Origin of the sequence: Erythrobacter sp. MTPC3 (genome assembly GCF_042854385.1) — a bacterium.
In the GTDB taxonomy this organism is placed as follows: Bacteria; Pseudomonadota; Alphaproteobacteria; order Sphingomonadales; family Sphingomonadaceae; genus Erythrobacter.
Genome location: NZ_BTGP01000002.1, coordinates 115,343 through 172,041, shown reverse-complemented (window position 1 = coordinate 172,041; position 56,699 = coordinate 115,343). Strand labels below are relative to the sequence as shown.

The following is a 56,699-nucleotide window of genomic DNA, read 5'->3' as shown; positions in this document are numbered from 1 at the left end:
TGGAAGGATTTCCTGCAAGCGATGCCTGCGTTCGGTATCTTTGCGAACAGCGCAATTTGATGCATTTATGAACGATAGAACGATAATACCTGCACCGGGTCCACGAGAGCAGGGTACTTGGCTGGATGATTATCTTCCAAGCACCGGCATTGCCAATTTCGAGCCTCGCTCGCCTCTCATAGACACAGGCGCGATCCGCGGCATCCTGTATCGCCAGCGCTGGATTGTTGCAGGTATCGTTCTGATCGCTGCAGTAATTGGGCTGGTGGCCACTTTGCTTGCCACGCCAATGTACGAAGCGCGCGCGAGTGTCAGGGTAGAGCCTTACGGGACGCAGTTCCTCGAGGGGCAGGATATCGCTCCGCAAATTGCGTCTAACCAAGTGTTCAACCTGCTTGCGACCCAGGTCGAGGTTATCAAGAGCCGCAATCTTGCAAAGATCGTGGCAGAGAACCTGAATCTGGGTGAGCGGACCGACCTTTTGGGCAGCAATATCGACGAACGCCGTCCGCCCAATATGACCGATGAGCAATGGCTCGCGGAGAAAGAGAATATGGCTGCGGGCATTATCCAGTCGCTCGTCGTTGCCGAAGTGCCTCAGGCAAACTGGATCATTTCGATCGGTGTCCGATCAAGCGATCCGGTTTTAGCCGCCGAATTGGCAAATGGATACTCCGATGCCTTCGTCGCATCCGATACGCGCAACACCGTCGCCAGTAACGAATATGCGCAAACCTATCTGCAAGACCAGATTGAGCGCGTTCGCGGTGAGCTGGCAGTCGCTGAACAGGCCTCGAACGCGTACGCCCGATCCAACGGTATTATTGTCGAGCAGTCGAGCGGCGAAGACGGCGATGACATCGTCACTCTGACCAATTCCAGCCTGGTCGATATCAACACCAGAGTTTCGGCGGCCCGCGCAGCCCGTATTGAGGCAGAACAACGCTGGCGTGCGATCCAGAGCCTGCCGGCATCGCAGCTTCCCGAAGTGCAAACCAGCAGCGTCATGCAGCAATTGATTGCCGATCGCACTGGTAAGCAAACTGAACTGATTGCACTGCGGCAGCGGTATAATGACGACTTCCCGGAAATTCAGGATATTCTGGCGCAAATCCGCGCGCTCGACAGCCAAATCCAAACCATCGGCAACGACATCAAGGCAACCGCGCGAAGCAATTACCTTGTCGCGCAGCGGCAGGAACAGGCGCTTGAAAACGAACTTGGATCGCTCACCACGGATTCGCTGGCAGAGCAGGATCGTCAGGTCGATTTCAACGTCCTTGAAAGGCAGGCCGACGCCCTGCGTTCCCAATTGCGCCTGCTGTTGGACCGGTTCAATCAGGTGAACACGGCGGCAAACGCGCAAAGTGGACGGATCACCGCGCTCGACGCGGCAACCGTTCCAGGCTCGCCTTACGCGCCTAGCCTGTTTCGGAACATGGCAGTGGCACTTGTGCTTGGAATGGCTTTCGCTGGCGGTCTTGCTGTCCTGCGCGAAACTTTCGACACCCGCATTCGCTCACTGGACGATGTCGAAAACCGTCTGGGCATACCATTGCTAGGCCACACGCCGTATGTCGAGGAAAGCGACATCGATTATGCGGGCAGCAACGGCCAGTTTGGCAGTTTGATGGAAGCCTATGCTTCCATTCGCTCAACAATCGATTTCGCAATGCCCAGAGAGCAGAACGTCATCCAGCTAACCAGCAGTCAGGAATCGGAAGGTAAGTCCACAACTGCGGTAATCCTGGCGGAACTGTTCGCAGGGATGGGGCGCAAAACGCTGCTTATCGATGCCGATTTGCGCCGCCCTTCGGTCGCTTCGCTTGCCGGGCTTGAGAAACCCAAGGTCGGCATCGTTGAAGTTTTGCTGGGCCATGTCGATCTGCAAACAGCTGTCATCAGCGGGCTTCACGAAAACCTCGATATTCTACCCGTAGGTGCATTGCCGTCGAACCCGACGGAAATTTTCGCATCCAATCAGTTCCGCGACTTCATCGCCGAATACCGCAACGAATACTCGCTGATCATTCTCGATTCAGCACCGATCCTGGGCCTTGCTGATGCGCCGATGCTGTCCCGACTGGTCGATGGTACCGTTTTCGTAATGGAAGCCAATCGCATCCAGTTCAATCAGGCCAGACAGGCTTGCAAGCGCCTCAGAGCCGGAGGCGGCAACATTATTGGAGCCGTGCTTACCAAATATCGCGCGATGGAAGCGGGCGCCTCGTATGATTACCAATACACCTATTATCGGTACGGCGATGAGACGAGGGAGCAAGCCTGAGATAGCGCGAACGCGCACCTGTAGACCAGCAGATAGTGAACTCTTGCATGCGGCGAAGTCCTAATGTCTTCAAGTGAGAAGCGGATGAAAGTTGTTCACGTTAGCGGCGACTTTCCCGACACAATTGCCAGCTTCAAAACTCCGGTAATCAAAACGCTGGTGGATTTGACCAATCAAGATTTTGCGCACGAAGTGTTTTCAATCAACCGGTCGCCGACTGGCGCGTTTGGATTGAGCGTTGCAACGCTGCGAGGCAATGGCTGGCCTCGCCTTACGGTTTCGTCCGAACCGTTCGAATACGGCCTGGCGATAAGTTACAATGCTCCGGGACGCGGTATATTCCATAAAAGCATGTTAGATCAGCTCGGCCGTGCATTGGCGAACCACGTGATAAGCAGGGGCGAAAAACCCGATCTGATTATCGGCCACAAATTGACCATCGAAGGTCTAATTGTATCAGCGATGTCTAAGGCACTCGGCGTCCCGTATGCCTTGTCTATTCAGGGCGACACTGACACAAAGATATTGCAAGTTCGCCGCGATCTTAAAGGAACCTTCCGCAAAATCTGGCGGGAAGCGAGAGTAATCTTTCCCTTTTCGCCGTGGTCTTACGAAGCAATTAGATCCTCGCTGGGCGAGCCTGGCGGTTCGGTCGTAATGCTACCATGTGCTACCGATCTGGACGAACCGATGCGGCCGGTCGCCAAAGGAGATGGATTAGTTTCGGTTTTTCATTTGAAAAACTGGCGCCGAAAAAATTTGAACGGCATTGCTCAGGCTGTTCGCACGATGTCAGTAAATGGAAACGCGCCGACTGTCTCAATCATCGGTGGCGGCGATGCTAAAGAACGTGATGCCTGCAAAGCTATTATCGGGGATGTGCCGGGAATAACTCTTGTTGGAGCTGTGAACCACCCTCACCTAAAAACCCGAATGAATGCCGCCACCGCTTTTATTCTTCCTTCACGAAGGGAGAGCTTTGGGATGGTTTTTATTGAAGCGCTGTTCGCGGGGTTGCCAATCATTTATCCAAAAGGGACCGCTGTCGATGGATATTTTGACAACGCGCCCTTTGCTCTGAGCGTTGACGCAAATTCACCTGCATCCATCGCCAGCGCGATGCAGGATACTATCGACAACGAAAAGAGCCTGAAGCGCACTCTCGCTGAGTGGCAATGCTCAGCGGATGCCAAGCGATTTACTCGGGCGGAAATTGGGAAAACATTCGCAAAGTCGATTTCGGGGGCGCTGGGAGGAAAGTCCTGATTAGCACGGCCCAGTGCCGTGCGGTGAAGGCAGCCTAATATCCGGCGAGCCATTGGTGGCGGTTATCCCATACCCTCTTCCACTCATCACGCTCAGCCTTTCGCCCTGCTATCCAGAATAGGAGCTGAGAGGCAAGCCGCCGATTAGCGATCCATGCCCACATCATGACCTGTCCGAAGGGCACTGCTGCTGGGTGCCAGTGATCTTTGATAAGCGTCATCTTCGCTCGCATCAGCTTTATCTGCTTATCACTGCGCACCTTCGTGGATGCACCCAGCAAATGCATGATCTGAGCATCAGGCGTAATCATCGGCCTGTACCCCAGCTTCGCTGCCCTCAAGCACATGTCGGCTTCTTCCCCGTACATGAAATACTTCGCTGTGAAGCCGCCCAGCTCATTCCAAAGGGATGTTCTCAAGAGAAAAAAGCATCCCACAACAATGTCGACTGTTCGGACACTGTCTCTTCGCCAACCTCCAATAGCCTCCGAATTTAGGACCTCCGAATTGCGGAAAACGCGGCTCAGGCCAAAAGCATTGCAAAATACGCTCCAGGGGGTCTGTTTCATCCAACACGATGCCGGGTTTAGCGATCCATCCGGGAACACAGTTCGTCCGCCGACAATGCCAGCTTCCGGGTGCTCTTTGCCGAAACGAAGCAAATTCTCGATCGCGCGCGGATGGGTTTCCGTGTCGGGATTTAGCAGTAAGACCCATTCACTCTCTACTGACCTTACCGCCCGGTTGTTTGCCTCTGCAAACCCCAGATTCTCATCATGCGCGATAACCTCTACGTCAGGAAATGCCTGAGCGATCGCCTCTGCCGATCCATCACTCGAGGCGTTGTCCCACACTATCACGTGCATGCTCACATTGCCGGCATTCTCCAAAAGCGTCTCAATCGCTTTCTTCGTGAGATCGCGAGTGTTCCAGCTGACCACGATGACCGTCACGTCAGCCTCTGATCGAGGAGCAAGCATTATGTCGAACACCCTTTTGATTTGTGGTGAGTGCGCAGAATTGAGGCGTCCCAATTCAGCTTCATCGCCGCACGCTTTCGGGGTCGAATAGAGGGAACTGTCAGAAAAATACAGCGCTCCTTGCCGACAGACGCCAACCATGCGGCCAGCGATAAAAATACTTTCCTACACCCCGACCCTTTCATATGAACAGCACATGATAAAGGAGAAATAATTATGATTGAAGATAAATTTCCAAATGCAGACAGTGTAACGTCGCCCGCCCGGAGTGCATTTTCCATTACTCCCGACGATATTGAAGACTTTAACTCTACTACTAAAGCAATTTACGTCGGAAGTACTGGAACTGTTGTTGCAAAACTAGTAGATGACGATGAAGATGTTGTCTTCAGCGAAGTTCCAGCTGGTATGATTTTGGATATCCGTGCCGTAGCGATCCGAGCGACCGGGACCACCGCGACCGACATCATAGGATTGCGTTGATGCCAGGCTTTGGCATGACTGCTGGCTTTGGTGCTGGTCGCTACCGCACAGCTCACTTTCTGAGCAAGCAGGGGCCAGCCGCGTTACTCGCCCCTCATTCAGATTGGACCGGGATCCCGGGCAGCGGTTTTACAAGCATTCCAAGTGACCCAGAGCGTTTGACCGCGAAACCAGCACTGCGTCTCGTGACACCGCCAAACATCTTTTTTCTGGACGAGACAATCGTCGGGGTCGCTGCGTATGCAAACGATTCCGGGACACTGATTGGAGGCGTGGACAGGGTCCGTTTTCATTTCGAGGGAAACTCGATTGACGTAGTGGAGCCCACCCTAAGGTCATTCAGTAGACGAGATGGATCTGAATACACTGTTCTGGGATATTGGATGACGCTTTCGAAACCGCCGAGCGCGAGTGGAGAAGCGCAGCTGTACATAGAGGCGGAACCCTCGGATGCCACGATGCAACGACGGGTTCTAGGACCGTTCTCCTACTACCCGATAAATCCATTCCAAACGACCGGAAATGAGCACGATGCAGAGCTAACCGTTCAGCCTTCACAACCACAGGTGGAAGGCGTCAATTACCAAACGGTTGGTGCCGCAATGAGCTATTGCAAAGTTTCTGGCTTCGAAAATCCCAACATAACGCTGTTGGAGGATATCGCAGACGAGAACCTGTCTGATACGTTCAACGCTGGCGGATTGTACTTCCCATCAGGCTATATGCACATCCGGACTGCTCCGGGCGTAACGGCCAGCTATTCCAAGCCCACCTATACAACAGACATCGCCAGCAGCTTTAGGTTCGCGACCAATGGGATGCACTTCGAGGGTGATCACACATTCGATCTTGAAAATGTGCAGACCTTTTATGAAGAATTTGTCAGCGATAACCCGAACTGGTTTGACCGTGTCCGCTTCACCAATTCCGCTGGCAAAACGGCGCTATGGCGTAAGGGAGTGCGGCCTTTCAAACCGCTCCTGCGGAACATTTCGTACATGACTGATTGCCAGGTCGACAACCTTCGCGACCCAATCGCAGGTGTCACTCTGGTAAGGGGCTGCCTTGCCGATAATAATTTTGGCGATGTCATGACATCAACGCTGTGCGGCATAGGCAACATCGTGACACGGCACGAAAGCAGCTCCGGTTTCAACTATGATATCGATGCTCTATCGATCGCAGGCCCAGCCGGAGCGACTGTTGCGGTCTCGGGCGGTGTTGACGGGACGCGGACATTTACCCTGAAAGAATTTGGGACGCTGGTTAGCACTTTTCGGGTGAACTCAGGGGTATACGCATACTCGGTCGAAGAACCCGGATATGATCCTACGACCGATGGGTTCGGCTACTCAGTGCAAAACGTAGCAGACTGGATCAATTCGCTAAGCGGGTGGAGCGCTACGTTGCTTGATGACACCCGGCGCGCGTCTGCCTTGGCTTTAGCGGGCCAGAAAGGTGTTGGCTTTGGCGATACCGATGCAAGTGCAGGCTTGACGCTGACAACCACATTCGACCTGCATAACGACTTTTGGCAGCAACAGCGGACAGCCGAAAATGTCATAATTGAAGGCAATTTCGGCTACGGCTTGCAAGCGCAGATTTTTCTTATCGGAGATCAACTCGCCAACAGCTGCCACGACTTCATTTTTGTCAACAACGCGTTGATGAGCGATCTCCAAGTGGCTGAGTATTATGCTCCGGAACAATCGGTTAGCCAGTTGGCATCCACAGCCCAAAGCCATGTGTGTTTTGCACACAATTCTCTCCCGTTTCAGGCAATCTGGATGAGGACTCAATCTGGCTATGACCCGGATAATTACTGCGTGATTGCCAATAATGCTGTCGCTGATTTGATTTGGTTCGGCGCGCCCGATCCGGATATCCGGCTATCGAACAATATCCTGGACGCCACCAGCGATGCCCCTGCAAATGCGGACAACACGATCCTTGCAGGTGGCTATCAAGACAAATTTGTTGACGCGGTCGTCGGCGATATGGCGCCAGCCGGGTTATTGCTTGCAAACGGTCTAGCTCCAATTGTCGCCTATGATGCGGTCGGCACACGGCGCGGAGCTAGTGCCCCAGCGGGTGCTTTGTCATGATCGGGCCCGAAATATCGCTAGGGACCTTTTGGTCGGGACGTTGAAAGTCAGCGCGTTTGGCGGTGCATAGCCGTACTATGCACCGCCAGCGCGCGAGAATTGCGTGCGGACGCGTTTTTCGGTGCAACCTGGCAAAACGAGGCGATAATGCCGAGAACAGCCATGAAATAGATATTGGTTTCGCCAAAATAGGTCACGGTCAAAGATGCAAACAATAGCAAGAAGACTGAGATATTGAGACCAACCATGAGGTTTCGATTTTCTTCATCGAAAAATCTAACCCTCGAACCGAGCAGTGTGATGCAGAAGATTGCTGCTGCATACAATAGGATCGCCGTTATAACCCCGGATCGAAGGCCCAATGCGAGGAAGTGGGCGTCGATGCTGGGCGGCAACCAAATTGGCAATGGGATCGGATCGTATCCCCAGCCAAACCATGGCCGGTCTGACATCGCCTTCAGCGCAGTTTCCCATTGGGTTATCCGAACATAACCATTGTGCGGGCTGAATGTGTACCGAATGATCAAGTAGATCACACCGGATTGGCTGCCGATATGCAATGCGGCCAAGATCCCGCCTAATATGGCGCTGATTACCGGCCAAGTGACATATCGGAGCCTGCGCTTGAAGACATCAACCGCTATCATCCCGGCGCCTATCGCAATGACGAGGAAGGACACCGAAGAGACCGAAAAAATGCCAAGAAACGACGTGCCGATGCCAACCCAGCGCGGCCAGCCTCTGATGCCTGAAAAATAGTATAGCGGGAGCAATGACGATAACGTTACTCCTGCGTGGATCGGATGCGAAAATGTTGAATATGCCCGCATAAGCCCTGCGCGCTGGTCGGTCCTATACTCCAATCCACCGACCGCGTTGCCCGCCTCATACATCTGAACGTTGCCAAAGAATTGAGCGAAGAAAGGCCGATAGATGATCGTATGAAAAATGCTTTCAACAGCAAGAATTAGACCAGCCAGAAAAAAAGCAGGCGCAACGATTACCAGCAGTCTTCGAAAATCGTCGTGCGATCGGAGCGAGGTCCGGGCGACCAAAAATGCGCCCAATGCGTCGAGCACAATCGCCAAAGACCGGATGACTCCATCGACTGGCCCAAACAAATTAATGAAGGCAATAATCATCCAAAGTGAGCCGACGAACACTAATGCATCAGGCAGAGAAAACCGTGTCTCGCCCTTCACATAACTCAGGACAGCCGGCCCAATCAGAACAGCGAGCGCAATCCGATATGCAGTCAGATTAAGCCCGCCGGCGTTGAATGCAACTTCGGGTGGGAAAACGAGACAGACATAAATGAGCGACGCCAAAGGCAAGATAGACCTGATTGAGGCCATCCGCGTTTGAGGGACACGCGCACCAACCCAATCAGGGCTTGGATGTAATCTGTCGAAGGGTTGGTTAGGCGATGAAGCCATCAGTGTGCCTATGCAATCTGCTGCGCGCGTGATCAGACTTATTGGTGGTTGGCCGCCTTGGCAAGCTGCACGCTTTGATCCACCCTTACAGCACCCCAGCTTCTGATAAGATCAACGTTTCTGGCGTTCATCAATCGATAGCTTGCGGCCATAAGGACCTATTAGGTCGTCCCGCGCAATCAACCGCGCAGGGTTTCCTGCGACAATCGAATATGGCGGCACATCTTCAAAGACGACCGAACCTGCACCAACGATGCTGTTATGCCCTATGGTTACACCGGGCAGAACCATGGCGCCGCCGCCAATGAAGCAGTTCTTCTCTACCAAAATCGGGCTGACCGTCCCGTCACTTTCGATGCTGCGCAGAATGGTCTTGAAGGCCACATAACTGCATTCTTCGATCACGATCGACCCTCTCGCGCCGCTCACAAACCGGGCGGTCATGGAGATATTGACGCTACTGTGAATCGAGACACCCCGAAATGCCGAAAGCCAACGACGCCGGCCGCCTGTAAGGAATAGACGCAACGGTCTGAGTGAGTTTAAGGAAGTCAGCGGCATCGGCTGCCACCGATATCAAAAGGTACGAGGCTACTAAACCATGAATGCATCAACACAGCGATTAATCTCACGGCGGAGACGATCGTTGCGGCAACACTTTGATTATCTCTTTCGGAGATTTGTCTGGGGGACTGACATCGCGAGCAGCGCCTGGATATCGCCTTCAGCGTATATTGACCGCACCTATCCGAAAGGTGTGTTAATTGAAGAGGACTGCATCATAGAAGATGACGCATGCGTTCTTACGCATGACATGACGCGCGGCCTATACCTTGACACAAAAATCGGAGCAGGCAGCGTGATTGGCACAAGGGCCATCATTATGCCTGGAATAACTGTCGGCGCCGGATGCATTGTCGATCCGGGATCTGTTGTTCTGAGTGATTTGCCGGATGGCAGCCACGTACGCGGGAGTCCCGCAAAACCTCTTGGACGAACTGAGGCATAGCGGGTCGCTCAAGGGAAGCTATTGCGACGTTTGCTTTAACAGACTCGCACGATGTTTGCCCACATTCCCATATTCGAATTTCCCCACAAGTTCGCGGGCTCTTCCCGCGAGACGGCTGCGCTTTCTTTGATCGTTGGCAAGATCGGCCATCGCAGCCGCAATCCCATCAATATCGCCTGCCGTGACGATCACTCCGCTTACATCATGCTCCACCAGGCGCGCCGCTCCCATTGATGTTGTAATAATAGGAATATCGCAAGCTGCCGCCTCATAAGTAACCTGAGGCCCCCCCTCTTCAAACGTTGGGAAGACAAAAGCGTCGCATGCGCGATAAAGCGAAGCGACATCACTTACATGGCCCAAATTTCGCACTGAAGCGAGTTCGCTGTAACTTTCAACCATCGGCTTCAGAGCGTCTTCTGGTGCCCCAGCAAGCCATAGTTCGCCATTTATGCGCGCTCTATCCCATGCCTCCAATAAAGTCGGAATACCTTTGCGCACATTCATCAGCCCGACGAAGACTGCTCTAAAAGAATTATCCGTCTTTGGCGCGCGCTCTTTGGCGTCATTGGCAAATCTCGATCCAACCCAGCCAAAAGTCGACTTGAGGAGCCGCTCGTCGGGAATTCCAATCGCATTCAGAGATGCATCAACCTCTGCATTAGAGCTGAATACAAAATCATGGAGTTTCAATTCACTCGTTTCAGCCTCTACGTCCCGTTCGGTGATGCCGTGCCCGGGTGCAAACCCTGCGGTTAGGTAAGCATCATCAAGGATCGGTTTAGCTGCAGCCAATGGATTGTTGATCATCTCACGGATGCAGATCAACCCGCGCGCTTTTGCTTTCTTAACCAGTGCGGCAGGAACTCCGGGCCAAAAATATGCCAGATCCCCAGGTTGCGAGCTACCAATAGCCTTAGCAAATTTTTGCTCAAGGGCGCGAAGGCCAGACTTGGCTACGAATCTGAAAGGCAGATGCCTCCCAATCGATCCAACAGCTTGTGTTGAGTTCACACCAGCAGGCAAGCTGGTTCGGTTTCTGATGGTGAAGACGGTGGCATCTATCCCGCATGGACTGAAGTGCTCAATGATCCGAACACAGCTTTCCGCAGGCCCTCGTCCTGCGTAGGAAAAAGGCAACCATACAAGACACTTCTTGGCCTGCATCATCTCGAAAAGAACTTCATGATTTAACCCGCATAATTCTTAGCTAAGACCAAAAAATTCTTCTGCTTCAAAGGCGAAGCGTTCGGCGGCGGCTCTTGATTCCTCGTGCTTTCGTTCGAGGTAAGCGCGAACTTTGCCTCGCGTTGACAACGCCCAGTCAGTCTCATCGAAACCAAATGCAATTCCGAAACGAGCCTCTTCGTCCTGGTACCAATCAGCCTTCGTCATCCCGGCCGGAGGAGAGACAATCGATATGGCCCCGCAGAGAGCCGCAAACGAGGAAAACGCGGTGTATGGATCAAACGATACAAAGTATTTTACGCGTTTCAATACGGCCGCACATTCAAGATGGGACAAACCGTCAATACAAATCGATCCATCCAGATCGATAAGCCGTTCGTCTACTTTGCCCTTGCGGACGCAATACGCTGTACCAGAGCGACACTCAGGCGCGACAGCTCCGTTGAGATTGTAAATTTCAAACGGGAAATGGAGAACGAACAGTTTGTTTGGACTTAATTGATTCAGTCCTGGATCGTAATCGTTCAAAAACTCGTTGAAATCGACGTGCAGTTCATTCGAACCGAATTCGCATTCGCCCGAATGAAACCCCGGCTTATGAAGAAAAAAACGAACGACATTCGGCGCTCCCATCGGGTTGCCACCAATAGTGTCGCTGTAGATTGCAATTGTCCGGCCATCGCTTGGGGATAGTGTGAGAGGCAAAAGCGGTGTCATCATCGTTTTGTTGACGACGTACCCCTTACCCAGAAACGCGTTTACGAGGGGCAGGCGGCTGCTGATATTCGCAAAGAGGCGTCTCGCAAAGACGTAATCCGGTTTTAAGACTGGGTAGAGATAAGCTTCATACCCCAGCTCATTGAGGAAATGACAAAGCTTGTGCAGAACGATCACCCCCCCGATTTCTTCATGATAAGAGGTCACAGGTATAACGAAGCGGGATTTTGATCTGTCGCGATCCACAGTTGCTATGGATGTCATGATGAATGCTTTTTTCGTAAAGTGGATAGCAGCTTCCGACTCTCACCGAGGTCCAGTCCTAGTGCGAGCACAGCCCAAATCAGTGCGCCGACCAGTCCCCCAAGAACCAACCTCAAGAAGTACGCTGATTGCTCCAGCGGACCGAACTCAAGAACCAGAAAAACGCTGCCAGCCATTCCTATCGCAAGCATGATACCCGGTATTGCATCCTTGAATTGAGCGAAAAGCCCGTATCCAAATTCTCGCCCAGAAAAAATCGTGTTTATGAAGATGGCGCAATAGCCAGCGGCGACCACGCCCCACGCAATCCCGATCGGACCCCAAAAAGATGCCGTAAACAGTATCGATATACCGATGATTTTCTTAGCCAACTCTAACGTAAAGAACAGATCAGATCGACCGATCGCCATCAGTGCCTGAAGGTTCAGCATATGTATTGGCGCCAGCATACCGCCTAGGGAAAGTATCTGTATGAATGGCACCGCCCCTGCCCACTGCTCACCATAGACGCCTCTGACAAACGGGTCAGCAAGGGCAGCCAAACACATCATCGCTGGGATATTAAGAAGGTTGGCAGTCTTCATTGCGCTGCGCATTCCCTGACGCATCAAATCAGGTTCGCCGGCAGCTTTCGCAAAAGCAGGGAACGCGACCTGATTGATCGGATATGTGACAAAGCCTTGGGTAAGCTGAAGGGTCGCATCAGCGCGGCCATAGAGACCAAGCACTGCTGGGTCGCCCATTCTGCCTATAAAGATCGTATAGGCACGGGAGTAAATTGTCTCGAGGATTGACGAGGCCAGCATGAACCCACCAAACCCAAATAGCTGGCGCGCAGAAGTGCGACTAAAGATCAGATGTGGTCGCCATTGGCTGGTGATCCACAAAAGCACCGTCGTGATCGCCGCTAGAGTGAGCGATTGAAAGGCAAGTGAGAATACTCCGTAGCCAGAATATGCGAGCGTAACCGCCACTGCGCCTGCTGACAGCGTCGCAATTACCCTCACAATCAACAGTCTTCGATATTCTAGGTTTCGCAGAAGCAGAGCACGCTGCACTGCGCCCAAAGCGCCAAGCAGAACACTGCCTCCCATGATATGCATTAACGGAACCAATTGTGGCTCGCTGAAGAACGCCGCAATCCATGGAGCGGACAAATATAGCAGCAAAACCATCGCGACAGCCAGGCCGACATTGCACCAGAATGCGGTCGAGATGTCCTCTGGCGATAGATCGCTTCGTTGAATAAGCGCTTGGCCGAAACCGCTTTCGGATAGAAGTGCGGCGAGCGCGATAAAGACCGCGAGCAGCGCAACTGTGCCAAATTCAACGGGTGAAAGTAGGCGCGCAAGAATAACGATTATGACAAAGTTAGCGCCCCTCTCGAGGATGAAATCGAGTATCGTCCAAAGGGTGGCGTGGGCAACGGTCTTTCGGTTAACCTGTGCGGGCATTCATTTGCTTTTCAAGCTCTAGAAAGTCGGTGCTGCGCGCGCTGATCCGTTTTGCTGGCACTCCCCCATAGATCGCACACTCGGCCAAATCTTCTTTGACCAACGCTAAAGAACCGATCGAAGCTCCATCTGCAATGTGGACATTCGGCAGTATAACGGATCCAGTACCGATGATAACGTGGCGTCCAATGATAACTGGCCCCGAGGTAACCCTCGTGAATTCGTCCGGGACCGTCGGATTGGTCATTGCCTGACCAGTGAAATCATCACTTGATGAGAAAATACTGACTTTCACCGAACATGTCGAAAAATCACGTAACTCTATTCGGCCAGCACCGATCAGCGTCGCCAGACACGAGACATGAACGTGCCTCCCGATAGAAATTCCGCCTTCCCCTGCAGAGAGAACACAAAAATCGTCGATGCGGCTGTTACTGCCTATCGTAATGCGCGAAGCGCCATAGAAAGACGCTTTTCGTGAGATAAGCACATCACAGCCGACCTCCGCGAACCCGATCTCCGCGATCTCAGCGTCGCTCATGAAACTCATGGCGCGCTTTCAAACTGCTGGGACGCCAGCACTCGACATACATCCCGGACGATCCGTGTCGCGCCCTCAGGCAGTGTAGTTCCTGTTGGCAGGACTATGACACGGTCTGCGACGGTTTCAGATACCGGTAGCAGCAATCCGGCATGCGGGAAAAGATCACGGTAGGGCCGCATATTATGGCATCCGGGCCAAAAATATCGGCGGGCCAGAATGTTTTCAGCCTGAAGCGCCTCTACAATTGCATCTCTTGATGCGGGAAAAGCCGGATCGACCTCCATAACTACGTACTGAAAATTGCTGGCGCCTTTTTCGAGCGGAAAGATGGAGAGACCATCAATACCTTCCAATGCCTCGCGATAGGCGTCGTAATTGACTTTATTCTGTTCGATGACCTTTTCGACCTGATCGAGATTGACCAAACCCATAGCAGCGCAAATTTCAGACATCTTCCCATTAGTGCCTGGGTATACAACCTCATCCACGCCACCGAAGCCGAAATTGCGCATCAATCGCATTTTGGCTGCCAATTCATCATCATTCGTCGTGACGGCGCCGCCTTCAAACGTGTTGAAAAATTTGGTCGCGTGGAAGCTAAAAGCCTCCGCCCGGCCAAAACCTCCAATCGATGTATTCCCACTGGAGCAAAGAAAGGAATGTGCTGCGTCATAGATGAGAGAGAGGCCATGCTCATCAGCAATTTCCTGCAGCGCCTGCGTATGGCACGCTCGGCCCCACAAATGCGTCGCAAGAATGCCGGTCGTGCGAGAGGTTATCATGCGGCGCACTGCAACTGGATCAAGGGTGTGCGTTTGTGCATCGATATCAGCGAAAACTGGCGTTATGGCCTGCCAATGCAGAGCATGGACTGTCGCGATAAATGTATAAGACGGTACGATCACCTCGCCCGACAATCCAACTGCACGGATCATGATTTCAAGCGCGACTGTGCCGTTGCACATCGCAACGCAATGTTTAACGCCAAGCTCTTTGGCAATTCGGTTTTCAAGCTCCTGGACCACAGGGCCATTATTCGTAAGCCATCTGCGATCAAGGATCTCTTTGGCCAGATCGAGAAAAGCAGTGCTGTCCCCGATGTTTGGCCGCCCAACGTGCAAAGGCTCTTCAAATGCAGACGCAGCTCCATTTATCGCCAGATCAGAAGCGGAACTGATGCTTTTAAACTGTACCATGATCTATACTTTCATTTGCGCTAAGCGCGATTAAAGCGCGACGAGCGGGCGCCACCAATCTTCGTTTTCTAAATACCAGCGTAGCGTTTGTCGCAGCCCTTCATCGAACGTTCGTTCCGCTTTGTAAGATAGCTCTGCGCGGGCCTTGGTATCATCGATGGCGTATCGCATATCGTGCCCGGCGCGATCCGTTACGAAGGTCTTCAAGATTTCGCTTTTCTTTCCATTCGCAGGCGGCGCTGCAGGATAACGATCAGCCAACCCATCAATATGTTCAAATGCAAGATCGACTTCCCTGCAAATCGTATCGATCACCTCCATATTCGGCAGCTCAGCGCCACCCCCTATGTTATAGGTTTCACCTGCTGTACCGAGAGAAAGACATGCTTCGATACCGCGGCAATGATCTTCAACATGAAGCCAATCGCGAACGTTCATCCCATCGCCATAAATAGGCAGCGGCTTGCCTGTCAGTGCGTTCAGTAGAAACAGCGGAATCAGCTTTTCCGGGTACTGGAAAGGTCCATAATTGTTTGAGCAATTGCTCGTTGTCACCTCAAGACCGTAGGTATGGTGATATGCTCGTACCAAATGGTCCGAAGATGCCTTTGAAGCGGAATACGGAGAATTTGGTGCATACGGAGTTTTTTCGCTGAAGGCCGGATCATCAGCCCCCAAAGAGCCGTAAACCTCGTCAGTCGAGATATGATGAAAACGATGATCGCGGCCGTCTCCGTCAAGCCAGACAGATCGCGCCGCCTTAAGGAGACTGTTCGTACCAAGAATGTTGGTATCGATAAATGCATCTGGGCCAGTGATCGAACGGTCCACGTGGCTTTCTGCTGCGAAGTGAACAATCTTTGAAATGCTTCGCTCGCGCAAAAGCCGTTCAACAAGCTCTTGGTCGCGAATGTCGCCTTCGATCAAATCAGCATGCGGCGCGCCCTTAATGGTGGAGCGATTTCCAGCGTATGTGAGCGCGTCAAGCACGGTAATGTGATCGTCGGGGTGCCGCGCATTCCAGTAATGCACGAAATTGCCCCCGATAAAGCCAGCGCCGCCAGTGACGAGTAGATTAGCCAAGCGATTTTTCCTCTTGCAGCATCAGGCGCAGATTTGTCCGCCAATGAATAGGCTCAGACCCGAGTAATGAATGACACGCGCTACTATCCAACAACGAAAACTTTGGTCGCTGCGCCTTGGTCGGATATGCGCTGGTCTTTATGGGTCGGATCACCGGCACCTCGCCAAGAATCCCAAGCGACTTTGCCTCTTCCGCAATTGCGACGGCAAAATCATACCACGATGCAACACCCGCATCGCTATAGTGGTATGTTCCTTTTGCCCCTTTACCCGCCAGCAACCAAATAGTCGACGCCAGGCTGGTCGCCCATGTGGGCGATCCAATCTGGTCGGCAACTACGCTAAGCTCGCTGCGCTCTTTCATGAGGCGGATCATGGTCCTTACAAAGTTGGCTCCGTGCGCAGAATAAACCCAAGCCGTCCGAACCAACAAATCCTCGCTGCGTAGCGCGTCTTCGCCTTCCATTTTGGTTTCGCCATACACTGACAATGGCGAACGCTTGTCATTGGGTTGGTAGGCGCTTGCTGACTGGCCGTCGAACACAAAGTCAGTTGAAACATGGATCAGGGCTCCGCCTTTTTTATCGAGCGCGCTGATCAGATGCTTCACCGCGTCGGCATTGACTGCCCTCGCTTTGACTACTTCATCCTCGGCCTTGTCCACAGCGGTATATGCAGCCGCGTTGATGATGATGTCCGGCGATACTTCTGCGACCAATCCGTGCACTGCTTCGGCATTGGAAATGTCGCATCGATCAATATCAATCGCCACAAGGTCATAATCAGCGGGAGCGGTTTTCTGCAACGCATTGCCAAGCTGTCCCTCAGAACCAGTGACCAGAACTCTCATGCGAATGCCTGCACGTCTGCCAGCGATTTTCCAGCTTGATCCTTCGCAGAGATTATTGGTTCGATGCCAGCCAAAGGCCATTCAACCCCGACATTCGCATCATCCCATTTCAAGGTTTGCTCTACGTCCGGCTGATACGCTCCCGTGCATTTATAAAGAAAATCCGTGTCGTCCTGCAGCGACAGGAAACCGTGGGCGAACCCTTCCGGAACCCAAAGCATCCGCTTATTCACCGCCGAAAGTTCAACACCCGCCCACTGCCCGAAATGTCGAGACGACCGGCGCAGATCGACAACCACATCAAACACCGCCCCTGACGTGACCCGAACAAGTTTGCCCTGTGGCCGCGGATTTTGGAAATGGAGGCCGCGCAGCACCCCTTTTTGAGATCGACTATGATTGTCCTGCACAAATTCCAGATTCAGGCCGTTTTGCGCGAATGCAGCATCGGTCCACGTTTCCATAAAAAAACCGCGCTCATCTCCGAAAACCTTCGGTTCAATGATGATCGGGCCAGGAATGTCGCAAGGGATAAAATTCATGGCAAAGCAGGCTTCTCGAGCAAGCCAAGAAGGTATTCACCATAGCCCGATTTTCGCAGGGGCTGAGCTATTTCAACGAGCCGATCAGAGCTCACGAAACCTTGGCGCCAAGCGATCTCTTCGGGACAGGCAATCTTCAATCCCTGCCGTTCTTCGGTGATCCGAACATAAGTGGCCGCATCAAGCAGCGATGAATGTGTACCTGTATCCAACCACGCGAACCCGCGACCCATTATTTCAACCGAAAGGCAGCCTTCATCCAGATAGAGGCGATTGAGATCTGTAATCTCCAGCTCCCCCCTTGCGGATGGTGTAAGATCGCGAGCACGATCGACCACCGTATCGTCATAAAAATATAGCCCGGTCACCGCGTAGCTCGATTTGGGTGCTGCAGGTTTTTCCTCGATTGAAACCGCTGTTCCATGAGCATCAAACTCAACCACGCCGAAAGCCTCTGGATCGCTAACGCGGTACGCGAAAACACTTGCTCCAGCGGTTTTGGCTGAGGCGCTCTGAAGCAGGTCAGGCAGGCCGTGGCCATAAAAAATGTTGTCTCCCAATACCAATGCACTGGGCCCCCCGCGTACGAAGTCAGCCGCAATATGGTATGCTTGGGCAAGCCCTTCTGGCCTAGCTTGCACCGCATAGCTCAAAGCAATGCCAAAATCTGATCCATCGCCGAGCACACGCTGAAACTGCTCGGCATCTTCCGGCGTTGTAATGATCAATATGTCCCGAATGCCCGCTAGCATCAGGGTGCTGAGCGGATAATAAATCATGGGTTTGTCATAAATCGGCATCAACTGTTTTGAGACGCCGCGAGTAAGCGGATAAAGCCGGGTGCCCGAGCCACCAGCCAGAATGATGCCTTTTCGGCTTTTCGTCATCGCTCTGATCCTTCAGGCATCAACAGGTTTTTGCGCATTGCAGCATCAACGCCGAGGGTCAACGGATATCCGGCATCGTTCGCCGTGCAAAGCAATCGGGGCGTATTATGGTCCTTGCTTGCCATCCTCCTCAGCGCCCGCGATAGGGATCTCTGCATGAACAATCGTCACCGAACACAGCGGCGCGTCGTATGATTGCGCAGGATACTATAGACGAATTCATCGCTGGGTGTGTCCGCAGCTGCCTGGGCAGCGATCAACGGCCTCGCTGGCCCGCAACATTTAACGTTTGCGGAGATGAAGTGGCGACCCGAATTGTTTTTCACGGTGTCGCCGGAATTCTGTGCGATGATGCGGACGCAATGGGCGATTGGCCATCTGAAGTGAAAGGTTTGGTCGCCACGGAGGCGCGGCTGGGTGCGCTATGGGAAGCCACGCACAACCCCGTTATCGTTTCCGCAATCCGCGCTCTCATGGATGCCGGGATTGAGAGTGTGGTGATGAAGGGCACGGCACTTGCCTATTCGCTCTACGAAGACGCTGCACTGCGTCGCAGGGGCGACAGCGACCTGTTGGTGAAACCCAATGATTTGATGTGCGCCCGCGAAGCTTTGCGTTCGGCTGGCTTGGCTCAAGATACCGCCCAATTTGGCCCCAATTTTCAAGAGGTCTGGGAGTATGAAAGCGCCGCTGGAATGACGCATCTGATTGACCTACATTGGCAGCCTGTCGACAGTCCATTCATTTTAAAATTGGTCGACTGTGACCAGATATGGTCTCAAAAAGTCGCGCTCGATCGGCTCTGTATTGGTGCATATGTGCCCGACCCCGTGATCACGCTCGTCAGAGGCGCGATAAACGAGGCATGGCATCTGAAATACGGATATTATGCTGATGGCCCCCGGCTTACGGGAGGTCACCGGATGATCTGGGCGGTGGACTATCTTCTGCTAACTGAGAAATTTTCGGCGCTCGACTGGGAAAATCTGTCTACCTACTGCGAAAAGACAGGTGCTAGCCCTATCGTCCTATCAGCACTGGAAGGGGCCGAAACAATGCTAGGTATGGCGCTACCAGACACGGTCAGATCACGGCTTACTCAGCAAGCTACTCCATCACCCCAACAGCGATACATCTCATCTTTCGGGGAGCTGGCGCGTCTTCGAGCGGATGTCTTTGCATCAACCGACACCGCGATGGCGCTTGCTGTGATGCGTTGCGCAGCCTTCGCGCCGCGCGAGCATCTGTTGCGAAAATTCCCTAAGTCAGACCATTGGCCCACCTTCGCTTTACAGCTACGCCGATATGCTGCGACGATGACCAAGACAATCTCGAAAGGCTGACAGCTGTGAAGCTAGGTTTGCTTTGGCAACGCGCCCACCAGTTTCGCAGCGACCTGGCGCTGATCAGCGGCCTCACTCTGCTCAGTTCGGCTGCGACGCTTTCGTTGCCTTGGCTGGCCGGCCAACTCCTCGGCGATGTTCTGGAACCGGCGCAGGAGGACCTGGGGCAAACCATCGGCCTGCTGGTCGCAGCTCTCGTCATTCTTGCCGTGCTGACCATTGCGTCCACGATCCTATCTGCGGCCGCATCGTATCGTATTCTGGCCCAGCTGCGGCGTGACATCTACGACCACGTTCAGTTGATGCCGATGGACTTCCACGATCGCCGAAGCGGCGGCGATCTGATCTCCCTTATGACTTACGAGGTGGGCAACCTCAGCAGTTTCCTTGCATCGACCCTTGCCAATGTGCCCTCGATGCTTTTGACGGCGGCGGGGGCGACGGTGCTGCTGTTTCTGATTGATCCCACCATGGCGGTTGTCATTCCGGTTCTGGTGCCGGTGTTCTTCATCGCGATGAAGCTGGTTGGGCGCAGGATGCGGGTCTTGGCCCGGCGCGCGCGCAAAGCCGAGGTCGCGGTCATCGAAGCGGCAGATAACGACCTGAAAATGCTGCCCGCGATTAAGGCTTTTGCCGTGGAGGAGGACCGCAGCCGGGAGTACGCCTCCAAAGTCGATCAAGCGCGCCATTTGAGCCTCGCGCAAGCGCGTATCAGCGCATTTATCGCACCGACCGTTGGGCTGATCGCTGCGCTTGCCGTGATTGCCATGCTGGTCGTCGGCGCCGGAAGCCTTGCTTCGGGAGAGCGAAGTCCGGGAGAGCTCTTCGCGTTTCTGCTATATGCCGCGTTGCTCACACGTCCGGTAGGCGGGCTTGCAGACCTATATGGCCGCTTTCAGATTGCGCGCGGGACGCTTGCCCGGCTTGAAAATGTTTTCGCGATGCACCCCGAGCAAGGATATTTCGGCGGCAAGCAGCTGGTCAGGGCGAAAGGCGCCATCAAGTTTCGCGACATCTGCTTCAATTACGAAGGCCGACCCAGCCTTATCGAAGGTCTGGATTTCGACATAGAGCCGGGCGAAATCGTCGCGCTCACCGGAGACAACGGCGTGGGCAAATCGACTTTGGTCAAATTGTTGCTGCGGTATTATTCGCCCAATTCGGGCCAGATAATGTTGGACGGATCGGATATCGCCGACCTGCAAATCCAGAGCTTGCGCCGCCAGTTCGGCTACGTCCCCCAACGTCCTCTGCTGTTCAACAGTACGATTGCCGAAAACATTGCTTTTAGCGATTCGAATAGTGGCACAGAAGTCGACACAAACGCCCTAGAGCGCGCTTTGAAACTCGCACAAGCAGACCAATTCGTAGCTGAACTTCCGAAAGGTCTGAAAACCGAGATCGGCGATTACGGTGTGCGGCTATCCGGCGGTCAAGGGCAGAGGGTGGCGTTGGCAAGAGCACTCTATCGCGACCCGCCAATCTACATTCTGGATGAGGCGACCAGCATGTACGATCTCGACAGCGAAGCAGCGTTCGTCGAGAATTGTATCGAAGCGCTGCGCGATCGGACGGTGATCATTATCACCCACAGGCCGGCCAGCCTGGCATTGGCTGACCGGGTTCTTGACGTCAGGTCCGACGGGATATTCGAAGCGGGCGTTTAGTATCCCCGGTAGAGCGCTTGATGGTCAATCGCCGACAAGTTCGACCAGCTCTTTATCGAGCAAGTCCTTCAGCAAATTCTTCATGTCCGCCTCAATGCGTGTTCTCGGCGCGTCATAGACATTGTCGATTTCATCGCACAGCTTGGCGAAACTGCGCGGTTCATCTTCCAGCAATTGCCAGATTTCTCCCCCCACGGAGTCCAAGCCAAAATACAGCCCGCTCGAAAGGTTGAGCAGCACGGTCTCGCCGCCCACTTCCCGCCCCACGACCTCGTCGGACACTCGGAAAACACTATTGGAATTCATTGCGATCTGTGGCCCTTGCGCACTTCGGTCAGGATCGCTTCCCTGACTTCGGGAAGCTTTGAAAAATCTCGCTGAAAATCGAGTGCAAAGCACTCGGCTCTCTCTGCAACGGCTGCCAGCCGGTCGAAATGACAGCGCAAACGCTGCTTATCCTCAACATCTAACAAGAATGCGTGCGGCATCAAGGATATCAGCGCCTGACCGTCCCTTAGCGGGGTTAACTTGGTCGAAGCATCGTGATCCACGCCCAGAACGAACACGTATCGCAGCACCGCAGGTTCGCCTGAGAATGCGATATCACTCTCGGGGTGCAGATCAGCTTTCGCAGCGGTGGGCAAATTTGTCGCGCGGTCGCCAAGAATGTGCCGTGCGCTGTCAGGGAACAACCTCATTGCCGTGCGTTTCGGCCGAAGCCAATGGATATCGCCGTCAAAATCGAGGTCGATCACATCCTCAGTCAGAAAAGGGAATCCGTGACTGGCGAACGAGGCTGCCAAGGTGGTTTTGCCCGACCGGGAAAGACCAAGGAATGCGACGGCCTGATCGTCGATCCTTACCGCGCTTCCATGCAGGAAAAGGCCATCCTGATGATTGCCCAGCAACGGTGCAATGGCGGTGTGGAGCAGGCGCTCGATCACCTCGTCCCCGGCATCAGGCGCTGGGAACACATCTATCGCATCGAGCTGGCGGGAAATCAGAAAGTCGCCTTCATCGGGAAATCTCACGCGATATCCGCCGTCATTGCGGTAGAATTCGGCCATGCATCGCTCTGCCGGCGACAGCCAGCGATCATACGGTTCTTGATCGAGCGATGTTTGCGGCTGCGGCTCGTGGATCTTGACCGAATTCACGCCTTCGAATTGCGCGCAAGAACTGTGCGCACAAATTCCCTGCCTGCACCGATTGTAGGGCGAAGATCGGGCCGTTCGCCCAGCACGATCTCTTCGATTTCAGCCGCGGTCCGCACACCGTCGATATGGGATAAAACAAATTGCCTGTCGGCGGCCTTCTCGCTTAGTTCGACCGGCTCGTTGCCAGCGACTTTCAGATCGTCCAAAGATAACGCCATGCTGGCCCACGTGGACTGTTTTTGGATCGAGCCATCAGGCAGGCGGACCTTCCAGATCAGCAATTCTCCATCGGAACGCACCTTGAATGCGACCTCGATGCGATCCCCTGCTCTCACTGCAAATGGCCTGGAAACCGGGAACAAGGCCTGCTCCCGTTTGATGCTGGCGGTATCGAGCGGCGAATTTGTCATCCAGACGTCGCCGCCCAAATGCGCTGAAAACCAGCCAGCAATGCCGCCGAACACGCAATCGCGGTCGATGATCAGATCAGCGAAGAAGGAGCACATTTCCTCCGCTTCCGCGCCCAGTGCAACATATCCCAGCTCGGTCTCAGCGGAACAAAGCTCGTCCTCGCCAAAATTATAGGAATGCTTCGTATTGCGTGATTGCTCGTCTAGCCAGTGAAACTCTGCGGGTATCTGCTCGCCAGTCCAAGCCGCTGCCTTTTTTTGCGCTTTTTCCGAAGACACGCCAGCTATGAGTAGCTTAATCCCATCGGGCACGATGACGCCAGAAGGTTTCAGGAACCGTTTCTCGGCATCGCGCAACATGTCGACGATGCCGTAATCAATGCCGAAAAACCCGATATGGTCACAGATCAGCGCATCCACCCGTTCAGGCAGAGACACATCGAATGTCGATCCGGCAATGCAGTGATATTTGTCGGTGAGCTCGGCGCGCGTCATTGCCTCGCCGGCAATATCAATCGCCTTCGATCCATCGATACCGTAAACTTTGGAAGCGCCAGCCTTCAGGCATTGCAGACCAAGCACACCGACCCCGCAGCCAAGATCGGCGACCGTATCGCCGGGCTGAATTATCGTTTCAAATGCCTTGGAAAAAAGTTCGTATCTGCCGGGTAGAGCCAGATAGGAAATATGTTCAGCCAATACGCCAGACATAGCAAGCTGAACAATAAGGTGTCTTAGCCACCGATCATGGTACCGCGCATACGACGGCTGGCACTACCGTCACCAATATCGCCGACGCTACCGCCAGTCAGATTACGTACCGAGCCATAGCTTGTAAGCTGCGGTGTGGCATAGGATTTCTGGGTCTTGTGCATGTCGGTCATATCGGCGGTGCCTTTAATCTATATTTCGCCGCACGTTAGACTTTTTGCACCGCAATATCCAGCAAAAAATCGTAAACTAGGAATGTCCCCCATAATTCGAACTGCATATTGCTGTTTGCCAGATCGTCTGACGCGCCCCCTAAAACCTTTTCAAATTGTTGTCTTTGGATGATCTGTGTCATCGTGTCGGGCCAATCTCCTGACAGTGCTTTGGCAAGTCGGTCTTGTTCCAGGGAGACTGGAAAAGCGGCTTTCGACCGCCTTTTCAGAATTCGGTCTGGAACGATGCCCGCTAAAGCCTGCCTGTGCACCCATCTGGATACACCATCGCGGCGCTTGAAATGCTCGGGCATGGTGCTGCAAAATTCGATAAACTGCTTGCTGAACATTGGATGCCGTCCCTCAATCCCTTGGGCGGCTCGCTGTCTGCTCATCAGATCGTGGGAAAACTGCGACCACGCCGAATCGAACGCGGACTGCTTGGTAATCGCAGCGGGATCATCGGGCAGTGCACGGTCAAAAGCCGCTTTTCTCGCATAGATCGCCTTGGCTAGATCATCCGCGATATAGCCGAGATGTTCGCCATAAACCCCCGTCAGGTCATTGCGCGCCCGCCGCGCCGCGCCGCGCAATCGATGGGGCAGCAACCCAAGGGCTGAACGCCGGATCAAGGACGGCAGCGCCCTGCCCAGCCCTGAGGCCCCAATCTCTGATTGCACGTTGCGCCAATAGCTTTTGAACCTGAGCGAACGCAGATCCTGCTCAAGAAAGCCGCTCGATCCATCGAGCCATTGGTCACCGCCCGTCCCTGCAATTAGGACACGCGCGCCATCACTTACCATTTGCCGTTCCGCTAAAACGGATTGGGCGCCATTGGGATATGTCGCGATATCCCTTTCTTTTCGCGTCAACTCGGCAAACCAGTCAAGCGAAGGCACGAAGAGCGGTACTTCCGTCAAATTTCCATCGACATGCTGCGCTGCAGCGCGGGCATATTCGACTTCGTCTGCATCGGACCCCGGTTCGCCTGCCAATGTGTATCCGCGGATCGACGGCGCCTGAATTCGGCCTTTCTTATCCAATGCGTGCGCGAGACAATACAGCGACGACGAATCGAGGCCCCCGCTGACATCGAAGGCAACCGGATAGCAGGATCGCGACGCCTTGCTGACGACATCGCCCAGCATTTCCAGATACGACGCGATGTATTCCTCATCACTCCGGTAAGCGCGAGGAATATTGGTGGGCAGCGTATAATGCTTGTTCGTCGTTTTTGTCCCGCGTCTGAACGTCACGCTGGATGCGTGCGGGACTCGGAAGATGCCGTGCCATGCTGTTTGCTCAAGCGATGCGAAGTCTGCTACCGCCAATTCGGCTAAAAACTCATGGTTGGGGACAGGGGCTTCAGACATCCCTTCGAGGAGCGTCGCCACTCTTGATGCCGCGAGAAATTCGCCATTCTCGACCGTGTAGTACAACGGCCGCAAACCCTGGTGGTCGCGGGCGCAAAAGATCAGGTCCTCTCGGCAATCCAGCACAATGAAGGCGAATTCCCCGTCCAAATGCTTGGCGCACTCTTCGCCCCAATGCTCATAGGCACGAAGCACCAATTCTCCGTCGGATGGATTGCGCAGGTCCGCGCCGCGCTGAATAAGGGTCCGCTTGAGCTCTTCGTAATTGGCAAGATAGCCGTCCAGAACCACTGCGACCTTTCCATCGACGCTCCGATGGGGCTGGCTGGCGGTCCGGGACTCTTCGGTGGTGTGCAGAGTGCAAGCGGCAGCCGCGCAGTTCTTTGCCGACCATAGCGCGCTGTTATCGCAGGGTGCCTGCTCAAGCGATTGCAACATCGCTTCAATTCGTCGTGGCGCAACGGTTTCATTGGCGAAAATTGCAGCGATCTGAGACATGAATGCCTATACTGATCCGAACCAAAGGAGCCATAGCTGACGAGCGAGCGCGCGGTCTAAGATAATGGTGAACGTTTGGCAAAAGAATGCGTGGTTTTCAGCAGCGCAGAAAGGGTCGCCTTTGCCCGCCTGCCGTGGCAATGAGCGCAAATGAGCAGCCCTGCCGAATCTGATGCGAGCGCACCTTCGCTAGAACCGACGGCGTCAGATTTAGCGTGGATTGCAGCCTATAGTGTGATCGCCCTGGCAGAGTTGGTTAGGGCGAGATGGACTTTTCGCACCTTTGACGCCAAAGACATCCTGCCGCGCAACGATGCTGCCCGATCGTTATCATCCGCCTCGCCACCGGCGAACCGCGCCAGCAAGATCGCGAGGATCGCCTACGTAATGCCGCGGGTTGCTCGCCGATTGCCCTTCAAAAGTGACTGTCTGATCCAAGCGATAGCAGCGCAAGACTGGCTATCCCGGCTCGGGATGGCCAGCGCCATGCAGATCGGCGTTCAAAAGCCGGACACCAAACCCTTCGAAGCTCACGCATGGCTCCTATGCGGAGAAACGGTCGTAACCGGTGGGGAAATCGCGCATTACGAAGTTCTGTTGGACGGCACGCCAAAAACTCCCTCGGCAGGCGGAAACGCCGTCAATCCATAACGTTAATTTAACCATCCGCCGCTATTCGTGTTGCAATTCTTGGTGCAGCGCAGTACGTGATTGTGCGTAATTTGACCCAAAAGGTGCCAAAATGAAGAACCTGATAGCACGTACAGCGATGACGTTCGCCGCAGCAACCTTGGCTTTTGCGCCGATTGCAGCGCAGGCGAACACGCGCGCTGGTGACAGCACGACAGTGTATTCGCAGGGTGCCGTATCACAGCCTGGCACAGCCCGTTCAGCCGATGGTGAAGATCTGGCTGGCACAGGTATCGGCGCTTTGATCGCAATTTTCGCGACTCTCATCGTTACGGGCGGCATCATCATCCTGATCGATGATGACGATGATCAATCACCGGGAACCTGATTTTCGGCTATCAGCCACGCGGTTTAGAATTCAAGCGCACGGACTTAACGGCCCGTGCGCTTTTTTCTTGGGAATAGAATGCGGCAGCTCTCTCGTTCAACGAATCGCAAGAATGCTGGCGGTGCTTCGCAGCTCCAAGGCTTCGGACTGGACGGCGCAATCGCGCTCGCAGTTCTGGTGCTGCTCGCCGTGCTGCTCGGCGGCGGCGGCGTACGCTACGCATTATCGAACTTGGCCGTCCAAATTGCAGCGCTGACCGCCCTCGCCTTAAACCGCGATGCGGTGCTCGCCTTCATCAAGACTGCGCCCACCTTCCTCAGGATACTGGTAGCCTTCTCGCTGCTGCTGCCAACACTTCAGCTCATCCCACTGCCCGAAAGCATCTGGAGCTCGCTGCCAGGCCGTGAATTGGTCGCTGCCTCGTTCGAACTGACAGGCCGCACCGGCTTCGCTCCGATGACGGTGGACCCGGTCAGGACTGCAGTGGCATTCACCGCGCTGATCGTGCCGATTGCAATCCTTTGCGGGGGGTGGGAGGTTCCGCGCCCGCAACTGATCCTGCTGGGCTGGGTTTTCGTTGCCTTGGCGCTTTTGAACATCGTCATCAGCGTCCCCCAGCTAATGGAAGGAGGCAGAGCATCGCTGCTTTACCCCGAGCTTGGTGACCGCACCGTGTTGAACGGGACGTTCGCAAATCGCAATTCAACAGGCCTGTTCCTTGTCTCGGCAATGGCCTTGGCTGCAACCTTGCCGGTCCCGCGGAAGCTCCCGGCCGTTATCGCGATACGCATGGCCATTTGTTTGCTGCTTCTCACCGGCGTCATCCTGACCCAGTCGCGAACCGCGCTGGTGCTTGCTGCCCTGCCGCTGGCGTTTGCGGCAACAATCGGCCTTATGCGCATCAGGGTCGGCACCTTGCCAGCCACGCCCAACTTCGTAAAAATCTCTATCGCAGTCGGCGTGCTGCTTGCGATCGGAGTTGCGGCCGCAATTGCGATCAATCCAGGCCGGATTGGCACCACGCTCGAACGTTTCAATGCGGCGAACGATGCGCGCCAATACACTTGGGAAGATTCAAGTTTCTCGGCCTCAAGATATTGGCCGGTAGGTGCCGGGATGGGCACGTTCGATGAAGTCTTTCAGGTCGATGAGTCGCTTGAAAATTCGACGGTGCGCAGGCCGGGGCGCGCGCACAATGACTATCTTGAAATCGCAATTGAGGCGGGTGCTGCCGGATTGCTTCTAACCGCATTTTGGATTGTGCTCATCGCGTGGCTGTCATGGCGCATCCGCCGCTCGGAACTGAGGTGGATGGGCTGGGCTGGCGCAATCATACTCGCTGCAATAGCTTTGCAATCGATCACAGACTATCCGCTCCGCAATTTGTCGATATTTTCACTCGCAAGTTTCGCGACATTGATCCTTGCAAGGATTTCGGCTGATCCCGATGGAGAGCACCAATGATCGCCCGGCTCGTCTGGTACGGGTTTCTGGCTCTTATCGGTGTTTGCACGGCTGCCCTTCAGCTCGATCGCCAGTCGGCGACAATGCCTGCGATTGCGTCGCTTACCCCGGAACCGGTGCGCAGCTTTGCCCAGGCTCAAATCGTCGCACAGAAACTGCAAAACGGCGATCCAGCGCGCGCGCTCGATGAGGCAAAGATCTTGGTCAATCGTAGACCAATTCCCGCCGAAACGCTTCGATTGCTGGCGCAGGCGCAGTTCGCAGCAAATGCGCAAACAGACGGATTCGTCACAATCCAGATAGCCGCTCGGCGCGGGTGGCGCGACACCGTTGCACAGGAGTCAATGTTGAGATTGGCCGTTGCCGCAGGAGACGAAGCGGAAGCGGCAAAGCGCTATGTAGCGCTCCTCCTGAAAAACGAAACGTCCAACGCGTTGCTGCAAGAGATTGGCGCCGAGCTCTTCGCAGATGCAGAAAGCCCCGCGTCAACAACCCTCGCTCAAATCGTCACCGACGCAAACCGGTGGCGCACGACCTTTGTCAGGCGCGGCGCAAGAGTATTGCCGCCCGCAACCTTCGCAAAGGTCATCGCCGCGTCGATGGACGCAGGCACCAGTTTCGATTGCCAAACACTGTCGAGATCAGCGGCCGTCATCGCCAACAGAGACAGCGAAGCAGCAAGCAGGCTCAAGGGTCTCATTCAGTCCAGCTGCTGACGGCTCATATCCGCAAAATGGTGCCAGAAGAGGACTCAACAATAATTGATAACAATTTGTAATTGTTTTTGAATATGAATTCGATTTATGAATATGGCACAATCACTGGCACTAAAGAATTCTGAACTTGTGGTTCGTGTCCCCATCTCTATTACAATCGCATCGCTTCATTAAATTCCACCGCATCTCAATGCAAGCTTTTCTCATCAACTCAATATGAAATTCGCGCATTAGTATTGGCGGCTGGAAAGCTGGGGATCACGTCAGGTGCAAACCAAATTTTTGGTCCAGACCTGATACGAAGCGATAGCGTCAGGGAGGACTTACAATATAGCGGACGTATTGGTATCAACCGATGAGACAGGTGACACTGAATGTCACACTGACGAACCGGCGTGCGCTAGAAAGCTATTTCAACCTCTACCTGATTCTCGACTGCAATCTGGATCGGTGTATGCAAGTCCACTTCGAGATCTGGTGCACTCAGTGTTGCGATGAGCGAATAACGCCCGGAGCGTTTGCAGTTGGCTGAGGACTGCTTCCACCAACCCGTGACGGGTTTTATACAAATGATGTCTCTGGCGGCCAACGCGACGGCAGGTCCGATCCATTCATCGCAATGCAATGAGCCAGCCGAAATGCTGTTCGGCCCAAATCGCCAACCCGCATTGTCGCCCCCTGCTGGGCCGGGCCCAAGGGGGTCATCGCGTTCTAGCGCGTTTATTCTCTCAACAAAGTCAGCTTCGCTTTCCGTCCGGCGTCTAAGATCGAACCGGAGGCCGTAAGACTGATAACGCTGCGCATCGATTGACGCAAAGCGCCCTGGATTTGGTTCAATGAAGTAGGACAGCGTCAGCTTTAGTCGAACGTCCTGTTCGCCTAGCTCTTCAAGGATTTCCTTCGGCCAAGGGAGGCGGTAAAAATGGCAGTCAGAAAACTTCTTTGCTCCGGCGTCACTCTTGAAGGGCTTGATCTCATTCTGTGCGACAAGCGCGAGGTGATTTTCGGCAGATGCCCGCGCTCGCTCAAAGCTCGGAACGCCATGACCGAATTTTCGAAGCAAAGGGTAACGGGCAGTCATGCCCTGAGCGTTAGTTAGCTGCTGAACCATCCAAGGTGTCCATTCGGCGCTATGCACGATGAGGGCTCGGATTGTCTCAGGCCAGAAATGAGGAAAAGCAGCGGACAATTCAGTCGCGAGCTTTGCACATTGCGCCGCTGCAGCACTGGTGGCGGCAAATGGTACAAGGGGATGGGTCGCGACATTCTCACCTGTTGTGAGAAGCGACAATGAGTCAAAATTTGAGGCTTCTGTCCCTGCGGGGTTGATTGCTCGATTTCCGGCTTCGAAAACCACTTCTGGTTTGAGTGCAGAGCGACTTTGAGGCCATGTGACAGATGTTCGAGAAAACGGGCTCAGCTCGCCTGGTTGCACCATCGGCGTCCAGTCTTGAAATCCATTGTCAAGAACGTCCGACTTGTTTGTGTAGCCCCCGACGCTCAGAGCATTCCAAGACTGCGCTGGATCTTCAATTGGCAAGTTCTCTTGCGCTTGGATCTGATCCACCTCCAGTGGTGCGGGAGCATTTCCCGCAGAAATCACAAAGAGCCGTGCAGTTGGTTGATCTTCATCTCCAGCCATGTTTCCGCTAGCAGCTTGATCAATCGCTGCACTCCATGTCGTCGCACGCGCGCCGGACACGTTGTCGTTGGTAATGGCAAGGCAAAACGTCCGTTGCCGCGCCGGATTATTGATCTCAGCAATCGAGACCGCCGATTGCGTTATTGATCCATATGTCTGCGGATCATTTGCGGCTTGGCCGGCAGGTGGAAGAATCTTCACGGACTCGACCCTATGAGCCAGAAGGATTTGAGCGTTGTCTTCGAGGCGCGGAGTCAAATCTCCAAGCAATGATATACCTGCCATAGACGTGCCATGACCATGATCATCTGCTCTACCCCATGCGGCGTTCACGGATAGCAAATCAACTTCCGCAACAGCAGGTTCGAGTAAACTGTGACCGCGATTGACCCCTGTATCCATTAGACAAACTGCTGGGACATCCGCGCCAGGCCATATGACCCGTTCTACTAGGTCTGCCGTCCACTCGGTTTGATCTTCGTAATCGGCTTCTGTGAAGAACGCGGGGCTCGCACTGGCGCGTCTAAGTTCCGCAATTCCTGTTGCGGCAAACAGCAACAACTCCATCTCGATACGGCTTGCATAGATCGGGATGACGGTCGTTTCTGGGAATGAAAGCCAATAGTGCGCTTCCGCCACATTTAGCCCGATTGTTGTCGCAGCGTTCGCTACCTTATCGGCTTGACCTGGATAACTCCAAGCCTCCCACCAAATGGCATCCTGTGCCTCTTGAGGCAGCGCGCTAGGTTCATCTGTCCAAAAAGTCTCAAGGCGAGCCTGGCGGATCGCCTCAATTGGTTCGACCTTGTCTTTTCTGGGTATGTTGCCCGTCGCTGTAAGGTCGCCCTCAGTGTATTCTTGGATAATCTGTTGCAAAATAGCTCGGGCACTATCGGGTACGTACAATGCCACTGTCGTTTGATTATCGTTTTGGAGGGCATCGCCTTCAGTACGAACGACCGCCCCAGTCCTGATCCCAACACTCTTGCGATCCAGCACGGTTTCCGGATTTGACCCAGGACGCAAAGCTACTTCAACATATGTCCCCTCAGGCGGATCAATACGATCATCTTCGGTTCGATTGTCATCAGCCTCGACAAAGGCAGCATCTAACTCGGCCCTGATCCTGGCACCGTGCTGTGCCCGCATTCTGGGGGCGGCTCCACCTCCCATATTGCGCCTTGGCGCTTGATAGTCGCGACGCACGGCGCGAGCAGATATATCAATATGGGGTTTGTCGAATTCTGCCATCAGCTCTTGGTCTTAGCTTACGGCACGCGAGAACGCGTCTCGCATCTCTCGGCGCTCATGCAACCGCCTGAGGACGTCTTCCGTCTTAATGACGTCCCGTTCGTCAAGGATCGCGGTCTTCACTGCGTCTTCGGCGGCCCGTGCGATCTCAGATTGGCTTAGCCCAGCGGCAGCTTCCACAATCTTCTTCCATGCCAATCGGGGCCGTTTCATGGGCCGGAGATACCGCAGGATCAACGCCTTGATTTGCTCTTTCGAGGGAGCTTCGAACTCTATGACAGAATCGAACCGACGAAGCAGGGCTCGGTCAAGCAGCTCAGGGTGATTGGTGGCGCCTAGCAACACACTATCGGTAGCATTGGGCTCTTCCATCATTTGCAGGAAGGAGTTCAGCACCCTGCGCATTTCGGCGACGTCATTTGTCGCTTTGCGCTGGCTCCCAAGTGCATCGAATTCGTCGAACAGGTATACGCCTCGATGTTTGAAGGTCTCCTCAAACACAAGCCGAACCTTCGCGGCGGTCTCACCCATGAAACGAGTTATCAGCGACTCAAGCCTGATCACGAACAAAGGCAAGCGCAGTTCGCCAGCCAGCGCCTCTGCAGTCATTGTTTTCCCTGAGCCAGGCGGGCCGACGAACAGGACTTTGCGATTCGGTGTCTTTCCGTGTTCTCTCAGCCAGTCACGCTTCATCTGCTGCCGTATCAGGTCTTCGAGTTTTTCACTGACAGATCGATGCAGCACAACATCGCTCAGTCGGAGCTTCGGCTCGCGGAGATCGATGAGGCTTTCGAGTTCCCCCCTTGGGCGCGAGAATGAAATCGGAACACTTGCGCCACGTGATTTGACAGCCCTTGCATCGTCCACAGCGGCTCTAAGCTCTTCTGCTGTAGTCCGCCTACCACTGCGAGCCTCAGCAGCAGCAATCTGTAAGGCGATCGAGTAGAAATGCTCGTCATCGCCTGCTGCTTTGCTTTTCAGCATCTGAAGAATGTGCTTGGTGTTAGACATGCTTGGTATCCGTTCGCTCACGGTTATGCAGAATTCAGGCAAGTTTGAACATCTTTTTGGCTAGCCAAACTGCCAAGGGTCAGAGGTTCTCCACAGCGGCCCTACGCAAACCAGCTTTCCGACGATGGCTGCGCACCAGCAAAATGCATATGGATAAACGCGATCGCTTTGGACGGAGAAAGACCCGAGCGTCACTTCTTGAACGAGCAAGAGCCTGATCCGAAAGGTAATCTGAGCGTGATCAAACGAAGATCGATGCTCGAAGAATGTCCGCTTTCGGGGCCTGATAAGTTCTGCGCCAACGTCGGAATTTGAGGTGCATTCCTGCCAGCCTGCTTTCTCGGACCTCAGCGCACACAGTTCAAATAGCAATCCCCCGCCCTCGCCCAAGATCGAGCCCATGATGGAACGCGAGCTCGCGGCCAAGCGAGCGAACGCCTGCGATGCCGATACCCAGTTCGGCCTTGCGACTGGCGAGGAGGGATTCAAGCTGGGGGTCGCGCTCCAAGCTCTTAGCCATGCTCGCCATCTCAGTCCGCGCTGACCGGTAACTGCTCATTTCGCCATGCTTGTAGCTCTGCTGGCTGCTCCTCTGAAGCTTCTGCCAACGCTCCACAAACTGATCGGAACGCTCCTGTCCCGCTTCCCTGAATCTCCTCTCGGCCTTCATGGCGAGGATCGCGCGCCGCACCTGACCGTTGGCGGCTTCGTGCGCGAGCGGTTGGTCCGCAAGGTAGGCGCGCTCGATGTCGCGGGAGTAGTTTGCGCTAAAGGCGTTCAACTCTTTGCGTGCTTCCGCGAGTTCCTGCCCCATCGGCGCATAGCGGCCCTGCGCGACGAGCTGGGAGATGGTCGTGCCGTCCTCCTGCGCCATAAGAATGTTGCTGACCGCACGGGCGTGACGCCGGACAGCTGCCTGCGCCCTGACCTGGCGATCTGCTTCGGGCGCGGGCGCTTGCGGGACACGCAGCCCGTCAAACATACCGCGCACCTTTTCAGGAACCTTGCGGACGATCTCGGCGATACGCTCGCGGAAGCTGATACCGCGCCGCTCCGCAAAGCGCCGTTCCATGGTTTCGCTTAGACCATAATCGGAAACCATGTCCTTGGCGCGTTCGCGCGACAGAGTGCGGGCGAGCCTAGCGCCGTCTGCGAAGTCATCTTTGCCGTAGTGAAGCTCCAGGGAATCGCGATGGCGGGACAGCGCAACGTAGCTGCTGTGCTGATCCATTCCCGGCGTGGCGAGCACATGCGCACGGTCCACGGTGACACCTTGCGACTTGTGGATGGTCGCGGCGTAGCCGTGGTCGACATGGGCATAGTCCTTCGTGTCGAAATCCACGCTTCGACCATCGTCGAGCTGCACGACCATGCGCTGCGCGCTGACCGACTGCACAGTGCCGAGGCTTCCGTTCTTGACGCCCAGCTCGCGGTCGTTGCGCAGAAACATCAACCGGTCGCCGCTCGCAAAGTCTCGGTTGCCGCGCTCGGCATTGATTGACACGTCCTCGCCCAGCGCGCCGTCCTCGCGCAGCCTGCCGCGCGCCAGCTCGTTGAGCGCGCGCACCTCGTCATTGGTATGCGTCAGGATGATCCGCGACTGGTCGGGCTCTGCGACGCGTTCGCGGTTCCAGCCCTCGATCAGTTCCTCGCGCGCAGCGTCGCGCGTCTCGGCAACATGCACCATTCCACGCCCGTCATATGCTTCGATAGCAAGCCCGGTGCGGCCCGTTGCCAGATGGCGCGTGGCATCTCGCTGCCAGTCCTCGCGCTGGCGCCGCACTTCGGTAATCTCGACGCCGCCGTGGCGCTCATGGATGGCGCGGAAGGCCGCGCCCGCCTCAATCGCCTGCAGCTGCTGCGGATCGCCCACAAGAACGACCTTGGCCCCGGCATCATTTGCAACAGACAGAACCCGCTCGATCTGGCGTGTGCCGACCATGCCAGCCTCGTCGATCACCAGAACATCACGCGATGTGAGCAAGTCACGGCCCTCGCTCCACTGGTGTTCCAGGCTGGCAATTGTGCGCGAGGCAATGCCCGAGCCGTTCTCGAGACCTTCTGCTGCGATGCCGGACAGCGCCGCGCCGCGAACATTGTAGCCCGCGCTTTCCCAGGCCTCGCGCGCCACACCCAGCATCGCGCTCTTGCCGGTCCCGGCATAGCCGACAACCACGCCGAGATCCTTGCCAGCTGTGGCATGCTCGAAGGCCGCGCGCTGCTCGCCTGAAAGAACCAGACCGCGCTGCTCAGCGGCGGCAAGCGCGCGGTCGCGGAAACGCTCGTGAACGCGGTGGCGATCGCGTTCTGCAATCGACGCGGTAGCGCGTTCCAACCGCGCTTCTACCTCGATCATGTCGCGCGATGTGAAGCGCTCCTGTCCCCTCCCATCCTTGCCCAGCGCAACCAGATCAGGTGAGGACTCCACCGCGCTCAGCGCGCGATCAAACTGGTCCTTTCCATCCGAGTGACGGTGGACGAACCGCGCAAGGTCGCGGCGCGTGAATGTCGCCTGGCTCTTTGTGATGGCATCGAGAGCAATGTCGGGGTTGGCGATGATCCGCTCGCCGTTCTCGCGGGCGATGGCGTGATGTTCGATCAGCCGGTCGGCCTCGGGGCCCATGCGCAATGACGGCGCCCCGATCTTGGTCTGCGGCTCCAGGTCGATCCCCTGCGCCTCAAGACTGCGATGATCGATCCGCGCATCGATATCGAGCTCCGCCAACCGCTCATTGACATGTTCGGCCCAGCGCTCGCGCCATGTCTCGATCAGCTCGGTGCGGTTCCAGTCGCGCACCTTCTTGCCGAACCCGTCTTCGCTCACCTCGCGCATGGAGAGCATGACATGCGCATGCGGTTTGGCGAGACCGTCCGCGCCCACATCCCAATGGACATTGAGGTCTGCGATCATTCCGCGTTCCACAAACTCGGCCTGCACAAAGTCCCGGGCAAGCTCGATACCCTGCTGCTGGTTCAGCTCGCGCGGGATCGCAAATTCAATCTCGCGCGAGAGCTGCGCGTCCTTGCGCAGTTCGGTGGCCTCGACCTCGTTCCACAGGGTCGAGCGATCGCCGAGCCGTTCGGGCGCCCCCTCGGGCAGCATCACTTCGGAATGGACGACACCCGACTTGCTGGTGAAGTCGTGGGTGCGGTCGAGCCGGTCATCGTGGAGGCGTTCTGCAGACCGGTAGGCAGCAGAGGCGACCGCGCTCGATCCTGCGCTTCTGGAAATGACTTTTGCGGAGAAGTGGTAGATCGCCATAGCGGCAATCCAGTTACTGCAAACAAGCGACGTCGGCACGACGTATAAGCGCGCCCTCACATGATAAAATCCTGCTCGGGACTACCCGGTATCAGACCGTCCCGACGACCCTGAAGGCTTGGCGGCGTGTCTTTACTATCATCAGCGCATCACCCTGAAACGGAGAAGGAAAATGCGCAAACCAAGAGATATCGACGCCGAGCTCAAGGCGCTTGCCGTGAAGACGAAGCAGCTCAAGGAACGCCGCGTGCAGCAGCTCGGGGAACTGGTGATCGGCACCGGCGCCGATAGCACCGATGCAGAAACGCTGGCCGGTGCGCTGTTGGTCATCGCAGAAACAACCGACACCGCACGAAGGGAGAGCTGGCGCAAACGCGGCGCGGCATTCTTTCAAGGCAAGGTCCGCAAATCTGGCAAGGGAGCTCAACGCCAGTCGGGTAGCGCTGGCCCGCCTGACAGCGGCGCGGCATCGGCTTGAGGCCCGCAAGGCACGCACCGACATGCGCGAGTGGAAGATCAAGCGACGCGAACGCACGCGCCAGCTGATCGAACTCGGGGGTCTGGTCCAGAAAGCAGGGCTCGTCGAACTGGCCGATGATGACCGGGCAGTTCTGCTCGGCGCGTTCCTCGCGGTCGCGGCAAAGCTGCAAGGTGAAGAACGCGAACAGGCGTTGGTCCTGTGGCGGCGGCGCGGGAAGCGCGCCTTCGAACAAACCGAGTAAGAACAAAGGTGCGAGCCGAGTCCGGCTTTGCTACACTCATCTGACCATGCGCACTGACCTTGATCATCTGCCCCCGCAAAAGCAGCGCGAGCTTGAGCGCGTGGTGCAGCTGATCTTCGAGGAATTCGACGACGCCTTCGCGCTCGCCAAGCACGAGTGGAAGAAGGCGGGGCGCATCCTCAAGGTCATCCTTTACGGCAGTTATGCGCGCGGCACCTGGGTCGACGAACCGCACACTGCCAAGGGTTATCGCTCGGACTTCGATCTCCTCATCATCGTCAACGACAAGCGGCTCACCGACCGCGTGAAATACTGGGCCAAGCTCGATGATCGTTTGATGCGCGAATACGGCGTCACCGGCACGCTCCAAACTCCGGTCAACTTCATCGTTCACACCCTGCAGGAGGTGAACGACGGGCTGGCGCACGGGCGGTACTTTTTCATGGACGTGAAGGAGGACGGGGTTGCGCTTTACCAGTCCGACGAGACTGAGCTTCATACGCCTAAGCCGAAAACGCCCGAGCAGGCGCTGGCGATGGCGCGGGAATACTTCGATGAGTGGATGCCAACAGCAATGGGGTTTCGCAGAAATGCGGGCTATGCGGTCAATGATGGCGACTACAAATTGGCTGCATTCTTATTCCATCAAACGACTGAGCGCCTGTATCACTGTGTGCTGCTGGTCTGCACCTTCTACACCCCGCACGTGCACAACCTCGGTTTCCTGCGCACCCAAGCCGAGCGCATTGATCCGCGCCTGACCTATGTCTGGCCGCGCGAAACGAAGCGCGACCGCGCGCGCTTCGAAAAGCTCAAGGAGGCCTATGTGAAAGCGCGTTATTCGAAGCACTACCGAATCACGAAGGAAGAACTCGATTGGCTCGGCGAACGGGTCGAGGAACTGGGCCGTGTCGTCCATGAGGCGTGCACCGAGCGCCTCGAAAAGCTCAAAGCTGACGCCAAGAGTGCGAACGGATAAGCAGTAAAGCCTTCGCTCGCAGCGCGTCAAATTAGCGTGATGGCGTGTCGAAAGCGGCCTTTCCGCCCGCGACCCAGTACGCGAAAGTCGTTCAGGTCAGTTCCTCGGCGCACCGATCCTGACAGTTTCACAGGGGTGTAAGCTCAATTATCATCATTGATGTCTGCCCGTTTTTCACTCTTCAAACGCGGAAACGTCTATCGCTTTGACAAAGCGCAGTATGGCGCTGATGGACTCAAAAATCAGGCGCGCTTCGGGCGCGGTGATGATGTCATTGTCGTGGGCAAAAGACTTGTTGTTGCGAACGTCGTTGAAGGCCTCGAACAGGCTAATCGAAGACTTGATCGCCCGATCCGACGTTTCGTGCAGGTTGCGCTCGGTAACAAGCGTCTTACGATATCGCCCTACCCTGCTGTGTAGCGGCTCGTCACGGGTCACGGTTTCACCGCGCACCTCCAGCAAATGCCGGAATTTCTTCATGCAATAGGTGTGCAGCCTGTCCAATGCGGCTTGCGGCTTATTGGCTGCAATATCGCGCTCAATGGCAGCGATCAGCTCCGACAGGGTTTCGTTGCGGGAAAACTGCTCGAAGGCATCGGTGCGGATATTCTGGTCGTCGCCTTCAAGCATTTCGATGACGGAGAAAAACCCCGCCTTGGTCGCCTCAACGTCTATAGGATTGTATTCAGATGGCTGGGGCGGCCTGTCCTCATAGGCCTTCCAGAGCGCACGGAGCACGCGCGAGACTACCGAAGGATGTTCCGCCTCGCAGAATCCGCGAAGGCGTTTGCCCTTCGAGCTTCCGTGCGTTTGATAGCGCTCATCATCGATTTCGATCCTGAATTCTTCATCGAAGAATTCGGAAAATTCAGGGTCACTGAAATCGAGCACATAGCCCCTGCCGCGATGCTGGCTGATGGCTTCCTCTATCTTTTTCCAGTCCCTGTTTTTGATATTTGCCATTGGCTCACCGATGGCTCAATCTTGCCATTTTTCGTATAACTTTAATATTTTGCGATAGGACGTTCCGGCCTTAAACTCGTCGGGGAAGTCGCGCACGACACCCGTGATATACTCCCGATAATCCTGCTTCATTTCCTTCTCGGGGAAATTCCCATTGAGAACGGACGAAGCCAATCGCTCAAGCGAATTGAGGTAGTTTTCTTTCTGCACCCCGTAATCAGCAGCGATGGCTGTGGTGTCAGTTTCGTTGGCTAGGCGGTCTTTGATGTTGAGGAACTTGTCGCGCCGGTTGGCCATGTCTTGTTCGAGCGTAATGAGGGACATCCATCGCGCGCTTTTGAGCTGACCATAGATGACGTAACCGCCCCAAATTGCCGCGATCAAGGCAGCGCCGGAGATCACGGTGTAAATCAGGTCAAGGCAATATTGCTTCTCCGCTAGAGCGAGGTTAGCGGTCTCGAAGGGCGTCATTTGTCACCATTAGCCCGGGCTTCGCGCTCTGCCAGATCCCGCTCGATGTCGCGCATGAGCTGGTGCAGCGCAGACCCTTCCTGTTTTTCGACAAGGAGCTGGCCTGATCGGAAATTCTGATAGGTCTTTTTCCAGAAATCAGCACGACCGGTATCACTGACCTTAGAACTTTTAAGCTCTTTCTCGGCGTCCTCGATGGCGCTAAAAGCGGCGGCGCGATCTTTGGAATTGTAGCCTCGCCTGATCCGCTCGGCGATCTCCCGAGCATATTCATCAATAGTCATGCTGCCCCTTTGGTCGGCTAGGCCAATCTTTTGTTACCACAAGTCGATAGATGCGCTCTTTTCAGGCAATACTTCCGATGGATCAAGCGAGAACTGAAACGTCGAGCGTAACCTTACATTTGTAAACAGAGCGACCGCCGGCGGCTTACGTCAGGTCGTCATAGCGGCCATGCGCACGCCCGCAATCCACCCCAAACTCAGACATTGGCAGTCGCTTGGACGGCCCTCTGAAGTGGACTGACCGCTATCGCCCCCGCGCTTGGCGGTCTTCGCAAATCAGCACAAGTGCTCCGAAATCCTCACGCTCGCCAAGCCGGTCGGCAATGCCGCGCGGACATTCCAGCGGCAGACCATTTTCATGCGCCAAGGAACGCAAATAATTGTCCCGCGTCTCCGCCCCGCTGGCCCGATACAGCAACAGCAAATCGGTCATTTCCCAAATCCTTCGGCTGAAGGCCGCACTGCCTGCGGCATGCGGCTCTGCCTTCCGGCGAGGATGGGAGGGGGAGGGAAAACCCCAATCGATACCCTGGCGCGGGCCAGCGGGCAAAGCCCGCCACACGGGGTGTCTATTGGGGTTTGGGAACGAGAGGGCGAAGGCCCTTGGCGTTCCCCAATGAAAAAACTGCGCCGTCAGGCGCTGCCCGGGCCGCGTCAGAGGCTCACAGGAACGGCGCCCTCGCACGGCGCGACGCAGACGGGCGACGTGTCGGCAAGCCGAGCGCGCGGCAAGGCTGTTGCATCGCAGATGCAGCGCCGCTGACGCAAACGAGCGCGCGACCGGCGTTCGCCCGGCGAGAAGAGAAGCGAGAGCGCTTGCGGGTCGGCACAAAAACATCACGCCCGCAGGAGCGCAGAATGCGCGGGCCCGAGCGCGTCCTCCGCAAACTCCCGCTCAACTTCCAGATGCTCCAGATCGTTGCCCGGATAGGCCGGGACTACAGGCCCGGCCCGCGCAGCGGATAGAGCGGCTCGCACGCAGGGCAGCCCGCAAGCGCATTAGATTTTCTCACTAGATCAATTTCGCGGTCGAGTACCGTATTATCAGGGCTCTTGCCGAGCCCGACAACGCCATAGCGCCATATACCTCAACGTATAGCTGTTGGGTTCAACAATCAGTAGCGATGAGGGATTGGTCTCGATCCGAGAGTTCATAAGCAGCCGCCACGCACTCCCACAATTCACTCTTTAGGATTGTTTGTTTTAGGCGCAATCGACGGCGTTCGGACTCCAAATTCGCCGCATGTTCCTCATCATTTATATTCGTCAAATCTGTTACTAACCCGGCAATTTTCGCCGAGCTTGGGATCATTGGAAATTGCTCCAGCTGTTTCTTGGTGTACCACGGATGCAGCTTATCGTAGATCGCGTATTTTGTTCGCAAATACCATGCCCCCAATGGGCTTGTAAGTACGCCGAGCGCCGTCTTTAGAGCTTCCGTGCCGTCGCTTTTTGCAATTGCTATGTAAAGAGCTTGGTCGATCGCGGCGGGTTCTTCAATATACGCGCCCGACAGAATGGGACCGAGAGTTTTCCGGAAAACGGCCTTTGGCTTCAACATGAAATCCGGGTCGCGAGGTTCCGCTAACCAGTCGCCATAGGAAATGAATTGCCCTGAGTAACGATGTGTGAGCCAGAACACGTCCCTACCTCTGACCTCAGGAAGATAGGTCTTATTTATTCGCTTATCGGCGTGATACGATCTTTCTGCTTTGTCCCGCGTCGTCTGTGGCCCCTTACTGAATGCTGAGGAGCCATATCCGTCAGTACGGTATGCATGCAGGCCCCGGTTGAGACGCACTTGCGCTCCGAGATCGTCAAATGTGGCGTCAAGCCGCGATATAATTTGCTCTGCACGTTTGTCATAGCGCGGGTTAATGAGCCCCAAGCGATTGATGTCAGCGACATTCAACGTGCTTAGCTTCTCACATTCGCTAGGTGACGAGAATCTCACGATGTCGAGTGTCTTGGATGGCTTTGCATTGCGAGTGAAAAATATGGTGTTTTCAATGTTTGCGTCACGAAAAACTTTGTACTCAAATATGCTTAGGTTGGCGGTCGACCAATCGTTGAGCAAACTGTTTCGGACTCGCGAGAAATTGGCTGAATTTAGCCACGAATCTGGCACAATGTATGATAAGATCCCTTCTGGTTTCAGAAGCCGGGCACCCTTCTCGATGAAATAAACATAAAAGTCCGTCTGATATTCTGTGAGCGTGTATCTGTCTTGGTAATAGAGTGCCTGATCCTTCCCAGCCGAGAACAGATAGGGGGGGTTTCCGATGACACAATCGAACCCCTTGGTCTGCCTGAGGAAGGGAAACTCCGTTTCCCAGTCGAACACATTCATCGCGATGTGGTCGTCGTCGGAAAAGAGAGAATATGAGTAGGTTTTATAGAAGTCACTTTCTATGAGCGAATTGCCGCATCTGATATTTTGACCCAAATCAGGCAGCGCCCGGATTCGGAAAAAATCCATCTGCCTTGCCATCGCATCGGCTGTTTCTCCTTCAAGCACTTTGAGTAGAAGTGACAGCTTTGTCACCTCGACGGCCTGCGTATCGATATCCACCCCGTAAATATGAGTCAGTAGTATCCGACGACGTTCTGCAATCGTAAGCCGCCAATCGTCCTTCCCAGCCTCAAGCAGCCTCGGCTCTTTCCCACCCGTATATTTTGCGGGATCATCGGACACGTATGCATCGCGGTACCAATCCAACAGGTACTGATAGGCACCAATCAGGAATGATCCAGAACCGCATGCGGGATCGACTACGCGCAGAGGAGCTGGGTCTTTTGTCCGCCTATCCTCCCCCGAAGCTTGCGATGGCGTTTTCCCTTCCAGCAATTTGCCCAAGGTGTTCTGCACGATGTAGTCGACGATATAAGCTGGCGTGTAGTAAACGCCTCCAGCCTTCTTAACCTCAGGTTTTTCCTCGATGACCGCCCGAGTACCGGCGAGCCTTATGACTTTACCTAAGAAACGCTCATAGACCTGCCCAAGAATATCAGCAGGCAAGACCGAAAACTCGTATGGGCTCTCTGGGTAATATAGGCTATTGAGGATTGGGTTTAGGACCTTATCGTCGATCGTTAGGTCGAGAGTAAACGTATCTAAGGTCTCGTTTGAACCGTCGCCTTTCTTGAAATGAAATAGGCCCGAATTATAACGATCGTCAGCCTTACGGAAAAGCGAGGTCAGACCGTCATAGACATCTTTTGATGCAGCCAGCGCCTGAAGCTGACCGTATTTTTCAATACCTCTGTCTTCTGCAATACGCAGAAAAACAATTCGATCGATTATTCTCTGAACGGCAGCATTTAACTCCCGCACATCTAGTTGCCGATTTCGTAGCGCTATGTTCCGGGCGAGCGCAGCCCTCCACCCTTCGATTTCTTCGAGAAATGCATCATCGACTTCCGCTGTTCCCCGCTTGCGGCGGTTGTCGCTCGCATACTTATCGAACGACCCCTTCAATACTGCTTCTCGGGAGAAGATGTCCGCGATTTCGTCCCACTTATCGAGATACTCGTCGAAAGTGTAATAGGCGGTGCGCGCTACGCTGGCCTTGTCAGTTTTTTCTGGTTTGATCCGGCAATCGTAGACTGCGAGCTCTTCAAAATCAGTGAGGATAGAAAGAGGCAGTTTTGCGCTCCAAGCATATCGTCTCAGTTGGAATGCGGGCCCGACGTCCAGCTTGATATTCACCGCAGGCTTCTTTGCCTCGAGGAAGAATTTTCGAGTTCCGCCTACACGAAAAGCATAGTCCGGAGCTTTGGTATTTCCGCCAATCTTGACCGCGTCCTCGTGGACTACATCCTTGTAGGCCTCGGCATAGCCTTGCTCATTGTCTACGTCCCAGCCAAGCGCTTTAAAGAAAGGGTCGATGAACTCTCGGCGCACTTGCGTTTCGTTGTAGGAGTTCGCCTGATACGCTTCTTTGTGCAGCAGGAAGCGTTCTACAAGTTCGACAATGATTTTCGGTGCTGACATCACAGAGCTATCGCATGGTCGGTTGATCGGGAAAAGCGCCTTCTCATGGCAAGCATGCCGACAATCCCGTCAGTGGGAGCTCTAAGGCAAGCGGGAATATCTCCGTTCTAAGCCCCCATGTAACCCCTTATATGGCGCTACCGAGATCTCCCCTTCGCGCTTCCGGGCTTGAGCAATATCGTAGCTGTTCTGCATCCGCATGAGTGTGTCCATCGGGACGCCGAACGCCTTTTCGATCCGCAGGGCCATTTCGGAAGAAAGCTGCGAATGCTCATTGAGCAAGGTCGACAGCGTCGCGCGGGTGACTCCCAGAGCCTGCGCCGCCGCAGTCACGGAGAGGCCGAGCGGCTCGATGATCTCCGACTTCACGAATCCGCCCGGATGCGCGGGGTTCTTCATGCGAATGCCTGCAATTGCGCTCATGGCCACCTCCTAGTGGTAGTCTTCATAATCGAGGTCGATGATCTCGATCTCTTTCCGGTCGATGCGAAATGTCATCCGCCAGTTCTTCGTAACGAACAAACTCCAAGTCCCCTTGCGGTCGCCGGTCAGCATGTGCGCTTTCCAGCTCGGCACGGTACGCAGCTCGTCCTCACGCTCCATGTCCTGAAGGAACGACACGATGCGCCGTACCTTGGTGACAACGGCGGCCTGCAACCCGCTCGCGTCGTCATTCTCGATGAAACGCCGCAACCCTTTGTGGATCACGTTCTTGATTCGCATGACGGTTTCTATCCTTTCGCCTGTATAGCGTCAAGTGACGCCGTACAGATGCAGCTCGCCGGGAGCCGCCTTTCGTGCGCCCGTCTTCGATCGACGCAAGTAGCTCTTTCCTCATCGCATAAGACCACCAACTTCATTGCAGGGGGTGTCAGTGACCACCAAGCAATGGAATGCCGAACATGCCGGAACCAGACCGTATCATCCGTCTCAAAACCGTTCTTCACCGCACAGGGCTGTCGCGGTCGACCGTCTACCGCAAGATCGCCGAAGGGACTTTCCCGCCGCAGATACCGATCAGTGTCCATGGGGCGGGCTGGAGCGAAGCCGAGATAAACCGTTGGGTGGCGAACCCGCCGGGTTATCGCGCACCTGAAGCTCGAAAAGATCTTGGTTCTGACTAGTCCGGAACATTCATGCTGTGCAGCTACAATCATGCCGATTTGCTGATCGGCATGATTTCCGCGCCATCGCGCAGCATGTCGAGATGATCGCTCCACCATTGATGCATGGCCACGCGCTCCTCCCAGTAGCGTCCCCGATTGTAGACTGCCCGAACGCCGTTAGCGTCGGCGTGAGCAAGCGAGCGTTCGATGGCGTCCGGCGACCATTTCCCGCTTTCATTGAGGAAAGTCGAAGCGGTGGTTCGCAACCCGTGCGCCGTCACTTCGCCAGTCGCGTAGCCCATCCGGCGGAACGCCTGATTGACGGTGTTTTCGCTCATTGGACGCCGCCACGTATGGAAGGCCGGAAAGACAAACCCGTCGGGGCCCGTGAGCGCGAAGAGCTCTTCGAGATAGGCTAGCACCTGACGCGACAGCGGAACTTCATGCGGACGGCGCATTTTCATGCGTTCTGCAGGGATCTTCCAGACCGCATTGTCGAGATCGAATTCCGACCATTCCGCCATCCGCAGTTCGCCGGGCCTCGCCATGACGTGCGGTGACACCTGCATGGCAAGGCGCGTGATAGCGTGGCCGGTGTAAGCGTCCATTGCGCGCAGAAGCTCACCCATTTCTTTAGGATCGAGAATTGCCGCGTGATGTTTGACCTTGGGCACGACCAGCGCGCCGCGCAGGATTGAACTGGGATCGGTCTCGCCGCGTCCGGTAGCGACGGCATAGCGGAAGACACGGCCCGCGAAAGATCGGCAACGCCGCGCGGTCTCGAATTTTCCTTGTGCCTCGATGCGTTTGAGCGCAGCCAAGAGATCGACAGGCTTGATGTCGACGACCGGAAATGTCCAGATCGGCTTGAGCTGCTCAAGGAGCCAATGGGCCTTCTGGGTTGTCGCCTCCGATTGCCCTTCGGCGACGCGTTTGTCGATGTACTCTCTGGCGATCTCGGCGAATGTGTTCCCCGCACTGAATGCGGCGACAAGCTTTTCGCGCTTGCGCTCAGCGAGTGGGTCCTTGCCCGCATCCAGCTTGCTCCGCGCATCATCCCGCCTCTTGCGAGCTTCGGCCAGACCGACATCCGGATAGCGACCAAGCGCCAGCCGCTTCTGCTTGCCCATGTAACGATATTTGTAGCGCCAGAGTTTCGATCCGTTCGGATGCACCTCCACATAGAGGCCGCGATCATCCGTGTATTGCGTCACCTTCTCGGAAGGACGGATGTTCCTGATTTTCATGTCTGTCAGCGCCATGATCGATTCTCCTCAGCAATTCCTGGAGAGGATCTGACGGGGCACTGCGGGGTCATGGGGCCACCAGATTTTTAACGGGGCCATATCGCCCTATCTGTGGCACCTTATGGCCCCGGATTGCCTGAAATCGCCTGATACATTCCGGGATAGGTGAGGCTCGAAAATGGCAGAATTCTGCCGTTTTGTCGACCTTTTTGGGATGCTTTGAAATGAGTTGATGGTGCCCAGAAGAGGCATCATACTGACTGCATAAAGTGTTGTGTCAATTAAGGTAATTTCTAAGGTCTCATCGAAAAGCCCGCAAATGGGCCCACTCACTCCGGCTTAGGCGCGACAAATAACTAATATTGCTAAATATTTTGGGCAAAACTCTGCATGAAAAATTGAGGTTTGGATTTCTGCTTCGCACCGTAAATCGGGTCAGAGGGATTGCAAAGGCAGTTCCAAAGCACGGCATTCGGTTCGCTTCAACCGAAGGTCGTAGCGGCCAAACGATCGGCAGGCGCGAAGTGCCACGACTAGCTAGGCGGTGTTGACAAACGGGATTCCAACGCTCTCGACTTCTGATTCAAGTCTACATTTTAAAGAGCAGTCATGGATCGCGGGGACTTGTCGGATTCGGGATGGGGACTGATCGGGCTGCTCCTGCCACCTGAGCGGGGGCGCTGGGCGCGGCCAGCGGGAGATAATCGGCGCTTCCTCAATGGCATGCTCCAAGTGCTGCGGGTCGGCTGCCCCTGGCGCGATATGCTCGAGCGATAAGGCAAGTGGAACTCGGTCTATGTCCGGTTCCGGCGCCGGGCCGAACTGGGCGTTGACAACGGGTTATCCGGGGGATCACCCTCAAGGAAATGGGGCTTTACGAGTAAAATCCACGCCCGATGTGACCATTGAGGATTGGCTAAGGGTTTGATCCCAACCGATGCCGAGGCTTCCGATCACACCGCAAGCCAACCGCTGATGGAGATCCCTGTCACCGCGCCCAAGGCGCTGTTGGCGGACAAGGGGTATTACGGTGATCGCTTCCGTGAAAGCCTGCTGATCCGGAGTATCCTGCCAATCATCTCGCCTCGTTCGAACCACAAGGTGCCAGAACATCCCGGCTATCGCCGTTACCGCGACCGCAATCACGTCGAGCGGGGTGTTCGGTAAACTCAAGCAGCCGCGCCGTATCGCCACCCTAAACGATAAGGCCATCCTTTCCTTCGAAGGCTTTCTCAACCTCGCAGCCGCCCGCTTATGGCTGAAGTCTTTTGTCAACACGGCCTAGCGTCACGAGCCTCTGGCCGGGCTGGACGAATTGTCAGACCCGTACCGACAGGTAACCCATGCGCCCTGCTCAGCTTGCCTTCAACTCGGTCGAAGAAACGTTAAGGTCCGCCAAATCGAGCTGCGCGCGGGCTTCCGGTTTTCCGAAACCAGCACCGCATCGACCTATACTGCGACCTTTGAAGAAACGACCACACTGTCCGCTGCGACCGGCGTCTTATCATCATCAACGGTTTCGGTAATATCCGTCATTCGCGCGCTCATTCAACGTCGCTCAATTCATCGGTTGGGCGAGCTAGTGAACGTCTGGCAGATGATAAATGACTTTATGAATTTTAATTGGCGTTTCGCTCTGGTTCGGCTTACGAAATCCCATGGTTAGTTCTAAACTTTTAGCAAGCAAAGCAGAAGACCGTCGGTCGCCCATCAATGACGATGACCGGCTATTGTATCTAATGGACGAGATCAGTCGGAGCGCTAGACGGTCCTACGACCTTTCTGTAGCCGGCCTTGGCCTGAATCGGACACAGTGGAGGATCATCGGCTTGCTGTTGCAAGAACCCGAGCTGACCCAGGCAGCCATAGGTAAACGTCTGGACCTTGAATCGGCTACGATCGGCCAAGCCGTGATGGCTCTCTGCCAACGCGGGTTGGCCGAGAAAGAGAGAGCGCCGTCGGATAGACGGGCATGGAGGATCAGTTTAACTTCCGAGATTGATACGATTCTGCCTCAGCTCAGACAGTCTGCCGACCGGCTTCATAGCATTTTGTGGGCAGGTTTTACATCCGAAGAGAAGTCTGAAATGAAAACTCAACTCGGTCGGATATCGAATAACCTGGCGCAACTCCCCGTCGCAGCGGACTGAGACAGATGTCGGGAGGTTCGGAAAAACCTATCGGGGACATTTCTCGCCTCGCGGAACTGAGTGGCATTTTCGCTCGTCACGGCGCGAAAAGTCTGGGTAATATCCTTGGAATAACGCCTTACCCTGACGCCAACATTACCCCCGAACAATTGCGGCCGAAATCGACGGTGGCCCTGCTTCGCGATTTAGGCCCTGTCGGAGTAAAACTCGGTCAACTTCTAGCGACCCGCGGTGATTTGTTCTCCGACGAATGGATTGACGCTCTGGCCAGTCTTCAGGACCGGGTCGAACCGCTGCCTTTCACCTCAATCGAGCCGGTGCTCGTCGCCAGTTGGGGAGAGAATTGGGAAGAAGAGTTCACGGCCTTTGAGCGCGAACCGATGGCCTCTGCTTCCATTGCCCAGACCTATGCGGCGACCTTGCCCGACGGCAGCGACGTGATCGTGAAGGTTCGTCGGCCTGGCACGGCGGCCCGGCTGGAAGCCGACATGCGTCTGCTGGTGCGGCTGGCAGGGGCAGCTGAGCGCCGGTCCAGCGACATTGCCCGCTATCGTCCGGTGGAGTTCCTCCAAACCTTCGGCAAGAACCTTACCCGCGAGATGGATCTTGCAGCAGAAGCGCGCGCTTGCGAACGGATTGGCGGCTATCTGGAAACCTTGGGAGCGAAAACCCCGACAATTCACTGGCACCTTACTGGGCTGCGGGTGAATGTGCAGGAACGCTTGCCCGGCATGCCCGCCTCGCAGATCGACCGGTCAACGGACACGGAGCATAATGCCGTATTCGCCAGACGTTATGCCGATGCCGTGCTGCGGATGATGATCCTCAACGGCGAATTTCATGGCGATCCCCATCCCGGCAATGTGTTTCGGATCGCCGCAGACAAGGTTGGCTTCATCGATTTCGGCGCAATCGGTTTTCTTAGTGGTGCGCGGCGTCAGGAAATCATTCGGCTGATCTTCGGGATCGCCGATGAGCAAACAGAGGATGTCGCCGATCTGCTGCTCGATTGGGCAGGCAATCCGGCGGTGGATCGCGGACAGTTCGCTATCGACCTAAGCCAGCTCATCGAAGAATTCCGCGGGACAGTGCTGTCCGGTATTGAGTTCTCGGTGATTTTCGACCGGGTCTTCGGCCTTTTGCGCGAATACCGCCTCGTACTGCCACCCGATCTTGCCATCCTGCTGCGCACATTGTTAACCGCCGAGGGCTTTGTCCGTCCGTTCGCGCCGGACTATAACATCGCTGAAGAGACGAAACCCATAGTTATCCAACTGCTGTCGGAACGGTTCTCATTGGGAGCCACCCGCGACCAGCTGACCAAGCTGCGTCAGCGACTGTTCGGCCTGTCGGCGTCCCTGCCTGACCTGATCGACACTGTGACCGCAATTGCCCGGACCGGCGCGATCCCGGTGAAGGTGGATCCCTCCAGCTTCGAGCAGTTGGACCGTCCACAACAGCAAAACCAGTCGGTCAAAGGGCCGGTGGTTGCCGCGCTCATCGTTTCCGCCGCGCTTCTGGCAGACCAGTCAATTGTGCTGGCCGCAATTACGCTGTCGCTCGCACTGGTCGCGCTGGTTCGCAAATGGAACTGAACCTATTGCCTACGCGCGCCTCAGGATGCCGACGCATGTAGATTGATGAACCAATCGGAGAAAGAAGTGTGACCAGTCAAAAACCCGTCGATCCCGTTCCCGCGGCCACCATGTTGCTGCTGCGCGATAAACCAGAATTCCAGGTCCTGATGGTAAAACGCCACCATCAGATCGATTTCGCTTCCGGCGCATTGGTCTTTCCAGGCGGCAAGCCCGCCGCAGGCGATGATGCGGAGCATTGGGCGGACCACTGCACTGGCTGGGATGTGCTCGACCCGACGCAGCGGGCCCTTCGGATTGCAGCAATCCGGGAAGCTTATGAAGAAGCGGGCATTCTGCTTGCCGATACCAAATATGGCACCGCTTTCGAAGGGTCTTGTGATCTGGCGAGCCGCAAGGCGGTCGAGCAAGGAGAACGGTCATTCCTGGACGTGGTTCGTGAGGCAGATGTGCGGCTGAGGCTGCATGGGCTCAGCGATTTCGCCCGCTGGATTACCCCAACTTTCATGAACAAGCGCTTCGATACCTGGTTCTACGTTGCGCGCGCGCCAGAGCGGCAGATTGCGGCCTGTGATGGCTACGAAACCGTGGATGCTGAATGGCTATCTCCTGCTGGCGCCCTAGCGTTGGGCGAGGCCGGGGAAAGGACGATCATTTTCCCCACCAGGCTGAACCTGGAACTGCTGGCGCAGGCAAACAGCGCACAGGACTGCATCACCCGCGCCGAGGCGCGTACGATAGACCCAGTCCTGCCGCAGATCGTTCAGCGAGACGGGAAGAATTTCCTGACCATTCCGGAAAATGCCGGTTACGGTGCAGCCAGCGAGGTGGTTGGCTGACGCGGTTACATTACACATAGGAAAGGAATGTTTTTCTTGTCGGAATAGCTAACGGTTCCATGTTGACCAGCCTGCTAGGCATCGTCTGTTCTTGGTCCGCATCGTTTCTGGCTGAGGCGAGCTCTCTTTCGCGGGTTTCTAATATTGTTCTTCAGGTACGTGGAGGACGAGCCCGTCCAGCATGGGTTTCATCGGGATCTGGCACGCAAGACGGCTATATTCGGTGGTTCCTTCGGCGAATTGCAGCAAATCAGCTTCCATACCGTCGTCCATTATTCGGCCTACCTTGTCGATCCATTCAGGATCGACAAAGACGTGACATGTCGCGCATGCGCACACCCCGCCGCAATCGCCGTCGATACCGGGCACATCGTTGAACAGGGCCGCCTCGCGCGCGGTTTCGCCTTCCTCAATCTCGACTTCGCGTCGTTCACCATCGCTCGCGACGAACGTTACCTTTATCATTTCCAGCTCCGTAAAATTTCGATTTCTACAATCAACGGGCGTGCAAACGCACCGGAAGTTTGGTGATACCCCGTACCAGATTGGAAAACAGGCGCTCGGGCTCTCCGGTCACTTCGACTTTTGAAAAACGCTTGTGAATTTCTTCCCAGATGATGCGCAGCTGCAGCTCTGCCAGCCGGTTGCCCATGCAGCGATGGATGCCATAGCCGAAAGAGAGGTGATGGCGCGGATTTTTCCGGTCGATGATGAACTCGTCCGCCCGGTCGATGACGCTGCCATCGCGATTGCCCGAGAGATACCACATCACGACCTTGTCGCCTTTCTTGATCTGTTTGCCGCCAATTTCGTAATCTTCGAGCGCGGTGCGGCGCATATGGGTCAGCGGGGTCTGCCACCGGATAATTTCGGGGACCATGCTGGCGATCAACGAAGGATCGTCGTTCAATTTGCGGTATTCATCAGGGTTCTGATTAAGCGCCAGAACACCGCCGCTGATCGAATTGCGGGTTGTGTCGTTGCCGCCCACGATGAGCAGTAGAAGATTACCCAGGAATTCCAGAAAGGGCATATCTTTTGTAGCTGGCGAATGTGCCATCATGGAAATCAGGTCGTTCCTCGGCTCCTCGTTGACGCGCTGCTCCCACAGCCCTTTGAAATACATAGCGCATTCAATCAGCTCTTCGCGCCGCGCCTCGTATGATTCCACGATGCCCGTCTCTGGCGCCGCTGTCGTGATGTCGGACCAGCGGGTGAGCTTGCGCCGTTCTTCCCAAGGGAAATCGAACAAGGTTGCCAGGGTCATGGTGGTCAATTCGACGGAAACCTTATCGACCCAGTCGAATTCCTCACCGACCGGCAGCTGGTCGAGTATCTCGCTTGCCCGCTCGCGGATAATCGGCTCCAGCAATTGAAGGTTTGAAGGGGCAACCGAAGGCGTGACAGCCTTGCGTTGTTGATCATGCTTGGGCGGGTCCATCGCAATGAACATTTCCAGTTCGAGCCCGCCTTCAACCGAATGCATATCCTGAATTGCGATACCCCCAAGCTTCGCTTCGGATGAGAAGACCTTGTGGTTGGTATCGACCGCCATGATGTCGTCGAACTTGGTGATCGACCAATAAGGGCCGACATAGCTTTCACGGCAATAATGCACCGGGTCTTCCTTGCGGAGTCGATCGAAGAACAGTCCTATGGTGTCGTTCTGGAACAAGCTGGGCCGGGCGACGTCGATTTCATCGATAGGAATTGCAGCGACCTTCTCCGCCGTATCCATGTCCAAAATCTGAGTATCCATTTCGCGTATTCCTCTCCCGGCAGAAATATGGCTGCCATTATGCAGAGTAAGGATATCGCTGGCTCACGTCAATAAACCTTATAAGCTTAAATTGTCGCGTCCTTCATTTCCCCAGCAAGGGCATTGACCTATCCCAGCCAGGCGACTTATGTATTATAAGATTTGACCGGACAGACGGTTCGTTGGGCGGGCAGAATGATAGTGATGCAACCTCAAATGGCTACAGCCAAAAAGGCCAAACGCGCATTGTCGCTCGCCCAAAATATCGTGCGCGATATCGAGGCTGGGGCCCATTCTGCAGGAGATCGCCTACCGCGCGAAGACGAGATGCTCGCTCGCTACGAGGTCGCCCGGGCGACCTTGCGCGAAGCCTTGCGCTTTCTGGAGCTTCAGGGAGTAATTCATCTGCAGTTGGGCCGGGGCGGCGGGCCTGTCGTTGCCCGGCCGCAGACCGGTGATTTCGTCAATAGCCTGTCGCTCATCCTGCATTTCATGGAAGCGGATCTGCGCGGGCTTCTGGAACTGCGCGAGGCGATTGCGCCCGATGTCGCAGCCTATGCCGCCCAGCGTGCGAGTACGGGCGATCTGAGTGCTCTTGCCGATTGCTTCAAGGAGCTGGAGCGGCATGAACAGGATGACACTTTTGAAGAACTGAACCGCCGCTTCCATGACCTGCTTGGTTGGGCCAGCGGCAATCCGCTGTTCGGCTTGCTGACATCGGCGATGCACCTGCTGACCCGCGAGTTCTCCAACGCGCTGGGATATTCTGCGCAGGAGCGGGCGGTTCAACTGAAGTTTTTGCGCCGCGTCCTTGAATCGGTGCGCACAGGGGATTCCGATGCTGCTCGCCAAGCAATGAGTCGTCTCGTGTCCGGCTCTGCTTCCTACCTTGCGGAACGCAGCCCGGAACTGGTGTCTCAACGGGTAAAATGGGGGCAGATTTAGCACTTTTTACTAATTGAAGCGCGCCCCCGGGCCGCGATTTGGAGAGGAAGACAAAATGGCACTGAAGAGCCGAATTTGCGAAATGCTGGGTATCGAATACCCGATCCTTCTGGCCGGTATGGGCGGTGCAAGCGTTCCGGCGCTGGCTGCAGCGGTTTCGAATGCTGGGGGGCTCGGTGTGTTGGGCGCAGCAGCATGTTCGCCCGAACAGCTACGCGAATGGATTCGCCAGACGCGCGAGCTTACCGACAAGCCCTTCGGTGTCGATACGCTACTGCCCGCTTCGGTCAGGCGCGGTTCCGCCCCGCAAAGCGGCGGCGCGCCGGAAGATCCGATGGGCCTGCTGGGCGAATACCAACAATTCACCCGTGATTTCATGGATCGCGAAGGCCTTCCCCAAGTCGATGCTGCGGCGGCCATGCGCGCCGCGGGCGCCCCGGAAATGGGTAAAGGCGCACCGCAACTGTTCTCGAAGGAGTTTTTCGAAGCGCAGATGGAAGTGGTGATCGAGGAGAAGGTGCCGGTCTATGCCGCTGGTCTGGGCAATCCGAAGCCGTGGATGGACCGCCTCCATTCCAACGGCACGAAGGTCATGGCGGTTATCGGCAAGGTCAAACATGCCCAGCAGGTCGTCGATTCGGGGATCGACATGATCGTCGCGCAGGGTCACGATGGCGGCGGGCACAATTCCCCGATCGGCACCATCTCCCTCATTCCTCAGGTCGTCGATGCCGTAGGCGACCGTGTGCCTGTGATCGGGGCTGGCGGTATTTCGGACGGCCGCGGCGTTGCCGCCGCAATGATGCTGGGCGCAGAGGGAGCGTGGATCGGCACGGCGTTTCTCGCAACCGATGAAGCAGGTATCGAGCATTTTCAAAAAGAAGCGATCACCGAAAGCGGCGATGCCGATACGGTGGTCAGCCGATCGCTTACCGGCAAACCAGCGCGCATGATCCGCAACCGGTGGGCCGATGCGTGGGTGGAAGCGGGCAAAGAGCCCCTCCCAATGCCATATCAGTCGATGATTTCCGGGCCGGTAATGGCTTCGGGCATCCAAGCCGAGCGCAAGGACGTTATACCTGGCTTTGCAGGTCAGGGTATCGGGCTGATCGACACAATCCGACCAGCAGCCGAAGTCATGCAGGACCTTGTCAAAGGTGCTGAGGAAGCGCTTTCTTCGGCGAGAACATATTCGTGAATTGGAGCGGAGGTTTAATCGTGAACCAAGTGCGACCTTTTCCCCATGAACGCGGACAGATCGGCGAGCTGAAGGAAAGGCAAAGGACATGAGCAATAGCTTTGCCTCCGGTTTCAGCGACAAGTCGGCCATCACGGGCATCGGTGAGACCGCCTTCGTCAAAGGTGCCGAGAATACTGCGGTCGATATGATGCTGGAGGCTTCGCGCCGGGCCATCGCGGATGCGGGCCTGAAGCCGTCCGACATCGATGGCATGGTCCCGCCTCCGATCTATACGACATCGGAGGAGATGGCCGCCAATCTGGGCATCGATGTGCTGCGCTATGCTTCCACGGTGCATATGGGCGGCGCCAGCCCGACCACGGCGTTGCAGAATGCTGCCATGGCGATTGCGAGCGGTCTGTGCGACCATGTGCTCGTGACGCTGGGCTGGAATGGCTATTCGGCCCTGCGGCCAAAGCCCGGTGCCCCGCCTACCCGGCCGATGAACATGAACACGCTGACCAACACGATCCAGGGCTATTATATTCCCTATGGCGTATTCCTGCCGGTCCAGATGTATGCTTGGCTCGCAACCCGCCATTCGCAGCTTTACGGAGTTGGCGAGGAAGCGATGGAAGCCGTCGCGCTGGCCTGCCGCCGTCATGCGCAGTTGAACCCGAAAGCGTTCACCTATGGCCGCGAGCTGGACAGTGAAACCTATCGTTCGGCCCGGTGGATCTCCGAACCCTTCCGGCTCTACGATTGCTGTCTAGAAACAGACGGTGCCTGCGCGGTCGTGGTTTCGCGCATGGACCGGGCGAAAGACATGCCTCATGTTCCTGTCAGCATCGCCGGCGCAGCAGAGGGGCATCCCTATCCCGCAGACGACATCCCTTCGCGCCCCGATCCATTCAAGATCGGCCTGAGCTATGCCGCCCCTCGCGCTTTCGACATGGCGGGCGTCAAGCGCGAGGATATGGACTTCCTCCAGATCTACGACTGCTTCACCTACGTCGTCCTTCTGCAACTGGAGGCGCTGGGATATTGCGAGCCGGGCGGTCAAACGGAATTTGTTGCAAATGGACAGATCGAACTGGGTGGGCGTTACCCGCTCAACACCCATGGCGGGCTGCTGAGCGAGGCGCATGTCTGGGGATTGAACCACATCGTCGAGGCCGTGCGCCAGCTGCGCCATGATTGCGGCGAGCGGCAGGTCAAAAACGCACAGACCGGCCTTGTCACCGGATGGGGCGATCTGGGTGATGGCAGCATCGCCATCCTGAGGAGGTTCGCATGAACGACGAAAACGATCTTCCGCCCAAAATGCGGGCCTCGGCGCAGCAAGTGCCGCCCAAACCGAAGCCGCGCCCGCAGGATCCGGTGGAGCAGGAGTTCTGGAACCGTTGCCAGGACGGCAATCTGTATTTTCAGCGCTGCAGCGAGTGCGGCACTTTTCGCCATTTGCCGCGCTATATGTGCGCACATTGCGGCTCGCCCGATTTTTCGTGGGAGCAAAGCAGCGGCAAAGGCACACTGTTTTCGTGGACGGTCACGCATCAGGCCCTGCACCCCGCCTTCGCCGCCGACATTCCGTTCATAGCAGCGGTAATCGAATTGGAGGAAGGCGTGCGCATGGCGACCCGGCTTATTAATTGCGACCATGACAAGCTGGCATTGAACCTTCCGGTGACATTGGATTTCGAACTGATAGATGCGGATTTCCGCTTGCCGGTTTTCCGCCCTGACACGAATCTGCCCGAGAAAGGATAGGCACGACATGGATCTTGCATATGGACCCGAATATGACACTTTCCGCGGCGAAGTGCAGCACTTCCTGGAGCGGCACGGCGATCAGGCACCCGCTGGACAGGGCCGCGCCGCCCGCCCCTCTGCCGAAGCGGTCGAGTGGCAGAAACTGCTGATCGAATACGGCTATACCGCGCGAACGATTCCTGCGGAATATGGCGGCTATGGGGCCGAGCCCGACATCCTCAAATCGCGGATTATAGCAGAGGAGTTCTCGCGCGCAGGCGTTCCCGGCGGCCTTGCCAACCAGGGCATTTCAATGCTGGTCCCCACGCTTCTGGAGCTTGGAACAGAGGAGCAAAAACGCCAGTGGATCGAGCCGACCCTGAAGGGGGAAATCGTCTGGTGTCAGGGATACTCCGAACCGGGCGCAGGATCAGATCTCGCCGCCTTGAAAACCAGCGCGCATGTCGAAAACGGCGAGTTTGTCATCAACGGCCAGAAGATATGGACTAGCACCGCCAAGGAGGCGGACATGATCTTCTGTCTGGTCAGAACCGAAGCTGACGCCCCCAAACACGGGGGCATTTCCTATCTGATCTTCTCGATGAATACGCCAGGAATTGAAGTGCGCCCGCTCAAGACCATGACCGGTCACGCCGAATTCAACGAGACGTTCTTCACTGACGTGCGC

56 protein-coding genes (2 of these 56 running past the window's edge) are annotated in these 56,699 nt (G+C 55.6%); 26 read left to right on the top strand and 30 right to left on the bottom strand.

Annotation, left to right across the window (positions count from 1 at the left end):
* The 3 genes from ACGHU1_RS03525 to ACGHU1_RS03515 form a co-directional block, all read left to right on the top strand.
* Positions 1-60, top strand: the 3' portion of a protein-coding gene (locus ACGHU1_RS03525) for a polysaccharide biosynthesis/export family protein (RefSeq protein WP_390583514.1). It extends 570 nt beyond the left edge of the window; only the last 60 of its 630 coding nucleotides appear in the window; its start codon lies off the left edge, out of view; it ends in the stop codon at positions 58-60.
* Positions 61-67: 7 nt separating this feature from the next.
* Entirely contained in the window at positions 68-2,287 is a 2,220-nt protein-coding gene (locus ACGHU1_RS03520) for a GumC family protein (protein ID WP_390583512.1), read from the top strand.
* Between the two features lie 84 nt (positions 2,288-2,371).
* Entirely contained in the window at positions 2,372-3,553 is a 1,182-nt protein-coding gene (locus tag ACGHU1_RS03515; RefSeq protein ID WP_390583510.1) for a glycosyltransferase, read from the top strand.
* Between the two features lie 34 nt (positions 3,554-3,587).
* Here the strand turns inward: ACGHU1_RS03515 and ACGHU1_RS03510 are convergent, their stop codons facing one another.
* Positions 3,588-4,505 carry a glycosyltransferase family 2 protein gene (locus tag ACGHU1_RS03510; RefSeq protein WP_390583508.1) on the bottom strand — a complete coding sequence of 306 codons (918 nt, stop codon included), beginning with the start codon at positions 4,503-4,505 and terminating at the stop codon, positions 3,588-3,590.
* 243 nt (positions 4,506-4,748) lie between these two features.
* Here ACGHU1_RS03510 and ACGHU1_RS03505 point away from each other — a divergent pair, with 243 nt between their 5' ends.
* On the top strand, positions 4,749-5,015 hold the full coding sequence (locus ACGHU1_RS03505) for a hypothetical protein (RefSeq protein ID WP_390583506.1): 267 nt from the start codon (positions 4,749-4,751) through the stop codon (positions 5,013-5,015).
* Entirely contained in the window at positions 5,015-7,120 is a 2,106-nt protein-coding gene (locus tag ACGHU1_RS03500) for a hypothetical protein (protein ID WP_390583505.1), read from the top strand. The genes ACGHU1_RS03505 and ACGHU1_RS03500 overlap by 1 nt, the downstream gene beginning before the upstream one ends.
* Positions 7,121-7,167: 47 nt before the next feature.
* On the opposite strand, the gene ACGHU1_RS03495 is transcribed toward ACGHU1_RS03500, so the two are convergent.
* Together ACGHU1_RS03495 and ACGHU1_RS03490 are read right to left on the bottom strand one after the other, a co-directional pair.
* Positions 7,168-8,556 (bottom strand): O-antigen ligase family protein, encoded by a 1,389-nt coding sequence (locus ACGHU1_RS03495; protein WP_390583503.1) that lies wholly within the window; start codon positions 8,554-8,556, stop codon positions 7,168-7,170.
* 111 nt (positions 8,557-8,667) lie between these two features.
* Positions 8,668-8,961: an acyltransferase gene (locus tag ACGHU1_RS03490; RefSeq protein WP_390583501.1), complete on the bottom strand. Its 294-nt coding sequence runs from the start codon at positions 8,959-8,961 to the stop codon at positions 8,668-8,670.
* Positions 8,962-9,157: 196 nt separating this feature from the next.
* Between ACGHU1_RS03490 and ACGHU1_RS03485 the strand changes: the two genes are divergently transcribed.
* Positions 9,158-9,565 carry an acyltransferase gene (locus ACGHU1_RS03485; protein WP_390583500.1) on the top strand — a complete coding sequence of 136 codons (408 nt, stop codon included), beginning with the start codon at positions 9,158-9,160 and terminating at the stop codon, positions 9,563-9,565.
* An 18-nt stretch (positions 9,566-9,583) separates the two neighbouring features.
* Here ACGHU1_RS03485 and ACGHU1_RS03480 read toward each other — a convergent pair whose 3' ends face one another.
* The 9 genes from ACGHU1_RS03480 to rfbA are packed head-to-tail and all read right to left on the bottom strand — an operon-like array spanning position 9,584 to position 18,290.
* Complete coding sequence (locus ACGHU1_RS03480; protein WP_390583498.1) at positions 9,584-10,735, bottom strand: glycosyltransferase; 1,152 nt, start codon at positions 10,733-10,735, stop codon at positions 9,584-9,586.
* Between the two features lie 36 nt (positions 10,736-10,771).
* Complete coding sequence (locus ACGHU1_RS03475; protein WP_390583496.1) at positions 10,772-11,734, bottom strand: hypothetical protein; 963 nt, start codon at positions 11,732-11,734, stop codon at positions 10,772-10,774.
* The gene (locus ACGHU1_RS03470; RefSeq protein WP_390583494.1) at positions 11,731-13,188 is read right to left on the bottom strand and encodes a lipopolysaccharide biosynthesis protein; all 1,458 of its coding nucleotides are present in this window, start codon (positions 13,186-13,188) and stop codon (positions 11,731-11,733) included. Before ACGHU1_RS03470 ends, ACGHU1_RS03475 begins: the two co-directional genes overlap by 4 nt.
* Positions 13,172-13,738, bottom strand: coding sequence for an acyltransferase (locus ACGHU1_RS03465; RefSeq protein WP_390583492.1), 567 nt, complete (start codon positions 13,736-13,738; stop codon positions 13,172-13,174). The genes ACGHU1_RS03470 and ACGHU1_RS03465 overlap by 17 nt, the downstream gene beginning before the upstream one ends.
* Complete coding sequence (locus ACGHU1_RS03460; RefSeq protein ID WP_390583490.1) at positions 13,735-14,928, bottom strand: DegT/DnrJ/EryC1/StrS family aminotransferase; 1,194 nt, start codon at positions 14,926-14,928, stop codon at positions 13,735-13,737. The genes ACGHU1_RS03465 and ACGHU1_RS03460 overlap by 4 nt, the downstream gene beginning before the upstream one ends.
* Positions 14,929-14,958: 30 nt before the next feature.
* Positions 14,959-16,011: a dTDP-glucose 4,6-dehydratase gene (gene rfbB / locus ACGHU1_RS03455; RefSeq protein ID WP_390583488.1), complete on the bottom strand. Its 1,053-nt coding sequence runs from the start codon at positions 16,009-16,011 to the stop codon at positions 14,959-14,961.
* Complete coding sequence (gene rfbD, locus ACGHU1_RS03450) at positions 16,004-16,942, bottom strand: dTDP-4-dehydrorhamnose reductase (protein WP_390583486.1); 939 nt, start codon at positions 16,940-16,942, stop codon at positions 16,004-16,006. Before rfbD ends, rfbB begins: the two co-directional genes overlap by 8 nt.
* Positions 16,858-17,403, bottom strand: coding sequence for a dTDP-4-dehydrorhamnose 3,5-epimerase (gene rfbC, locus ACGHU1_RS03445; RefSeq protein ID WP_390583484.1), 546 nt, complete (start codon positions 17,401-17,403; stop codon positions 16,858-16,860). Before rfbC ends, rfbD begins: the two co-directional genes overlap by 85 nt.
* Positions 17,400-18,290 carry a glucose-1-phosphate thymidylyltransferase RfbA gene (rfbA, locus tag ACGHU1_RS03440; protein ID WP_390583482.1) on the bottom strand — a complete coding sequence of 297 codons (891 nt, stop codon included), beginning with the start codon at positions 18,288-18,290 and terminating at the stop codon, positions 17,400-17,402. Before rfbA ends, rfbC begins: the two co-directional genes overlap by 4 nt.
* A 191-nt stretch (positions 18,291-18,481) precedes the next feature.
* On the opposite strand from rfbA, the gene ACGHU1_RS03435 reads away from it, so the two are divergent.
* The gene (locus tag ACGHU1_RS03435; RefSeq protein WP_390583480.1) at positions 18,482-19,633 is read left to right on the top strand and encodes a nucleotidyltransferase family protein; all 1,152 of its coding nucleotides are present in this window, start codon (positions 18,482-18,484) and stop codon (positions 19,631-19,633) included.
* A 17-nt stretch (positions 19,634-19,650) separates the two neighbouring features.
* Positions 19,651-21,300 carry an ABC transporter ATP-binding protein gene (locus ACGHU1_RS03430; RefSeq protein WP_390583478.1) on the top strand — a complete coding sequence of 550 codons (1,650 nt, stop codon included), beginning with the start codon at positions 19,651-19,653 and terminating at the stop codon, positions 21,298-21,300.
* A 24-nt stretch (positions 21,301-21,324) separates the two neighbouring features.
* On the opposite strand, the gene ACGHU1_RS03425 is transcribed toward ACGHU1_RS03430, so the two are convergent.
* From ACGHU1_RS03425 to ACGHU1_RS03405, 5 genes are all read right to left on the bottom strand, one after another.
* The gene (locus ACGHU1_RS03425; RefSeq protein WP_390583476.1) at positions 21,325-21,606 is read right to left on the bottom strand and encodes a PqqD family protein; all 282 of its coding nucleotides are present in this window, start codon (positions 21,604-21,606) and stop codon (positions 21,325-21,327) included.
* The gene (locus tag ACGHU1_RS03420) at positions 21,603-22,367 is read right to left on the bottom strand and encodes a hypothetical protein (protein WP_390583474.1); all 765 of its coding nucleotides are present in this window, start codon (positions 22,365-22,367) and stop codon (positions 21,603-21,605) included. Before ACGHU1_RS03420 ends, ACGHU1_RS03425 begins: the two co-directional genes overlap by 4 nt.
* 86 nt (positions 22,368-22,453) lie before the next feature.
* Positions 22,454-23,566, bottom strand: coding sequence for a 50S ribosomal protein L11 methyltransferase (locus tag ACGHU1_RS03415; RefSeq protein WP_390583472.1), 1,113 nt, complete (start codon positions 23,564-23,566; stop codon positions 22,454-22,456).
* 35 nt (positions 23,567-23,601) lie between these two features.
* On the bottom strand, positions 23,602-23,751 hold the full coding sequence (locus ACGHU1_RS03410; RefSeq protein ID WP_390583470.1) for a lasso RiPP family leader peptide-containing protein: 150 nt from the start codon (positions 23,749-23,751) through the stop codon (positions 23,602-23,604).
* A gap of 35 nt (positions 23,752-23,786) precedes the next feature.
* Positions 23,787-25,661, bottom strand: a complete 1,875-nt coding sequence (locus ACGHU1_RS03405) for an asparagine synthetase B family protein (RefSeq protein ID WP_390583468.1) — start codon at positions 25,659-25,661, stop codon at positions 23,787-23,789.
* Between the two features lie 150 nt (positions 25,662-25,811).
* Here ACGHU1_RS03405 and ACGHU1_RS03400 point away from each other — a divergent pair, with 150 nt between their 5' ends.
* From ACGHU1_RS03400 to ACGHU1_RS03385, 4 genes are all read left to right on the top strand, one after another.
* Positions 25,812-26,312 (top strand): lasso peptide biosynthesis B2 protein, encoded by a 501-nt coding sequence (locus ACGHU1_RS03400; protein WP_390583466.1) that lies wholly within the window; start codon positions 25,812-25,814, stop codon positions 26,310-26,312.
* 91 nt (positions 26,313-26,403) lie between these two features.
* Positions 26,404-26,679, top strand: coding sequence for a hypothetical protein (locus tag ACGHU1_RS03395; protein ID WP_390583464.1), 276 nt, complete (start codon positions 26,404-26,406; stop codon positions 26,677-26,679).
* 78 nt (positions 26,680-26,757) lie between these two features.
* Positions 26,758-28,143, top strand: a complete 1,386-nt coding sequence (locus ACGHU1_RS03390) for an O-antigen ligase family protein (protein ID WP_390583462.1) — start codon at positions 26,758-26,760, stop codon at positions 28,141-28,143.
* Positions 28,140-28,859, top strand: coding sequence for a hypothetical protein (locus ACGHU1_RS03385; RefSeq protein WP_390583460.1), 720 nt, complete (start codon positions 28,140-28,142; stop codon positions 28,857-28,859). The genes ACGHU1_RS03390 and ACGHU1_RS03385 overlap by 4 nt, the downstream gene beginning before the upstream one ends.
* A 400-nt stretch (positions 28,860-29,259) precedes the next feature.
* Here the strand turns inward: ACGHU1_RS03385 and ACGHU1_RS03380 are convergent, their stop codons facing one another.
* The 3 genes from ACGHU1_RS03380 to traA all read right to left on the bottom strand — a co-directional run bounded on the left by ACGHU1_RS03380 (position 29,260) and on the right by traA (position 36,025).
* Positions 29,260-31,752, bottom strand: coding sequence for a S8 family peptidase (locus ACGHU1_RS03380; protein ID WP_390583458.1), 2,493 nt, complete (start codon positions 31,750-31,752; stop codon positions 29,260-29,262).
* A 12-nt stretch (positions 31,753-31,764) separates the two neighbouring features.
* A complete protein-coding gene (locus ACGHU1_RS03375; protein WP_390583456.1) occupies positions 31,765-32,763 on the bottom strand; it encodes an AAA family ATPase in 999 nt (332 codons plus the stop codon).
* A 361-nt stretch (positions 32,764-33,124) separates the two neighbouring features.
* Positions 33,125-36,025: a Ti-type conjugative transfer relaxase TraA gene (gene traA / locus ACGHU1_RS03370; RefSeq protein ID WP_390583454.1), complete on the bottom strand. Its 2,901-nt coding sequence runs from the start codon at positions 36,023-36,025 to the stop codon at positions 33,125-33,127.
* 172 nt (positions 36,026-36,197) lie between these two features.
* Here traA and ACGHU1_RS03365 point away from each other — a divergent pair, with 172 nt between their 5' ends.
* Genes ACGHU1_RS03365 through ACGHU1_RS03355 form a run of 3 tightly spaced genes read left to right on the top strand, consistent with a single transcriptional unit; the run spans position 36,198 to position 37,726 of the window.
* On the top strand, positions 36,198-36,503 hold the full coding sequence (locus ACGHU1_RS03365; protein WP_390583452.1) for a conjugal transfer protein TraD: 306 nt from the start codon (positions 36,198-36,200) through the stop codon (positions 36,501-36,503).
* Between the two features lie 22 nt (positions 36,504-36,525).
* The gene (locus tag ACGHU1_RS03360; RefSeq protein WP_390583450.1) at positions 36,526-36,747 is read left to right on the top strand and encodes a conjugal transfer protein TraD; all 222 of its coding nucleotides are present in this window, start codon (positions 36,526-36,528) and stop codon (positions 36,745-36,747) included.
* A gap of 46 nt (positions 36,748-36,793) precedes the next feature.
* Positions 36,794-37,726: a HEPN domain-containing protein gene (locus ACGHU1_RS03355; protein WP_390583448.1), complete on the top strand. Its 933-nt coding sequence runs from the start codon at positions 36,794-36,796 to the stop codon at positions 37,724-37,726.
* Between the two features lie 174 nt (positions 37,727-37,900).
* On the opposite strand, the gene ACGHU1_RS03350 is transcribed toward ACGHU1_RS03355, so the two are convergent.
* The 7 genes from ACGHU1_RS03350 to ACGHU1_RS03320 all read right to left on the bottom strand — a co-directional run bounded on the left by ACGHU1_RS03350 (position 37,901) and on the right by ACGHU1_RS03320 (position 44,161).
* The gene (locus ACGHU1_RS03350) at positions 37,901-38,689 is read right to left on the bottom strand and encodes an abortive infection family protein (RefSeq protein ID WP_390583446.1); all 789 of its coding nucleotides are present in this window, start codon (positions 38,687-38,689) and stop codon (positions 37,901-37,903) included.
* 15 nt (positions 38,690-38,704) lie between these two features.
* Positions 38,705-39,160, bottom strand: a complete 456-nt coding sequence (locus ACGHU1_RS03345) for a hypothetical protein (protein ID WP_390583444.1) — start codon at positions 39,158-39,160, stop codon at positions 38,705-38,707.
* Positions 39,157-39,444 carry a hypothetical protein gene (locus ACGHU1_RS03340; RefSeq protein ID WP_390583442.1) on the bottom strand — a complete coding sequence of 96 codons (288 nt, stop codon included), beginning with the start codon at positions 39,442-39,444 and terminating at the stop codon, positions 39,157-39,159. The genes ACGHU1_RS03345 and ACGHU1_RS03340 overlap by 4 nt, the downstream gene beginning before the upstream one ends.
* Before the next feature lie 244 nt (positions 39,445-39,688).
* Entirely contained in the window at positions 39,689-39,877 is a 189-nt protein-coding gene (locus tag ACGHU1_RS03335; protein WP_390583440.1) for a hypothetical protein, read from the bottom strand.
* A 675-nt stretch (positions 39,878-40,552) separates the two neighbouring features.
* Positions 40,553-43,438 carry an Eco57I restriction-modification methylase domain-containing protein gene (locus ACGHU1_RS03330; protein WP_390583438.1) on the bottom strand — a complete coding sequence of 962 codons (2,886 nt, stop codon included), beginning with the start codon at positions 43,436-43,438 and terminating at the stop codon, positions 40,553-40,555.
* An 81-nt stretch (positions 43,439-43,519) separates the two neighbouring features.
* Positions 43,520-43,861, bottom strand: coding sequence for a HigA family addiction module antitoxin (locus ACGHU1_RS03325; protein WP_390583436.1), 342 nt, complete (start codon positions 43,859-43,861; stop codon positions 43,520-43,522).
* A gap of 9 nt (positions 43,862-43,870) precedes the next feature.
* On the bottom strand, positions 43,871-44,161 hold the full coding sequence (locus tag ACGHU1_RS03320) for a type II toxin-antitoxin system RelE/ParE family toxin (RefSeq protein ID WP_390583434.1): 291 nt from the start codon (positions 44,159-44,161) through the stop codon (positions 43,871-43,873).
* A gap of 179 nt (positions 44,162-44,340) precedes the next feature.
* Between ACGHU1_RS03320 and ACGHU1_RS03315 the strand changes: the two genes are divergently transcribed.
* A complete protein-coding gene (locus ACGHU1_RS03315; RefSeq protein ID WP_390583432.1) occupies positions 44,341-44,562 on the top strand; it encodes a helix-turn-helix transcriptional regulator in 222 nt (73 codons plus the stop codon).
* Positions 44,563-44,591: 29 nt separating this feature from the next.
* Here the strand turns inward: ACGHU1_RS03315 and ACGHU1_RS03310 are convergent, their stop codons facing one another.
* Complete coding sequence (locus ACGHU1_RS03310; RefSeq protein ID WP_390583430.1) at positions 44,592-45,806, bottom strand: tyrosine-type recombinase/integrase; 1,215 nt, start codon at positions 45,804-45,806, stop codon at positions 44,592-44,594.
* Between the two features lie 594 nt (positions 45,807-46,400).
* On the opposite strand from ACGHU1_RS03310, the gene ACGHU1_RS03305 reads away from it, so the two are divergent.
* The 5 genes from ACGHU1_RS03305 (at position 46,401) to ACGHU1_RS03285 (ending at position 50,375) form a co-directional block, all read left to right on the top strand.
* Positions 46,401-46,568, top strand: coding sequence for a transposase (locus ACGHU1_RS03305; protein WP_390583428.1), 168 nt, complete (start codon positions 46,401-46,403; stop codon positions 46,566-46,568).
* 147 nt (positions 46,569-46,715) lie between these two features.
* Complete coding sequence (locus tag ACGHU1_RS03300) at positions 46,716-46,958, top strand: hypothetical protein (protein WP_390583426.1); 243 nt, start codon at positions 46,716-46,718, stop codon at positions 46,956-46,958.
* 491 nt (positions 46,959-47,449) lie between these two features.
* Positions 47,450-47,941 carry a MarR family winged helix-turn-helix transcriptional regulator gene (locus ACGHU1_RS03295; protein WP_390583424.1) on the top strand — a complete coding sequence of 164 codons (492 nt, stop codon included), beginning with the start codon at positions 47,450-47,452 and terminating at the stop codon, positions 47,939-47,941.
* A 5-nt stretch (positions 47,942-47,946) separates the two neighbouring features.
* Positions 47,947-49,536, top strand: a complete 1,590-nt coding sequence (locus ACGHU1_RS03290; protein ID WP_390583422.1) for an ABC1 kinase family protein — start codon at positions 47,947-47,949, stop codon at positions 49,534-49,536.
* Between the two features lie 68 nt (positions 49,537-49,604).
* Positions 49,605-50,375 (top strand): NUDIX hydrolase, encoded by a 771-nt coding sequence (locus tag ACGHU1_RS03285; RefSeq protein WP_390583420.1) that lies wholly within the window; start codon positions 49,605-49,607, stop codon positions 50,373-50,375.
* 138 nt (positions 50,376-50,513) lie between these two features.
* On the opposite strand, the gene ACGHU1_RS03280 is transcribed toward ACGHU1_RS03285, so the two are convergent.
* Together ACGHU1_RS03280 and ACGHU1_RS03275 are read right to left on the bottom strand one after the other, a co-directional pair.
* Positions 50,514-50,840: a 2Fe-2S iron-sulfur cluster-binding protein gene (locus ACGHU1_RS03280; RefSeq protein WP_341858753.1), complete on the bottom strand. Its 327-nt coding sequence runs from the start codon at positions 50,838-50,840 to the stop codon at positions 50,514-50,516.
* Between the two features lie 31 nt (positions 50,841-50,871).
* Entirely contained in the window at positions 50,872-52,134 is a 1,263-nt protein-coding gene (locus ACGHU1_RS03275; RefSeq protein WP_390583417.1) for a cytochrome P450, read from the bottom strand.
* A gap of 162 nt (positions 52,135-52,296) precedes the next feature.
* On the opposite strand from ACGHU1_RS03275, the gene ACGHU1_RS03270 reads away from it, so the two are divergent.
* The 5 genes from ACGHU1_RS03270 to ACGHU1_RS03250 form a co-directional block, all read left to right on the top strand.
* The gene (locus ACGHU1_RS03270; protein ID WP_390583415.1) at positions 52,297-53,079 is read left to right on the top strand and encodes a FadR/GntR family transcriptional regulator; all 783 of its coding nucleotides are present in this window, start codon (positions 52,297-52,299) and stop codon (positions 53,077-53,079) included.
* Positions 53,080-53,134: 55 nt separating this feature from the next.
* Positions 53,135-54,277, top strand: coding sequence for an NAD(P)H-dependent flavin oxidoreductase (locus tag ACGHU1_RS03265; protein WP_390583413.1), 1,143 nt, complete (start codon positions 53,135-53,137; stop codon positions 54,275-54,277).
* A gap of 88 nt (positions 54,278-54,365) precedes the next feature.
* The gene (locus tag ACGHU1_RS03260; protein ID WP_390583411.1) at positions 54,366-55,556 is read left to right on the top strand and encodes a transporter; all 1,191 of its coding nucleotides are present in this window, start codon (positions 54,366-54,368) and stop codon (positions 55,554-55,556) included.
* A 26-nt stretch (positions 55,557-55,582) separates the two neighbouring features.
* A complete protein-coding gene (locus ACGHU1_RS03255) occupies positions 55,583-56,029 on the top strand; it encodes a Zn-ribbon domain-containing OB-fold protein (RefSeq protein ID WP_390583409.1) in 447 nt (148 codons plus the stop codon).
* A 7-nt stretch (positions 56,030-56,036) separates the two neighbouring features.
* On the top strand, positions 56,037-56,699 hold the 5' portion of the coding sequence (locus ACGHU1_RS03250) for an acyl-CoA dehydrogenase family protein (protein ID WP_390583407.1). Its footprint extends 588 nt past the window's final position; the window shows 663 of its 1,251 coding nt (coding positions 1-663); its start codon is at positions 56,037-56,039; its stop codon lies beyond the right edge, outside the window.

Bases quoted from the DNA above. Each gene is read 5' to 3' on its own strand.
- ACGHU1_RS03520 (WP_390583512.1), top strand. From the start codon at position 68: ATGAACGATAGAACGATAATACCTGCACCGGGTCCACGAGAGCAGGGT.
- ACGHU1_RS03515 (WP_390583510.1), top strand. From the start codon at position 2,372: ATGAAAGTTGTTCACGTTAGCGGCGACTTTCCCGACACAATTGCCAGC.
- ACGHU1_RS03505 (WP_390583506.1), top strand. From the start codon at position 4,749: ATGATTGAAGATAAATTTCCAAATGCAGACAGTGTAACGTCGCCCGCC.
- ACGHU1_RS03500 (WP_390583505.1), top strand. From the start codon at position 5,015: ATGCCAGGCTTTGGCATGACTGCTGGCTTTGGTGCTGGTCGCTACCGC.
- ACGHU1_RS03495 (WP_390583503.1), bottom strand. From the start codon at position 8,556: ATGGCTTCATCGCCTAACCAACCCTTCGACAGATTACATCCAAGCCCT.
- ACGHU1_RS03485 (WP_390583500.1), top strand. From the start codon at position 9,158: ATGAATGCATCAACACAGCGATTAATCTCACGGCGGAGACGATCGTTG.
- ACGHU1_RS03480 (WP_390583498.1), bottom strand. From the start codon at position 10,735: ATGATGCAGGCCAAGAAGTGTCTTGTATGGTTGCCTTTTTCCTACGCA.
- ACGHU1_RS03475 (WP_390583496.1), bottom strand. From the start codon at position 11,734: ATGACATCCATAGCAACTGTGGATCGCGACAGATCAAAATCCCGCTTC.
- ACGHU1_RS03470 (WP_390583494.1), bottom strand. From the start codon at position 13,188: ATGCCCGCACAGGTTAACCGAAAGACCGTTGCCCACGCCACCCTTTGG.
- ACGHU1_RS03465 (WP_390583492.1), bottom strand. From the start codon at position 13,738: ATGAGTTTCATGAGCGACGCTGAGATCGCGGAGATCGGGTTCGCGGAG.
- ACGHU1_RS03460 (WP_390583490.1), bottom strand. From the start codon at position 14,928: ATGGTACAGTTTAAAAGCATCAGTTCCGCTTCTGATCTGGCGATAAAT.
- rfbD (WP_390583486.1), bottom strand. From the start codon at position 16,942: ATGGCCTTTGGCTGGCATCGAACCAATAATCTCTGCGAAGGATCAAGC.
- rfbC (WP_390583484.1), bottom strand. From the start codon at position 17,403: ATGAATTTTATCCCTTGCGACATTCCTGGCCCGATCATCATTGAACCG.
- rfbA (WP_390583482.1), bottom strand. From the start codon at position 18,290: ATGACGAAAAGCCGAAAAGGCATCATTCTGGCTGGTGGCTCGGGCACC.
- ACGHU1_RS03435 (WP_390583480.1), top strand. From the start codon at position 18,482: ATGATTGCGCAGGATACTATAGACGAATTCATCGCTGGGTGTGTCCGC.
- ACGHU1_RS03425 (WP_390583476.1), bottom strand. From the start codon at position 21,606: ATGAATTCCAATAGTGTTTTCCGAGTGTCCGACGAGGTCGTGGGGCGG.
- ACGHU1_RS03420 (WP_390583474.1), bottom strand. From the start codon at position 22,367: ATGGCCGAATTCTACCGCAATGACGGCGGATATCGCGTGAGATTTCCC.
- ACGHU1_RS03410 (WP_390583470.1), bottom strand. From the start codon at position 23,751: ATGACCGACATGCACAAGACCCAGAAATCCTATGCCACACCGCAGCTT.
- ACGHU1_RS03405 (WP_390583468.1), bottom strand. From the start codon at position 25,661: ATGTCTCAGATCGCTGCAATTTTCGCCAATGAAACCGTTGCGCCACGA.
- ACGHU1_RS03400 (WP_390583466.1), top strand. From the start codon at position 25,812: ATGAGCAGCCCTGCCGAATCTGATGCGAGCGCACCTTCGCTAGAACCG.
- ACGHU1_RS03395 (WP_390583464.1), top strand. From the start codon at position 26,404: ATGAAGAACCTGATAGCACGTACAGCGATGACGTTCGCCGCAGCAACC.
- ACGHU1_RS03390 (WP_390583462.1), top strand. From the start codon at position 26,758: ATGCGGCAGCTCTCTCGTTCAACGAATCGCAAGAATGCTGGCGGTGCT.
- ACGHU1_RS03385 (WP_390583460.1), top strand. From the start codon at position 28,140: ATGATCGCCCGGCTCGTCTGGTACGGGTTTCTGGCTCTTATCGGTGTT.
- ACGHU1_RS03380 (WP_390583458.1), bottom strand. From the start codon at position 31,752: ATGGCAGAATTCGACAAACCCCATATTGATATATCTGCTCGCGCCGTG.
- ACGHU1_RS03375 (WP_390583456.1), bottom strand. From the start codon at position 32,763: ATGTCTAACACCAAGCACATTCTTCAGATGCTGAAAAGCAAAGCAGCA.
- traA (WP_390583454.1), bottom strand. From the start codon at position 36,025: ATGGCGATCTACCACTTCTCCGCAAAAGTCATTTCCAGAAGCGCAGGA.
- ACGHU1_RS03365 (WP_390583452.1), top strand. From the start codon at position 36,198: ATGCGCAAACCAAGAGATATCGACGCCGAGCTCAAGGCGCTTGCCGTG.
- ACGHU1_RS03360 (WP_390583450.1), top strand. From the start codon at position 36,526: ATGCGCGAGTGGAAGATCAAGCGACGCGAACGCACGCGCCAGCTGATC.
- ACGHU1_RS03355 (WP_390583448.1), top strand. From the start codon at position 36,794: ATGCGCACTGACCTTGATCATCTGCCCCCGCAAAAGCAGCGCGAGCTT.
- ACGHU1_RS03350 (WP_390583446.1), bottom strand. From the start codon at position 38,689: ATGGCAAATATCAAAAACAGGGACTGGAAAAAGATAGAGGAAGCCATC.
- ACGHU1_RS03345 (WP_390583444.1), bottom strand. From the start codon at position 39,160: ATGACGCCCTTCGAGACCGCTAACCTCGCTCTAGCGGAGAAGCAATAT.
- ACGHU1_RS03340 (WP_390583442.1), bottom strand. From the start codon at position 39,444: ATGACTATTGATGAATATGCTCGGGAGATCGCCGAGCGGATCAGGCGA.
- ACGHU1_RS03335 (WP_390583440.1), bottom strand. From the start codon at position 39,877: ATGACCGATTTGCTGTTGCTGTATCGGGCCAGCGGGGCGGAGACGCGG.
- ACGHU1_RS03330 (WP_390583438.1), bottom strand. From the start codon at position 43,438: ATGTCAGCACCGAAAATCATTGTCGAACTTGTAGAACGCTTCCTGCTG.
- ACGHU1_RS03325 (WP_390583436.1), bottom strand. From the start codon at position 43,861: ATGAGCGCAATTGCAGGCATTCGCATGAAGAACCCCGCGCATCCGGGC.
- ACGHU1_RS03320 (WP_390583434.1), bottom strand. From the start codon at position 44,161: ATGCGAATCAAGAACGTGATCCACAAAGGGTTGCGGCGTTTCATCGAG.
- ACGHU1_RS03315 (WP_390583432.1), top strand. From the start codon at position 44,341: ATGCCGGAACCAGACCGTATCATCCGTCTCAAAACCGTTCTTCACCGC.
- ACGHU1_RS03310 (WP_390583430.1), bottom strand. From the start codon at position 45,806: ATGGCGCTGACAGACATGAAAATCAGGAACATCCGTCCTTCCGAGAAG.
- ACGHU1_RS03305 (WP_390583428.1), top strand. From the start codon at position 46,401: ATGGATCGCGGGGACTTGTCGGATTCGGGATGGGGACTGATCGGGCTG.
- ACGHU1_RS03295 (WP_390583424.1), top strand. From the start codon at position 47,450: ATGGTTAGTTCTAAACTTTTAGCAAGCAAAGCAGAAGACCGTCGGTCG.
- ACGHU1_RS03290 (WP_390583422.1), top strand. From the start codon at position 47,947: ATGTCGGGAGGTTCGGAAAAACCTATCGGGGACATTTCTCGCCTCGCG.
- ACGHU1_RS03280 (WP_341858753.1), bottom strand. From the start codon at position 50,840: ATGATAAAGGTAACGTTCGTCGCGAGCGATGGTGAACGACGCGAAGTC.
- ACGHU1_RS03275 (WP_390583417.1), bottom strand. From the start codon at position 52,134: ATGGATACTCAGATTTTGGACATGGATACGGCGGAGAAGGTCGCTGCA.
- ACGHU1_RS03265 (WP_390583413.1), top strand. From the start codon at position 53,135: ATGGCACTGAAGAGCCGAATTTGCGAAATGCTGGGTATCGAATACCCG.
- ACGHU1_RS03260 (WP_390583411.1), top strand. From the start codon at position 54,366: ATGAGCAATAGCTTTGCCTCCGGTTTCAGCGACAAGTCGGCCATCACG.
- ACGHU1_RS03255 (WP_390583409.1), top strand. From the start codon at position 55,583: ATGCGGGCCTCGGCGCAGCAAGTGCCGCCCAAACCGAAGCCGCGCCCG.